Source organism: Pseudoalteromonas sp. APC 3691, assembly GCF_030408135.1.
Classification (GTDB): domain Bacteria; phylum Pseudomonadota; class Gammaproteobacteria; order Enterobacterales; family Alteromonadaceae; genus Pseudoalteromonas.
This window is the reverse complement of record NZ_JASDCB010000027.1, coordinates 1-55,203: the sequence shown is the minus strand read 5'-3', so window position 1 is coordinate 55,203 and position 55,203 is coordinate 1. Positions and strand designations below refer to the sequence as shown.

Genomic DNA, 55,203 nt, shown 5'->3' with positions numbered 1-55,203 from the left:
TGGCTTCCTTCAGACCCCACCGTTGGCCAGTGACGCCCTTGCCATTCAGATTATCTTCCCCTTAGTCAGGGTGATAAGGCATCTTTCAGCCTATCGGGTTTGCCAGCTTCGCTGGGCAAACAAAAAAACGCCACAGTAAGTGGCGTTTTTATATTTAATAATGGTATTACTGACGAACGCCTTCTATTGATAAAATAATATCAACATGAGTAGATGCAGGCCCTAAGTTGTAATCAATACCATAATCTGTAAGTTTAAGGCTGGTTTCGCCTTCAAAACCTACGCGGTATCCACCCCACGGATCTTTACCTTCGCCCACTTTATCTATTTCAAAGGTAATAGTTTTAGTTACGCCATGCAGCGTAAATTCGCCGGTTACGTCGGCCTCTTCACCATTTTCATCAAATTTAATGCTGGTGCTTTTAAATGTCGCTTTTGGGTATTTATCCACATTTAAAAAATCTTTACCGTGTAAGTGCTTATCGCGCTCTGCATGGTTAGAATCAAGGCTTGTGGTGTCAATATTTACCATAATTTTTGATGCATCAGGGTTTTTAGCATCATAACTAAATGTGCCGTCAAAAGTATTAAAACGACCATATAACCAGCTGTAACCTAAGTGTTTAATTTTAAAGTTAACAGATGCGTGCCCGCCTTTTGTATCAATTACATAATCAGCTGCATTAGCGGCTGTTGCCGATAACATCATTGCAGCCGAAACGGCTGTGCTTACTAATAATTTTTTCATTTTAATCATCCTTTAATGGTTTGATCATTCTGATTAAGGTTTTATCTTTATCGATAAAGTGATGTTTTAACGCCCCTAGTGCATGCAATACTGCAAACCCTATTAATGTGCACGCGCCGTAATAATGTACTTTTCCTGCAATATCGGCTTGGTCATCAAAAGCAAAATCAAGCGCTGATACGTTAAATAAGGTAAACACTTCTATTGGACGTCCGTCTGCGGTTGATATTAAATACCCAGCAACAACAATAACGGCCAAAATAATATACATAACAATATGCGCGGTGTGTGCTAATTGGTTCATACCTTTACTTTCACCTAAGGGTTTAGGTTGTGTAGATAAAGCACGCCATAAAATTCTAAATAAAAATACGGCCACAAGCGTAATACCAATGCTTTTATGTAAATCGAGCGAGCCTTTATACCAGCTATCGTAATAAGTAAGCTCAACCATATATAAACCTAAACCAAACAGGCCAAAAATAGTCAACGCCATGAGCCAATGTAAAATAATGGCGACAAGTCCGTAAGATGAAGGTGTATTTTTAAACATGTGTAACGTCCTATAATGCTATGACGTTACAATATAGTGCATAGCCGTAAATGAAAATAACATTTACAAACACTTTACGTGCGTATAAGCACAGAACTTTGATAATTAAAGTCAGTTTTAGAAGTTGAGGATTAAACAGATAAGTTTATAGGGTGGATTGCTCGCTCAAGCTGACATAAATTAAGCTCTCTGGGCTTACTTGCAAACAAGTAACAAGTCCTTCTTTAATGAGCTCAAGCATGGCTATAAAACTAACCACCACACCACTACGCCCTTCATCAGGCGTAAAAAGCGCATTAAAAACCACTGCTGAATTTGCTTTCGATAGCTGTTGTAATATTTGGCTCATTCTCTCTCGGGTTGAGAGTACTTCGGCAGTAATTTGATGATGTTCAAACGTTTTTGCTCGCGCCATAACATCACTCAACGCCAGCATTAAGTCTTTAAGTTCAATATCAGGGAGGTTTTGACTTGTGTCTTCATTTATTGGCATAGCGGCATGCGCTATAAAAATATCACGCCCAACACGGGGGATATCATCGAGGTTTTCGGCGGCTTTTTTAAATAACTCATATTCTTGCAGGCGTTTAATAAGCTCAGCGCGAGGATCTTCTTCCTCTTCAAGCTCTTCGTGAACAGGGAGTAATAAACGCGACTTAATTTGTGCAAGTAACGCAGCCATTACTAAATATTCGCCGGCAAGTTCGAGTTGAAACTCGGTCATCATTTCAACGTAACTTACATACTGCTCTGTAATACTAAAAATAGAAAGATCGAGCACATCAAGCTTATGCTTTTTAATTAAATAAAGCAGTAAATCGAGAGGGCCTTCAAAGGTTTCTAATATTATTTCGAGCGCATCGGGCGGAATATATAAGTCTTCTGGTTTATCTACAACCGCTTTACCATGCAAAAAAGCCAGTGGCAACTTTTGCTGCACTGGCTTTTCATTACTTTTTGTATCAGCAGTACTTTCGCTCACTTGTTATTACTCAAATGGGCTTGTATCACCACAGCCAACACGTAGTATTTTAACTTCATCTTCTGACAAATCGATTACCGTGGTTGCTTGCTCGGCTAAGTGGCCACCGTGAATAATTAAATCGACGTGTTTATCTAATCGCTCTAATATTTCATCAGGATCTGATTCTGTAAACTGCTGACCTGGTAAAATTAAAGAACACGACATTAACGGCTCACCAAGTTCGGCAAGTAACGCACAGGCTATTGGGTGCTCAATTACACGCATGCCAATGGTTTTTTTCTTGTCGTTTAATAAACGTTTAGGGACTTCTTTTGTGCCTTTAAAAATAAAGGTATAAGGCCCTGGCGTATTATTTTTAATGAGTCTAAATAGCTGGTTATCTACGCGTGCATAAGTAGATAACTCCGATAAATCACGACAAACTAGCGTAAAATTATCGTTTTTTTCAATACCACGAATACGCTCTATGCGCTCTTTGGCTTGCTTATTACCAATGTTACAACCGATGGCGTAGCCCGAATCTGTTGGGTAAACAACAACCCCGCCTTGTTTAATAATATCAACGGCTTGACTAATTAGTCTCGGTTGCGGGTTATCAGGATGAATATGAAATAATTGACTCATGTTAATGCCCCTTCTTCTCCTTCCCAAGCTTGCCAAACACCTTGGCAATCTTTTGGTAGGTATAAATTTTTGCCAAGCTCTAAATAGCTTGTCGGAAAATGAAAATCAGACCCTTGCGAGCAAAGTAGTTCGTACTCACGGCTGAGTTCACCTAAAAATTGACGTTCGCTTGGCGCCTGTTGAGGTTGTGCAACTTCCATTGCGTCCCCTCCTACACTTTTAAATTCTACTAATAATTTGCGTAGCCACTTGTTTGACATTTGATAGCTACTTGGATGCGCTAGTACAGCAACACCACCAGCGGCATGTATGGCCTCAATAGCGGTTTGCATGGTGCACCAGCAACTTGGTACGTAGCCTGTTTTGCCACGCCCTAAGTACTTTTTAAAAACACCCGGGAAATTTTTAGCAATACCGCGCTCAATAAGGGCGCGTGCAAAATGTGCACGCGTTATTTGCGCGTCTTTTGCCAGCTCTTTAGCTTGCTCGTAAATGCCATCAAAGCCATTTTTTGTAAGGCGAACACCAATCTCTAGTGCACGCTCTTCTCGCTTTTGCTGCTGAGCTGATAATAAAGAGGTAAGGTCAATATTATTAATATCAATATTTAAACCTACAATATGAATTTCGAAGCTTTCCCATTTAGTAGACACTTCGGTACCCGTTATTAATGAAAGCGGTAAGTTTTCGGTTTTAATAAATTGCTGCGCAGGCTTAATAGCCGCCACAGTGTCATGATCGGTAATAGCAAACACATCAATATTTTTATCAACAGCGCGATGCAATAATTCTTCAACCGTTAAACGCCCGTCTGAATGTGTGGTATGGCTATGTAAATCGTATTTTATCAAAAGAAAACTGCTTAAAATTAAGGGTTACTGGTGTTTATGTAAGTATAACAACTTTTTTGACTAAATTGTTTTAAATAAACACTTGACACAAAAGCATAAGATACGTTTTACTGTAGCCACTTTCAGACACATTAGAATTAACAATAATGATCAATTCAAACTTAAACACTATTTGGTGGTGGCACTCGTAATTGTCGGGTGATGAATTGTCGTGTCTAGCAAAAATTCAAAACCCGCAACTATGCGGGTTTTTTTATAACTAAATTTTACGAAACGTTTTATATTATAAATATTTAATAAATATTGAGGCAGAAAAACATGAATAACGGTCTTACTCTTACACATCGTTGGTGGTGGCGCTTGATATAGCGGGACGGTAATGATCTGTTTGTAATTTAGATATCGTTATTCAAGCCCCGCATTGCACAGCATTGCGGGGTTTAATTTTTTGAGGGAATGAGGTTTGATTTTTAGTCATATAACTACCACACCAGGCGAAGTAACAAGCATTACGCAAGTACGCGACTATATTAGTAGTCCTCTTGCATTATACGCGGCACTTGATAAGCCTAACTCACTACTGCTTGAATCGGCTGAGATTGATTCTAAAGACAGTGTAAAAAGTTTAATTTTAGTCGACTGTGCATTGCGCATTGTATGCCAAGGTAAAGCAGTCACTATTACTACTCAATCTAATAATGGGCAACAGCTACTTAGCTACTTGCAGGCAAATGTTAAAAGCTGTGATGCCACTTTAGACGGCGCAACACTTACCCTGTGTTATTTAGACACTAGCTTCGATACTGACGAAGCGAGTAAACTAATTGCAGATAACGCATTTAGCGCTCTGAGAACTTGTATTAACAGTATTAAAAGCACAACTAACAATCCATTTTCGTTATTTTTAGGCGGTGTATTTGCCTACGATATGGTAGCAAACTTTGAGCAGTTAAGTGATGTACCTGATGGCGAAAACACCTGCCCAGATTACGTATTTTATTTAGCCGAAACCTTAGTTGTTATTGATCATCAAAAACAAACAACCGAACTCATTGGTAATGTATTTAACGGCCCAGACGTACACGCTAACTGCTTTGAAGTAGGTAAAGAGCTAGAGCGCTTAAATACGCTGTGCGATAACGCTTCAGAATTTAGTGCGGATATGCAAAGTGGACAATGTGAGGTAAGCGTTGATATAGACGATGACACATACTGCGAGCAAGTAATTAAGCTTAAAAAGAATATTGTAGACGGTGATATTTTTCAGGTAGTGCCATCGCGTACATTTTCACTACCTTGTCCTGATCCTCTGCACGCTTATAGCCAGCTTAAAAAGCAAAACCCAAGTCCGTATATGTTTTATATGCGCGATGAAGACTTTGCTTTATTTGGCGCATCGCCTGAATCAGCACTTAAATACACAGTGCAATCTCAGCAAGTTGAAGTATACCCAATTGCTGGCACTCGCCCACGTGGCAAATTTGCTAATGGGCAAATAAACCCAGACCTAGACAGCCGCATTGAACTTGAACTTAGAAACGATCAAAAAGAGCGCGCCGAGCATTTAATGCTTGTCGATTTAGCCCGTAACGACGTAGCACGTATTAGTGTTGCAGGTACTCGTTTTGCCAAAGAGCTATTAAAAGTAGACCGTTATTCACAGGTAATGCATTTAGTATCACGCGTTGTTGGCACACTAAAACCCGAGCTTGATGCACTGCATGCTTACCAAGCTTGTATGAACATGGGCACGCTTGTTGGTGCACCAAAGGTTCGTGCTGCTGAGCTTGTTCGTCAAACTGAAGGTAAGCGCCGTGGCAGCTATGGTGGCGCAGTAGGTTACTTAACCGGTGATGGCGCAATGGATAGCTGTATTGTTATTCGCTCAGCTTTTGTTAAAAATAACAAAGCGTATGTGCAAGCAGGTGCCGGTGTGGTGTTTGACTCAGATCCTATTTCAGAAGCAAACGAAACTCGCGCTAAAGCACAAGCGGTTATCACCGCCATAAAATCTACGTATAAGGCGGTATAAAATGAGTAAAGCGAATCCTATTAAAATCTATTTTTTAGATAACGTTGACTCATTTACATATAACCTTGTTGATGAGCTTACGATGCTTGGCTGCGAACTGGTTGTTTACAGAAACAACATTAGCGCTGAGGTTATCTTTAACAAAATGCGCCAAGAGCAAGGCCAAGTACTATTAGTACTTTCGCCGGGTCCTGGAACACCAAGCGATGCAGGCTGTTTAATGGAGCTTATTGAGCTCTCTAAAGGTCACTTCCCAATGCTAGGCATTTGTTTAGGCCAACAAGCATTAACACAAAGTTACGGTGGAGTAATCGGTCATGCTGGTGAAACCGTACATGGTAAGTCTTCAATTATTAATTTAGGCGAGCATCCTGTATTTGATGGTATGGGCAATACAATGCCTGTAGCACGTTACCATTCATTAATGGCAACAAAGGTGCCTGATAATATTGAGGTTATTGCCCAGTACGAAGATATCCCTATGGCTATTTATCATCATGGTGACAACGCATTGGGTTACCAGTTTCATCCAGAATCAATACTAACGCCAAACGGCGCAATGCTACTCCAGCAAAGTGTCGCTTACTTAACACGCGCTAAATAAAAGAGGACATTATGAGTACACAACCAGAACAACCCATAAATGTTCAACACGCGATTGAGCAACTAATTACTGGGCAATCATTAAGCTACGCAGACGCCAAAGCGCTTTTTGATGAAATAATGCAAGGTAATATGAGTGAAATTGAACTAACCGCCCTACTTATAAGCCTTAAAATTAAAGGCGAAGTAAGCGACGAGATTGCAGGCGCTGCAGCTTCAATGCGCGAAAACGCCGTTGCTTTTATTACCAGCAGTACGCAACTTGCCGATAGCTGTGGCACTGGTGGCGATGGTTCAAACACAATTAATATAAGTACAACGGCTGCAATTGTTGCCGCTGCTGCCGGTATTAACATGGTAAAACATGGTAATCGCAGTGTATCGAGTAATTCAGGCTCAGCCGATTTACTCAAAGCCCTGGGCATTAATATAGATATGAGCCCAGAGCAAGCAGCAAAATGTCTTGAGCAAACCAATTTTACCTTTTTGTTTGCACCGCACTATCACAGTGGCGTACGTCATGCGATGGGCGTACGAACATCGCTTAAAACACGCACTATTTTTAATATTTTAGGTCCGCTTGCTAACCCTGCAGCACCTGAAGTGCAATTGTTAGGTGTGTATAACGAAGCGTTGTGTATGCCAATGGCACAAACACTTAAAACCCTTGGCACAAAGCGCGCTATGATTGTTCACGGCTCGGGCACTGACGAAATAGCCCTACACGGCCCAACAACGGTAGTTGAGCTAAATAATGGCGAGATTACGCAGTACACACTAAACCCAAGCGACTTCGACCTTGCAAACTATTCACTTGAACAACTCGCTGGTGAAGGCCCACAATACAACGCAAATGCTAGCCTCGCCATCTTGCAAGGCAAAGGCACAGATGCACATAATGCTGCTATTGTGGTTAACGTAGCTGCCCTTCTATACCTAACAGGTAAAGCAGAAACGTTAAAAGAAGGGGCAAAACAAGTACAAACATTATTAAGTTCAGGGCAAGCCATGAACACACTAAGTGCAATTATTGAGGTAAGTAATGGCTAATGTATTAGACAAAATTGTTGCTGATAAAAAATTAGAACTAATTGAGCGTAAAGCCGCACGCCCGCTTAAAAGCTTTAAACAGCATGCAGTGCCTACAAGCCGTGATTTTTACAAAGCACTCGCAGCACCTGGCACACAGTTTATTTTAGAATGTAAAAAAGCATCTCCTTCAAAAGGCTTAATTAGAGAGCCATTTGATTTAACCGAAATCACCTCGGTTTATAAAAAATACGCTACCTGTATGAGTGTGTTAACTGATGCTAAATATTTTCAAGGCAGTTTTGACTACCTCGAATTTGTGCGCAGCCAAGTAGAACAACCGCTTATCTGTAAAGACTTTTTTATAGATGAGTATCAAGTGTACATGGCACGTATTTATGGCGGTGACGCTATATTATTAATGCTTTCAGTACTAGATGACGAAAGCTATAAAGCTCTGCATGCCGTTGCCGATTCACTTAATATGTCGGTATTAACCGAAGTAAGTAATGAAGAAGAAGTACACCGCGCACTTGCACTTGATGCACAAATTATTGGTATTAATAACCGCGACTTACGCGATTTAAGCACCAATTTAGCCACTACCGAAAAACTACGAAAGCTTATTCCGGCTGATAAAGTGGTTATTTCGGAGTCGGGGATTTACACCCATCAAGACGTAAAACGTTTAGCTCCTCTATGCGATGGCTTTTTAATTGGCAGCTCACTTATGAGTGAGCGTGATTTAGAGCAAGCATGCCGCCGTGTTATTTTAGGTGACAATAAAGTATGTGGTTTAACACGTACTAAAGATGCACAAGCTGCGTATCAAAACGGTGCTATTTACGGCGGTTTGATTTTTCATCCTAAATCGCCACGCTATGTCGATTTAGATTGTGCAATAGAGCTTAGTAAAAGTGCACCACTTAATTTTGTTGGTGTGTTTGTCGATGCTCCAATTGAGCAAGTTACTCAATACGCAAGTGTGCTAAAATTGGCGGCAGTTCAATTACATGGTCAAGAAAGTGACGATTACATTGCTGACTTGCGTACACAGTTACCAACTAATTGCGAAATTTGGAAAGCCCAAGCAATAAAAGATGCATTGCCAACGCCTGTAAATGGGGTTGATCGACACCTTTACGATACACACAGCGACACTCAAGCTGGCGGTACTGGTAAAGCATTTGATTGGTCGGTGCTTAGCGGCGCAACCACACCATTTATGCTAGCTGGTGGCTTAAATCCAGATAATATTAAAGATGCGCTTTTTAAAGGTGCCCTAGGCCTTGATTTAAACTCAGGCGTTGAAGAATCTGCGGGTAAAAAGTGCCCTAACAAATTACATAATGCTTTTACAAGCATCAGAAATTATTGAGGTTAAAATGCAAAATCCAGCTTATTTTGGCGAGTTTGGCGGTATGTTTGTACCTGAGTTACTTGTCCCTGCACTTAAGCAGTTAGAAAACGAATTTAACAAAGCACAAAAAGATCCTGAGTTTCAGGCAGAGCTAAGTAAATTATTAAACGAGTATGCGGGTCGTCCTACCCCACTTACTTTAACGCGCAATTTAGTTAAAAACCCAAAAGTAAAACTGTACCTAAAGCGTGAAGACTTACTACACGGCGGCGCACATAAAACGAACCAAGTACTTGGTCAGGCGTTACTTACTAAGCGTATGGGTAAAAAACAAGTCATTGCTGAAACAGGTGCCGGTCAACACGGCGTTGCAACCGCGCTTGCATGTGCACTACTGGGTTTAAAATGTCGTATTTATATGGGAGCAAAAGACGTTGAGCGTCAGCAACCTAACGTATTTAGAATGAAGTTAATGGGCGCAGAGGTTATTCCGGTAACAGCGGGTTCTGGCACATTAAAAGATGCAGTAAATGAAGCGCTGCGTGACTGGTCAGCAAACTACCAAGACGCACATTACCTGCTAGGTACAGCTGCGGGTCCTCACCCATTCCCAACAATTGTTCGCGAGTATCAAAAAATTATTGGTGAAGAAGCAAAACAACAAGTACTTAAAGCAGAAGGTCGTTTACCTGACGCTGTTATTGCCTGTGTTGGTGGTGGTTCAAACGCGATTGGTATGTTTACCGACTTTATTGACGAGCCAGGCGTTAAATTAATTGGTGTTGAGCCTGCTGGTAAAGGTCTTGATACAAATGAGCACGGTGCAACAATTTGTAAAGGCACAAAAGGCATATTACACGGTACTTATACGTACATTATGCAAAATGATGATGGCCAAATTGAAGAGTCTTACTCTGTATCAGCGGGTCTTGATTACCCAGCTGTTGGTCCTCAGCATGCATTTTTACACGAAACTGGTCGCGCTCAATACGTGGGTATTACCGATACAGAAGCGCTTGATGCGTTTCAATCACTTGCTAAAAATGAAGGTATTATTCCGGCACTTGAATCAAGCCATGCGCTAGCTTATGCGCTTAAGTACGCAGAGGAACTAACCGAGGAGAGTGTTATAGTGATTAATTTAAGTGGTCGTGGCGATAAAGATTTAGCACACGTTCACAATGTACTAACTGAAAGAGGTCAGCTATGAGCCGAGTAAAAACGGATCGTTACGGCAAAATGTTTGCAGCGCTTAACGAGCAAAAACAAGGTGCGTTTGTACCATTTGTAACGATTGGCGACCCAGGTAAAGAGCAAAGTATTGCGATTATTAAAAGTCTAATTGACGGCGGCGCTGATGCGCTTGAGCTTGGTATTCCGTTTTCTGACCCAATTGCAGATGGTCCAGTAATTCAAAAAGCTAATATTCGCGCCCTCGATGTTCACATTAACACACAAGATTGCTTTGATATTATTAAAGAAATACGTGAGTATAACGCCGATATTCCAATTGGCTTATTATTGTATTCAAACCTTGTGTTTAAACGTGGTATTGAAGCATTTTATAAAGATGCAAAAGCAGTAGGCGTAGACTCAATTTTAGTGGCTGATGTGCCTTTACATGAATCTAAAATGTTTAGAAAGTCAGCAATGGATAACGGTGTAGACCCAATTTTTATTGCAACACCAAATGCAGATGACGACACACTTCGCCAGTGTGCCTCTTACGGTCGTGGTTATACGTATTTACTATCGCGCGCAGGTGTTACCGGTACCGATACTAAAGCACAAATGCCTGCTGGTAATATTGTTACTAAATTAAAAGAATACCATGCAGCCCCTGCTCTTTTAGGGTTTGGTATTTCAACGCCAGATGATGTAAAAGCGGCTCTTAATGCAGGAGCAGCCGGTGCTATTTCAGGTTCTGCCGTGGTTAAAATTATTGAAGCTAACCTTAATGATTTACCTGTAATGACCGCGCATCTAAAAGCTTTTGTAGCCGATATGAAAGCAGCTGCATCGCTATAATCTAACTAGGGCGTGTTTTATACGCATTAAAAAAAAGGGCATTTAAAATGCCCTTTTTTGTTTTTTAAAATCAAACGCTGTATCAATAACCAAACGTTTTAAAAAAGAAAATTAGTGAGCTTGGTGTTTACCCTCTAAAATCTCTTCAATAAATTTAGCATTAAATGCTTCTAAATCAGCTGGGCTTCGGCTCGTTACTAAGCCTTTATCTACACATACTTCTTGGTCAACCCAATTGGCACCTGCATTAATTAAATCGCTTTTAATACTTGGAAAAGAGGTAATGGTACGGTCACGCAGTTTATTAATTTCAGCTAACAACCACGGAGCATGGCAAATTGCTGCAACGGGTTTATTTTTTTCTGCGCCAAAAAAGCCATCAATAAAGGCTTTAGCATCTTTATCTTGGCGTAAACTGTCTGGGTTAAATAAACCACCAGGTAGCATAAGCGCGTCGTAATCAGCGGGGTCTGCGTTTGTGACTAGTTTATCTACTGTCACTTTATCGCCCCACTTGTCTTCATCCCAGCCCGTAATTTGGCCTTCTTTAATTGATACTATTTCGATGTTTGCACCGGCATCAAGTAATGCGCTGCGTGGAGATAAAAGCTCACTTTGCTCAAACCCATCAGTGGCTAAAATTGCAATTTTTTTGCCTTGTAAACGCGTGCTTGTTTGTAATGTACTCATTGAGATCTCCTTATTTGATACCAACCTGCATAAATATTTGAGCAATTTAACGTCGTTCAATAGACCCCATATATCAGCAGACTGGTATTGTTTAAAAATATGTTCGAAACACACAGTTAAACAGCATAATGCATGCCGATAACAAGTAATTGAAAATAAAGGATTTAATGTAAGTGGGATTTATAATGCCATGTAAATCATTTAGAGATTATGAATAATCTACATAGGTGCGAATTTATTTCCAGCTCATATAATTTAAAGCCACCAAACGCGAGGTATAAAACCTCACCTACAACATATACCCGTAGGTGCGAATTTACTTCGCGCTCATGTAACTTATCTATCAATACGGGGTTTAAAACCTTAAATAAATTTAAAGCAGATCTTTTAACGCCTTAGCCGGTTTAAAAACCGCTTTATTAGCGCCTTCTATTTCAATTGCTGCGCCTGTTTGCGGGTTACGCCCAGCGCGCGCTGGGTAATAACTTAGTGCAAACGTACCAAAGCCATTAATTTGAACCTGATCGCCCTCAGAAAGCGATTTAGTAATTACTTTTTGCAAGCTTGAAAGCGCCGCTTGAGAATCTTTTTTTGTTAATTCACTTTTGTGTGCAATGGCAGCAACGAGTTCTGCTTTATTCATTTTAGGCTCCTAAATACACGCCAAATCAGTGTTGGTTAAGCGTGGGAATATGATGATATAAAAAATACCAAACCAAATTGGCAATAAAGCCACGCAGGCTAAGGGTTACAGGGCAACAAGTCAACCTTGTAGTTGCTAAGCTTTATGTGGTAAAAAGCCTTTGACTCTTTTTTGTATAATTTAGGTAGTATATGCACGCATTAATTGAATACATTCCACTCATACTGTTTTTTGCAGTTTTCAAGCTAGTCGATATTTACTGGGCTACCGGTTTATTAATGGCCACTACGCTCATTCAAGTTGCTTATAGCTACTTTAAACATGGAACTGTGCCAACTCGTCAGTGGATATTTTTTGGCATTGCTGCTGTGTTTGGTACGTTAACGCTGGTACTTCATGATGAGCAATACATAAAATGGAAAGCAACACTCATATACGCAGGTTTAAGCTTAACGTTACTTGTTAGCCGTTATGTACTTAAGAAAAATCTCGTTAAAAAAGCGCTTAGCTCAATCCTCGAAAATGCTAATGATACAAAGCAAGCTATTGTTGTTCCAGAGCCGTTATGGGATAAGCTTAATTTAATGTGGGTTGTAATTACTGCTGGCATCGCAGCACTAAACATTTATATTGCATATAATTTTTCGCTCGACTTTTGGGTTAACTTTAAAGTGTTTGGTTTAATGGGTATTACCTTTGTGAGTATTTTTGCCACTATTATTGCCTTGTACAAATACCTCCCTAGTGAAGAAGAACCAGCAAAGTAAGCCCCTCGTCATAAAAATGTCGTCTTAGCTTGATAGCTTATTAAAAAAACAAGTTGAGACGACCTTGAACGCCAATCAATATCGCTGGTTTGAATTTACCCTCATTTTTGTGTTACTACCCTTGTTGGGTTTTGTATTACGCGAGTATTTAGCTAACTGGCTTATTCCTGCGCTTATTATTTTAATGAGCGTGTGTTGTATGTTGCTACTGGGCGATCCGCATTTTAAACGTTTTAGGCTTACAAGCCTTGGGCAATTTTCTGCTGTTAAAAAACGTGTGTTTAGCTTCTTTTTTTTAGGTGCACTGTTCTCAGGTATGTTTTACGGGATTATTCATCAGGGAAACTGGTTTACCCTTCCCCGCAACTCGTTTAATGATTGGCTTTTACTGTTGCTACTCTACCCAATACTGTCGGTTATTCCTCAAGAGTTAATATTCAGAACGTATTTTTTTCATCGTTATAAACGCATCATGCCCAAAAAAGCAGTGCGTATTGTAGTTAGTGCGAGTGTATTTGCGTTGGCGCATATTGTGTATGCAAATTGGATTGCAGTAGCCTTAGCATTTTTAGGTGGCTTACTGTTTGCTTATACCTATGCACAAAGCCGCTCAACCGTCGTGTGTGTTATTGAGCATAGTTTATGGGGGATATGGATGTTCACACTCGGGATTGGCAGCTACCTAGATTCAGGCACTATGAGTTAGTGCTGTTTTGTTATTAATTATGACAATAAAGAAAGCACAAAGCGCATAAGTATTTTGATGCTGTAAATTAATCACAATACTTATGCGATGGCTGTACGATAGTTATTAATGAGGAACTACTGAGGGACTCTTACAACCCCTTCCATTAATACCCGTGCACTTCGGCTCATACTCGCTTTGGTAACTAGCCAGTTGCCAGCATTATTTTTAGCCTCAGCACCTACTTTTAGCGTGCCCGACGGATGACCAAAGTTAACTTCACTCAATGCGCCGCCACCAGCGGCTATATTTACGAGTGTGCCTTCAATTGCTGCAGCAGTGCCAATAGCAACAGCAGCTGTGCCCATCATGGCATGGTGCAGTTTACCCATCGACATAGCGCGTACTAACAAGTTGATATTTGCAGCTTCAATAATTTTACCGCTAGATGCTTTGTAATCTAAAGGTGATGCAACAAACGCAACTTTAGGCGTATGTTGGCGAGCTTGCGCTTCACTAATGTTAGTGATTAAACCCATTTTAACAGCGCCATAAGCACGAATGGTTTCAAGCTTTTCAAGCGCTGCAACATCGTTATTTATATCGTCTTGCAGCTCTGTGCCGGTATAACCAATATCAGTGGCGTTAATAAATACAGTAGGAATACCTGCGTTTATCATTGTTGCTTTTAAAGTACCAACACCCGGTACTTTTAAGTCATCAACTACGTTACCGGTTGGAAATAACGCGCCATCGCCATCAGCGGGGTCTATAAATTCAAGTTTTACTTCAGCTGCTGCAAATGTAACGCCATCGAGCTCAAAGTCGCCGGTTTCTTGTACTTCGCCATTTGTCATGGGGACATGCACTAATATGCTTTTTTTAATATTAGCCTGCCACACACGCACGATAGCAACACCGTTATCGGGTACTCTGCTTTTATCGACCAAACCATTACTAATAGCAAAAGCACCCACTGCTGACGTTAAGTTGCCACAGTTACCGCTCCAATCCACAAACGGTTTATCTATCGCCACTTGACCAAACAAGTAATCCACATCGTGATCAGTTTGCTCACTTTTACTTAGGATTACAGTTTTACTAGTACTTGATGTAGCGCCGCCCATGCCATCCGTTTGCTTAGCATACGGATCAGGGCTGCCAATAACACGCAGTAATAAATTATCCCGCGCCTCGCCTGCTACTTGAGCAGGCTTTGGCAAGTCAGTTAAATTAAAAAACACACCTTTACTGGTGCCGCCACGCATATAGGTTGCAGGCACTTTAATTTGCGGTTTAAACATAATATTTGCCCTTATGCAAATTGCGTTGCTTCTAAAAAGTCTTGAGCAAAGCGTTGTAACACGCCACCAGCCGCGTAAATAGAAAGCTCTTCTTGGGTATCGATACGGCACTTCATAGGCACAGTGAGTACTTCACCGTCTTTACGGGTAATACTTAAATTAACGGTGGCACCTGGTTTTAAATCGCCCGTTACATCGTACGCTTCACTGCCATCCAGCTTGAGCGTTTTACGCGTTGTGCCCGCTTTAAACTCAAGCGGTAAAACACCCATACCAATTAAGTTAGTACGATGAATACGCTCAAAACCTTCAGCTGCTATTACTTCAACGCCTGCAAGTCTTACGCCTTTTGCAGCCCAATCGCGCGACGAACCTTGCCCGTAATCGGCACCGGCTACGATAATAAGTGGTTGCTTACGCTCCATGTAAGTTTCGATTGCTTCCCACATACGTGTATTAGTGCCTTGTGGCTCTAATCGTGCGTACGAACCTTGCTTAACTTCGCCGTTTTCGTCAAGTACCATTTCGTTTAGCAGCTTTGGATTGGCAAAGGTTGCACGCTGCGCTGTTAAATGATCGCCTCGATGCGTTGCGTACGAGTTGTAATCTTCTTCTGGCACATTCATTTTGGTCAGGTATTCGCCAGCAGCACTACTTGCCATAATTGCGTTTGATGGCGATAAATGATCGGTTGTAATGTTATCACCAAGTACTGCAAGCGCACGCATACCGGTCATTGTGCGCTCACCCGCAAGTGCACCTTCCCAATAAGGCGGGCGACGAATGTACGTACTTTCTGGGCGCCAGTCGTAAAGTGGATCGTTATCTTCACCGTAATCTACGGTTAAATTAAACATCGGCTCGTATACTTTTCTAAATTGCTCTGGCTTAACACTTTGCTTAATTACTGCATCAATCTCTTCATCTGATGGCCATAAATCTTTAAGCGTAATATCGTTGCCTTGTTGATCTTGCCCTAGTATCCCTTTTTCAATATCAAAGCGAATAGTACCTGCAATAGCGTACGCAACAACTAAAGGAGGTGACGCTAAAAATGCTTGCTTAGCGTAAGGATGAATGCGCCCATCAAAGTTACGATTGCCCGAAAGTACGGCGGTAGTGTATAAATCGCGATCGATTACTTCTTTTTGAATCACAGGGTCAAGCGCACCGCTCATGCCGTTACAAGTTGTACACGCAAAACCAACAATGCCAAAGCCCAGTTGCTCGAGCTCTGTTAGTAGGTTTGCATCTTCAAGGTATGATTGCACTGCTTTTGAGCCCGGTGCTAATGAGGTTTTAACCCAAGGTTTACGCATTAAACCCTTAGCATTTGCGTTACGGGCAAGCAGTGCAGCGGCAATTACATTACGTGGGTTACTGGTATTAGTACAGCTAGTAATAGCAGCAATAATACATGCGCCGTCTGGCATTAAGCCTTCTTCATTTTCAACAACGCCCGAAATACCCTCTTTAGCTAAATCGCTTGTCGACACACGGCGGTGCGGATTAGATGGACCGGCAATATTACGCCCTACGCTTGATAAATCAAACTTAAGTACACGCTCATATTTTGCGGTTTTTAAGCTATCGCTCCAAAGGCCTGCTGTTTTAGCGTAGTTTTCTACAAGGGCAATTTGTTCTTCTTCGCGACCTGTTAAACGCAAGTAATCTATGGTTTTATCATCAATATAAAACATGGCTGCGGTTGCGCCAAATTCAGGCGTCATGTTCGAAATGGTTGCTCTGTCGCCAAGAGTAAGCGCGTCGGCACCTTCACCGTAAAACTCTAAATAAGTAGAAACAACACGTTGCCCGCGCAAAAATTCAGTAATAGCTAGCACAATATCGGTTGCGGTAATACCCGGTTGGCGTTTGCCTGTAAGCTCAACACCTACAATATCGGGTAAGCGAATATAAGAAGCACGGCCAAGCATTACGCTTTCAGCTTCAAGCCCGCCTACGCCCACAGCAATAACGCCCAGCGCATCAACATGTGGCGTGTGGCTGTCGGTACCTACAAGTGTATCGGGGAATGCAATGCCATCTCGGTTTTGAATAACCGGCGACATTTTTTCAAGATTAATTTGATGCATAATGCCGTTACCCGGTGGAATAACGTCTATATTTTTAAACGCAGTTTTAGTCCAGTTGATAAAGTGAAAACGGTCATCATTTCGTCTGTCTTCAATCGCGCGGTTTTTTTCAAATGCGTCAGGATCAAAACCGGCATGCTCTACCGCTAGTGAATGGTCAACTATTAACTGTGTGGGTACCACAGGATTCACTTTTGCCGGGTCGCCGCCTTTTGCTGCAATTGCATCACGAAGCCCTGCCAAATCTACAAGCGCTGTTTGCCCTAAAATATCGTGGCACACCACGCGCGCCGGATACCACGGAAAATCCAAGTCTTGCTTTCGCTCAATTAGCTGATTAAGTGCATCGGTTAACATGGCAGGGTCGCATCGGCGTACTAAGTTTTCGGCAAATACACGTGATGAATAAGGTAGTGTTGCGTATGCACCTGGCTTAATTGCATCTACGGCTTCTTGCGTATCGTAGTAGTCGACATTTGAGCCCGGTAAAGGTTTACGGTATTGGGTATTATTAATTATGGTCATAATAAATTCGCTAATTGGTGACGGGGTTATCAAGAAAGCCTTATCTTTTTAGTATTTTTATATAAAGCTGAAAAAGGTGGCTATATAGCTCACCTTTATTTACTTACCAACTCTCATATGTGAGGTCATATTTAATCCGTTAAATTGCTCAAACACACTTAAGAGTTGATAACCTATTATCTTGATTCGATTGGTGTGTAACTGCGTGCATCAGGCCCTGTGTAATCGGCACTTGGGCGGATAATACGGTTGTTAGCGCGTTGCTCTTTTACATGTGCAGTCCAACCAGTAACGCGGCTCATTACAAATATTGGCGTAAATAACTTAGTGGGAATATCCATAAAGTGATAAGCAGATGCATGGAAAAAATCGGCGTTACAAAACAGTTTTTTCTCTCGCCACATAATCTCTTCACAACGAACTGACACAGGGTAAAGCACTGTATCGCCTACTTCATCAGCTAGTTTTTCAGACCATTTTTTAATAATTACATTACGTGGATCAGATTCGCGATAAATAGCATGACCAAAGCCCATTATTTTGTCTTTACGTTCAAGCATGCCCATTACTTCTTGCTCAGCATGCTCCGCACTTGTAAAACCTTGAATCATATCCATAGCCGCTTCGTTGGCGCCGCCATGTAATGGCCCACGTAACGTACCAATCGCACCTGTTACACAAGAGTGAATATCAGAAAGCGTTGATGCACACACTCGTCCCGTAAAGGTAGATGCGTTAAACTCGTGCTCTGCGTATAAAATTAGTGAAACGTTCATCACTTGTGCAAATAACTCGCTTGGTGCTTTGTCGTGTAACAGCGTTAAAAAATGCGCGCCAACAGAGTCGTCATCTGTTTGTGTTTCAATGCGTACGCCGTCGTGTGTAAAGCGGTACCAGTAACAAATAATACTTGGGAACACAGCAACCATACGGTCGATTGCATCATTGGCTTCGCTAAAATCATTTTCCATTTCAAGGTTACCCAACATTGAGCAGCCCGTGCGCATTACATCCATTGGATGCGCGTCTTTAGGAATATTTTCAAGCACGGTTTTAAGTGCATCCGGTAAGCTGCGTAAACTTTTAAGTTTAGCTTTATATTCTGCCAATTCGCTTGTGGTTGGTAATTCACCGCGTGAAAGTAAAAAAGACACTTCTTCAAACTGTGCTTTTTCGGCAAGTTCGCTAATATCGTAACCACAATACGTTAAACCAGAACCGCTTTGTCCAACAGTACACAATGCTGTTTGACCAGCCACTTGTCCGCGTAAACCCGCGCCGCCTAATGCTTTATCTACCATGATCTTCTCCTATCTTAAATTTGTGTGTGATTGTATTATTTGTCAGATTTTGATGAAAAAAGGGTGTCGAGTGTGTTTTCGTACGTGTGGTAATCTAAAAAGTCGTAGAGCTCAGAACGCGTTTGCATATTTTCAATTTGGCTTTGTTGCGAGCCTTCATTCAAAATTGCTGAATACACGTTAAGTGCCGCTTTGTTCATAGCTCTAAATGCACTTAATGGGTAAAGCACCATTTCAACACCTACGTCATTTAGCTGCTCTTTTGTGTAAATAGGTGTTTGGCCAAACTCAGTAATGTTTGCCAAAATTGGAACGTTAATCGCTTTTGCAAATGCTTGGTAATCGGCAAGGTCGTGCACGGCTTCTGCAAAAATAGCGTCAGCACCGGCTTCAACACAGGCAGCTGCACGGTCAATAGCAGCATTTAAACCTTCTTTTTGAAATGCATCGGTACGCGCCATAATATAAAAATCGCTATCGGTTTTTGCATCAACCGCCGCTTTAATGCGGTCAACCATTTCACCTTGGCTTACAATTTCTTTATTAGGACGATGGCCACAGCGCTTTTGCGCTACTTGGTCTTCTATATGAAAACCAGCTGCACCCGCTTTAGTCATTTCTTTTACTGTGCGTGCAATGTTAAACGCGCCGCCCCAACCGGTATCGGCATCCACAAGTAGTGGTAAATCGCTAGCACCCGTAATACGACGAATATCTTCAAGCACGTTATCAAGGCTTGTCATACCCAAATCAGGCATACCAAACGAGGCATTTGCCACACCAGCACCTGAGAGATAAATAGCTTGGTGGCCCATTTTTTCTGCCATCATCGCTGTGTAGGCGTTAATAGTACCTACCACTTGTAACGGGCGGTTATTGGCAATAGCGTGTTTAAACTTTAATCCTGCTGACATTACTTTCTCCTCACTTTGAACGGTTGCTACGTGGAGTAACTTATAGTTTTAATCTGTAATTATGACTGTTTGACTGCTTTTGCTAGCTTTTAGCTTTTAGCTTTTAACTGTTTATGCTTTCTGCTTAGCTAATAAATCAAATTTGGTTTGAATATTTGCTTGCGATGCACTGATGTGGCGCTTCATAAGCATTTCGGCCAGTTCACCGTCGTGGTTTTCAATGGCGTTAATAATAGCTAAATGCTCATCAAACGCTTTTGATACACGCGGCCCCACCATGCCCATTTGTACACGGTACATGCGTATTAATTGATAAAGCTCATTACACAGTAAATGAATTAAATGCGCGTTTTTACTGCCTTGAATAATACGATAATGAAAATCTAAATCGCCGGCTTCTTGATAATAAGACTCGCCCTCTTTAACACGTTGTGTTTGTAGGTGCTGATTAAGTAATTGCTTTAAGCCTTTTACTTCCTCGGGCTCCATATTGTCGGCAGCAAGCCTACATGCCAAACCTTCAAGTGAGCTGCGAACTTGATAAACTTCAATCAAGCGTTCAGCGGTAAGGGCAACTACTCGGCAACCTACGTTCGCTTTACGCTCAACAAGGTAGCAACTTTCTAGGCGATTTAACGCCTCTCTAAGCGTTGCACGGCTTACACCATAACGTTTGGCAAGCTCAGGCTCTGATATTTTACTGCCTTGAACTATGCTGCCCTCAACAATCTCACGGCGCATATCTACAAATACTTGATCTGATGCGGTAGTTATAGGCGCTTCGTTTAAAAATGTGTGTGTCATAAGTTATTTTTTAGATTGTCGACAATTAATGTGGTTACTATGGCCTTATTAAAAAATCATGTCAACCCTTAAACCTATCAAAATGGCTAAAAAACACGCTCATTGTCGACACTATTAACCTAAAGTCGCATAAAAATGGTTTTAAAATAGACTAAAACAGTGAAGTGTCGACAGCGTAATAAATCAGATGTTACGCTTTTTAGCGCTGAAAACACCTCGCATAAATGCTATTATCGCGCTTTATTTTTATAGTATGAGCTAACGCGTGAACGCCAACACTTTTATTCCTGAGCACTTTATTGATGACGTAAAAACCTATTTACCAGCGCATCTAAACTTAGATGACTTTTTAAATGCGTGTCGCAGGCCACTCAGAAAATCTATCCGCGTTAATACATTAAAAATTACCATTGAAGAATTTGTAGAACGTGCAACTAAAAAAAATTGGCTACTAACCCCAATCCCATGGTGCAGTGAAGGCTTTTGGTTAGAGCGCCCAAGCGATGAAGAGCAAAACCTAGCCCTTGGTAATACCGACTTACATCTAAGCGGGGCTATGTACGTACAAGAAGCAAGTTCAATGCTGCCGCCTATCGCCTTAAAGCAAAATATTAAACTCGCAGACTCTCAAAATAACACCGTGCTTGATATGGCATCTGCGCCAGGTTCTAAAACATCGCAACTTGCTGCACTTATGAATAACCAAGGTGTATTAGTTGCTAACGAGCTTTCGTCTTCACGTTTAAAAGTACTTAGCGCCACGCTTAAACGCATGGGTGTTGGTAACTGTGCGCTCTCTCACTTTGATGGCGTTATATTTGGCAACTATATGTTTGAATGCTTTGATAGCATATTACTAGACGCGCCCTGTTCTGGCGAAGGCACAGTACGTAAAGACGCCGACGCTCTTAAAAATTGGTCAATAGAATCAAACATACAAATTGCTCAAGTACAAAAAGACTTAATTAAAAGCGCATTTTACGCATTAAAGCCAGGTGGCACGTTAGTGTATTCAACCTGCACACTTACCCCGCTCGAAAACCAACAAGTATGCGATTATTTACTCAGTGAGTTTGGTGACTACATAGCACCGCAATCCCTAAATGACTTATTTGAAGGTGCAAATAAAGCCACCACAAGCGAAGGCTATTTACATGTATGGCCGCAAACATTCGATAGCGAAGGCTTTTTTATTGCTAAATTTAAAAAGCACGCTAGTTGCGATAACCCAAATCAAACTGTTAAAAAAGGCGCATTCCCGTTTAACGAGTTTGATAAAAAGCAAAGTACCGCATTTATGCAATCGCTTAAGAAACACTTTGGGATAACTACCTTGCCAGGCAATTTAATGCAACGCGACAAAGAGCTGTGGTTATTTCCTGAAGGGTTTGAAGCCGTACAAAACAAAATTAAATATGCACGTTTAGGTATTCAAATTGGCATTATTCATAAAAACGGCGTGAGGCTAACGCACGAGTTTGCAACCGTATTTGGTAACGAGTGCAAAACGAATATTTACGCGTTAAATAACGATCAAGCAAATGATTATTTCCAAGGTAAAGATATACGCTTAAGTGAAGTAACCCAAACAATCGGTGAAGTGGTATTAACATTGTGTGGTTGTCCTATTGGGCTCGGAAAATGGCAAAAAAATAAGATTAAAAATTCTCTACCACGTGATTTAGTACAAAATACGCAGTTAATAAGTTGGGGTTAAACTAAAGTATAGAATATGCATAATTAATCTAATCCTTTATTGCCAAATGTAACTAAGTGGCAAAATTAGTTATGCTTTTTTAGGTGGTTTTACTACACTTTTAAATACTTTCTTCTTCTCCCTAAAGAACCAAGAAAGTGTTTTAGTTAACGCTAGACTCAATTTAGAGTCACTTTTTAGCCCAAAGATTTTTATAAGTTTTTGGGCATTTTTATTTACAGCCTCTTTTATAATAAACAATACGACTTCTTACTTTCTCAAACGCTTTACCAAGCGTGCAAATTTACGGTTAACTCGTAGATGAGCGACTTACTGTTCTTCTAAATCAAACTCAGTTAAATGACCATCACCATGTATAAGTTGATAGCGGGCTAAATTTCCTTGCTCTAGTGTTATTAAACTAATAGCTGAGTCACTTACTAAGTATTTTTGCCCTTCACCTATGGTTTGGTGCTTATCTACTTCCATATGCCAGCGTTTGGTAAAAAAGTTTAAGGGGCTTTTTGGGCCGTATAAAATTGAGTCGAGCTTATCGAGTATGTTTATTAATTTACGCGGGAACTCGTTTTTAATACCGCTGGCGGTAAGTTGCCAAATTCGATTGGGATGATCGCCAAAACGCTTTTGTACCGAAAAACAAAATGAGTAATGTACGTCTCCCGATAAAATAAGCGTTTCGTTTGGGGTGTCGGTGCGTCTAAAAGTATCGAGTAGCTTTTTGGCTGAGCCTTCGTGCGCCATCCAGTTTTCAACGTCAACCATGAGCGGTTGCCCACAAATATTAAACATAGCTTGAATGGCTTCTATTGATTTAACACCAAATACGGGGGCTGGCGATACAATAATAACCTGATCGTGGCTTAATAGGCTTTCTTCAAGCTCTGTTAAACGCTCCCAATCAAGTAGACCTGAAGGTTCGTTAAAGTTTTGCTCATTTCGCCAACGATGCGTACGTGTATCTAGCACCACTACTTTTGGGGTTGTAGTTAACTCATAATGCCAAAAACTAAAATCGTTTAGTGGTTTATCAAATGCTTTAAACTGCCATAAATTATTAGCAGTACGGCTTTGCTTAAAAGGTGTTAGTAACTCGCCTGTTTTATTTAGTGCATCGTTCCCCATTCCTTGAAAAAGCCAATAACTAATTAAGCCGTTATTGATGATCCGTTTACTACTTGGGTTTTCATTTATAGCTTGCTCCCACCCAGCGGTGAGGTTCCAGTCATCAGTTACATCGTGATCGTCAAACATCATAAATGTCGATACATTGGCAAACAATCGCTCTACTTCACTTAAGCCTTTTGCATACTCAATCAGTGCTGTTTTTTCAGCGTCAAAAATAGTTTTGTTTTGCTTGTTTTGACCTGAATATGTTGTGTTTTGTATATCAACGCATTGCCAAGCAGCAGCACTAAAATTCAATAAATACAGTGCTATATATTCTTCAAAATGGATAAGGTGATTGTAGGCTTTTACGCTTGAAAAATGAGGTTCGTCTTTTTTTAGCCAGTAACCAACACCTAACTTTGAGCGTTTCTGCCAAGGCGTTTTTGGTAATAACAAATGGCGATTATAAAGTTGCTCATTTATATCGCCCGGTAGCTCAATGGCAAGTGGTTGCTCTTTATAGATACCTAACGCTTTAATTAACTGATGAATAGCTAATAACATGGGCCCTGCTACGTCATCGGCATAAACCTGGTCACCGCTCAGTAATAGCAACTGTGCGCCTTGATTATTATTACCGCGCTGAGTATTTTGCCAGTGGCTTGCAGACACTAAGCTGTCTTTTGCTGGATGATGTGCATTACGGCACGAGCCATGCAAAATATCACTCAGTTTATTGGGAATTACAAATGCAGGCGCTGTTTGATTGCTATAGCACCACGGCGATAAATCGACTGCTATATCATCAATTACAAGCTCATAGCTTAATAAGCTATCGACAGGGAGTTTGTTATTTATTGGCTTTATAATGACGAAATGCAGGTATAAATGCTCCCCTAAAGAAACAGTGTGTTGATCGCTATAACACTCAACATTTAATAAGTTTATTTGGCAGTTTGCAGGCCTGGAGGTAGCAAACTGAATGCAGACTCCAGTTTGCTCTGCACGGCGCACCATTGGCCCCATTAGTAAAATAGGAAGGTTTGCCGTGTGAGTAATCATGTATTTAGCCTTTAGCTGCTAATTTAAATAAAGAATAAAAGTTCTCGGTAGTCGCTTTAGCAAGTTCATTAAAGCTAATGCCTTTAAGTTCGCTAATGTAATAAGCAACATCTTCTACGTACGCTGGCTGATTTGTTTGCCCACGATGCGGTACCGGCGCTAAATAAGGCGAGTCGGTTTCTATTAATAATCTATCTAGCGGTATTTGTTTTACTACTTCTTTTAATTCAATAGCATTTTTAAAGGTAACAATACCCGATATAGAAATATAAAAGCCCATGTCTATGGCTTTTTTTGCCATATCCCAGTCTTCAGTAAAGCAATGTAGTACACCACCGCAGTTTTCGGCTTTGTGCTCACGCATTAAGTTAATCGTGTCGGCGCGGGCATCACGAGTATGAATAATTAACGGCTTTTGTAATTCGTTAGCCACTTCAATATGCCCAACAAAGCTTGCTTGCTGCACTGCATGAGTATCTTTTGAATAGTAGTAATCAAGACCCGTTTCGCCAATGGCAACAACTTTTTCGTGTGAGGCTAAGTCGGTTAGTTGCTGTTTATTAAGGGCGTCTTTTTGATCAAGTGGATGTACACCGCATGAGGCTGATACATCGTCGTAATGCTTAATTTTATCAAGCATGCTTGGAAACTGATCAAGCGTTACACTTACACATAAAAAATGCTCTATTTGCTTTGCACGCGCTTTATCAAGAACTTGGTCAAGGTTTAAGTCTAATTTATCAAAATCAAGACGGTCTAAATGGCAATGAGAATCTACAATCACTATGAGGCCTGTATTATGTTCAGGGTTTAAATTTGTCCTTTTAATTTATTATGTTAGCAATTAAAAGAACCCAATATAGGGCGCGTTAATCTCAATGAAAAACCGACCCTATAACTACATGGTATATGTTTGATCGCCTGAGTTTAACATAGTCCCAAGGAGCTTTTCGATTTTAGCGTTTAGGTTTGTTTTATCGTCTAAAAAGCTAATACCAATACCTGGAGGGTTAGAGCTTTGTGCTCCTTGTGGCGTGATCCACGACACTTTACCTGTTACTACATCATCTTCTAAGGCATCGGGCAAGGTAACTCTAAGCGCTAATGAATGCCCTGCTTCGTAACGCATATTAGTACGTACAAATAAGCCACCTTTTTTTAAGTAAGGCATATAGCAACGGTATAACTCGTCTAAATCGTCTATGTCTACTAGTAATTCTTGCATGATTAATCCTTTTAAGAATTTCGCAATGTGTTTGCTAATCGTGATACAGCAAGCGGTAAATTAAGGCCAAGTACTTGTGTGTTATTTTGTAAAAACTCGCCTAATGCATTTTGCGCACTTTGATAAGCGTCAAAACTCATACCTTGCAGTAATTGCTGCTTTAGTTGCACGCTTAAAAACAAAGTAAATATACGAACAAGCTCAGGCTGTTTATTTATTATATCGACTAACGCTTTGAAATTATGGCTTTGTTTAAACTCAGTTGCAAACTTATAAAGTGTATCAATATTTTTTAGTTGGTCTTGCTGTTGCCAATGCTTTACTTGCAGCGGTTGGTTATAAAAAAGTGCTAACCAACTAAAGTTAGGAATATCTAATGTTTCTAACCATTGCTGGGCAAGTGCTGTATTTGTTATTTTTACGTCACTTTTAGCACATCGACTTAAAATAGTTGCAGGGAGCTGTTCTGGTTGGCTTGTAGTTAATATTAAAAAGCGGCTATTAGTTGGCTCTTCAAGTGTTTTTAATAATGCGTTAGCTGCTGCTGTGGTCATTTTTTCGCAATTTTCGATTATTGCTACTTTATTGCCATTTTGCGCTGCAGAGTGATTCATAAAATCACTAATGCCACGTATATCGTCTACACCAATACTTTGCCCATCAACTTGCGTTAAGCGCTTGTCGGGATGAGTACCAGCAAGAGTAAGTAAGCAGCTTTTACATTGTCCGCAAGGTGTTAGCATACTGTTTTGCGCAGCTACCTGCTTAGCTATATTTTGGCATAACAAAGCATTGCCAAGCTCATCACTTAACTCAAATTTACCTACGCCAACAAGCCCACAAAATAATTGCGCATGATGAAAACGCTCTGCACGATAACTTTGCGCTAAACGTGCTTGAGTATCATGTAGCCACGGCAATGGCATATTATTTTAGGCCTTCAAAAAATGAATGCAGTACATTGGTTATATCGCGATGTACTTTATCAATACTTTGGTTTGCATCAACCGTTTTAATGGTGTTGTCGTCGTTAGCAAGTTCAACATAACGCATACGTGTACGCTGAAAAAACTCAATGGCTTCTTGTTCAATTCGGTCTAGCTCGCCACGTCCTTTTGCACGTTCAAGGCCTATCACTGGGTCAATATCAAGGTAAATAGTTAAATCTGGCTTTAAGCCTTTTAACACCATTGACGAAAGTGAAGCTAATGTATTTGAGCTAATACCACGCCCACCACCTTGATACGCCTGAGACGATAAATCATGACGATCGGCAAGTACCCATTGGCCTTTATCAAGCGCAGGGGTAATAACATTGTGCATTAGCTGCGAGCGAGCTGCGTACATAATAAGCAACTCAGTTTCAAAGGCAATCTCTTCTGCGTGCTCTGCTTTTACAAGCGTACGAAGCGATTCAGCCAGTGGCGTGCCGCCAGGTTCGCGTACGTTAATGAAGTCTATTTTTTGTTTGTTTAAAAAGTCTTGGCATAACGAAATAGCGGTTGATTTACCTGCGCCTTCTAGCCCTTCTATTACTATAAATTTTGGTTTCATAAACTATTAATTCTTTTTATTTAATATATACGTTTTAACTGCTGCGTTATGCTGTTTTAACGTGGTTGAAAATTGGTGGCTACCATCGCCTTTTGATACAAAGTAAACATATTCACTTTGCGGCGGATTAACTGCAGCTAAAATAGCGGCTTTTGATGGCATTGCAATCGGTGTTGGCGGTAAACCATTAATACGATACGTATTGTAGGGCGTATAATCGCGCAAATCTTTACGTTTAATATCACCATCAAAGTCAGCGCCTAGCCCGTATATTACGGTTGGATCGGTTTGCAGGCGCATATTGGTGTTTAATCGATTAACAAACGCTGATGCAATTAACGGACGCTCGCTGGCAAGGCCTGTTTCTTTTTCAATAATTGAAGCCATTATTAGTGCTTCGTATGCTGTTTTATAGGGTAGATTAGCGGCGCGCTGCTGCCAAGCATCATCTAACGTTTGCTGCATTTTTTGTGCTGCACGTTTTAATACACTGCTTGCAGTATCGTTATTATGATAATGGTAAGTGTCGGGGAATAACCAGCCCTCTAAGTGCTTATTATTACCCAGTATTTGTGTACTTAGTTCGTCAGTTTTTAAATCGTTTTGTAAATTATCAGCTTTTTTAATAGCACTTAGTACTTCACGTAAGTTTTGCCCTTCAATTATGGTAAAACTAAAACTAATTTGCTGACCTTGGTTAATTTTTTTTACGTTATTAATAACGCTATCGGCTGTTAGCTCGTAAAGCCCCGCTTTTAAGTCGGTAAGAGTGGGATCTAACTTGGCAATTACCTGATAACGCCAACAACTTTCTACCCAGTTATTAGCTTGCCACTGCTGACATAACTTATTAAAGCCAGTGCCATGCTTAACTTCAAATTGTGTGCTTTGTGCTACCTTTAACGGGCTATTTATTGTTGCTTGTAATTGCTGGTAACCAACAGCAGTGGTTATAACAGCTAAAAAAAGTACCGATAAAATAACTTTTAACACTCAGCCTCCTTGGCTAATAATTTAGTTAGTAATGCGTGGCTTTCGTCTGTATTAAATACCTGTTGCTCAATACGTTTTACAGGTACTGCTCCCATTAAGCTATTACACACAAATACGGCGTCTGCTTGGGTTAAGTCTTCTACTTTCACGCGTTTAAATTCAACAGGCAATTTATCACATAACGATTGCAGATAAACGCCCTTTATTCCGCACTCATCAAGCAATGGCGTAAACACACGCTTATTTTTAATCGCAAAAATATTAGCTGCAGAAGCTTCAATTACATTGTTATTGTAATCAAGCACTAATACATCATCGCAGTTTTGCGTTTGCATTGCTTTTTTAACTAGTACTTGCTCTAGCCGATTTAGTGTTTTAAGACCCGCTAAATAAGGCTGTGCTGCTAATTTAATTGGGCTTATTTCGAGATTTACACCCTTTTTAACAAGCGCTTCGTAATTACTAGGGTAATCTAATATGCTCAATAAAATAGTAATATTACACTCACTTGGCAGCCCATAACCACGTCCGCCTTCGCCTCGCGTTACAAGTATTTTAAGCACGTTGAGTGGTGCTGCTTTTATATGCAAAGCAATTTGATTTTCAAGGCTATTAAAATCTAACTCAGGAAAACCCAAGCGCTGTGCGCATTCAATCAAACGCGCTTTATGATGAGCCCAATACTGTACTTGCCCATCAACAACTTTAGCCGTTGTAAAAAAGCCGTCACCGTAATTTAAGCCTCTGTCACGCGTGCTTAAAGTGCTGTTTTGATCTACTGCTATTATTGTTTGCATTTTATTTGGCATATAAAAAAAGCCCAGTTAAACAACTGAGCTCTTATAATTTGATTCGTTGTTAAAAAAGATTATACCTTTTTAAATAGCAACGAGCCATTAGTACCACCAAAACCGAACGAGTTACACAGTGCAAAGTCTAACTTTGCATCACGTGCAGTGTGAGCAATATAATCTAAGTCACACCCTTCGTCTGGGTTATCAAGGTTGATAGTTGGCGACACTTTTTGATCTGTCAGTGATAAAATCGAAATAATCGATTCAACCGAGCCTGCAGCACCTAACAAGTGACCCATCATCGATTTAGACGAGCCTACCATTACATCTTTAGCTGCGTTACCAAAAATAGACTTAACAGCGGCAGTTTCTGCTTTATCGCCTGCATTTGTAGATGTACCGTGTGCGTTAATGTAACCAATTTGCTCAACGTTTACTTGCGCATCATTTAGTGCGTTTTGCATTGCAAGGGCAGCACCCGCTCCATCTTCTGGTGGTGATGTCATGTGGTACGCATCGCCGCTCATACCAAAGCCTACAAGCTCAGCATAAATTTTAGCGCCACGTGCTTTAGCATGTTCGTACTCTTCAACTACAACAACACCTGCACCGTCAGAAAGCACAAAGCCATCGCGGTCTTTATCCCAAGGGCGAGAAGCCGCTTGTGGATCGTCATTGCGGGTTGAAAGTGCACGTGCAGCATTAAAGCCACCCATACCAATAGGCGTACAGGCTTTTTCTGCACCGCCAGCAACCATGGCATCTGCATCACCGTAGGCAATCATGCGCGCGGCATGGCCAATATTATGCAAACCAGTAGTACAGGCAGTTACAATTGAAATATTTGGACCACGAAGTCCATGCATCATTGATAAGTGACCTGAGATCATATTAATAATAGTAGACGGCACATAAAATGGCGATAACTTGCGCGGACCACTATTTAATAACTTAATGTGGTTTTCTTCGATAAGCGTTAAGCCACCAATACCAGAGCCCACAGCAACACCTATACGTGTTGCGTTTTGCTCAGTAATTTCAAGGCCTGAATCTTTAAAGGCTTGAACACCCGCTGCTATGCCGTACTGAATAAACAAGTCCATTTTTTTAGTATCTTTCGCTGACATATATGCTGTTGCATCAAAGTCATTTATTAAGCCAGCGAATTTAGTACCAAATTTTGATGTATCAAAGTGGGTTATTGTTTGAATGCCACTTTTGCCATCTAATAAGCCTTGCCAGGTTGATTGAACATCATTACCTAGCGGCGTCAACATTCCTAAGCCAGTTACGACGACTCGACGTTTAGCCACGGTTTGCCTCCAATAAGGGATATTTACAAGGGGATGACATACCCAAGCTACCTCAAAGTGCTAGTCCCAAAATAGATTAAAAACGCATAACACAATCAAAATTAATTTTTAGCTAAAATTGAGCATTGAGGCTTAAGTTTTGAATCACGAACTTTGAGGTGGTTTGGATATAAAAAATTAAAGGCAGCGGATGCTGCCTTTAACGTGCGATTAATTACTCAGCGTGTGCTGTTACGTAATCGATAGCAGTTTGTACTGTAGTGATCTTCTCAGCTTCTTCATCTGGGATCTCAGTATCAAACTCTTCTTCAAGAGCCATTACTAGTTCAACAGTATCAAGAGAATCTGCACCTAGGTCATCTACGAAAGAAGATTCATTTTTAACTTCTTCTTCTTTAACACCTAGTTGTTCAATGATAATTTTCTTTACGCGTTCTTGGATATCGCTCATTCTTCTTTCCTTTATTAAAAACGCCGATGCGTTATTTTCAGATTGCCGCGTAGTTTACGCGGCATAATTCTCTGATTCAATGATTTGACCATAAATAATTGTCTGGTCAAACCTCTGAGTGTGTATTTTGTCTTTTATCGCTTATTTTCGCAGCGATTTCAAGTATGTTTAAAGCAAGTTCACAAATAATTCAATGTTTTTGAGGTAACTTACTTAACTTTATTAGGTAATAATGTGGGTACAATGGTTATTAAACCATGTACATCGCGCCATTTACATGCAAAGTTTCACCTGATACGTACGCAGCAGCGTCAGATGCTAAATAACATACCGCAGCTGCAATTTCGTCTGGTTGACCTAAACGCCCTGCTGGAACATTTGCAAGTGTTGCTGCTTTTTGCTCTTCAGTTAAATCATCAGTCATATCAGTTTGAATAAAACCAGGTGCCACTACGTTTACTGTAATACCACGTGATGCCACTTCGCGTGCAAGTGACTTAGAAAAACCAATGACGCCTGCTTTAGCCGCTGCATAATTAGCTTGCCCTGCATTACCCATAGTGCCCACTACTGAGCCAATATTGATAATACGGCCTTTCTTTTTCTTCATCATTGGACGAAGTACCGCTTTAGATAAACGGAAAATCGAGCTTAAGTTAGTGTCGATTATATCGTCCCACTCAGCCTCTTTCATACGCATTAATAGGTTGTCACGTGTGATACCTGCGTTATTAACAAGTACGTCAATATCGCCAAAATCAGCTTTTATTGCGGCAAGTGTCGCTTCAATAGATGCAGGATCCGTTACGTTTAATGCATAACCTTTACCATTGTCACCTAGGTACTCGCTGATTTTAGCAGCGCCTGACTCGGTTGTTGCAGTGCCTGCTACTTTTGCACCTTGCGCAACTAATGTTGTTGCAATTGCTTTACCAATACCACGGCTAGCGCCAGTAATTAGGACAATTTTGCCCTCTAAAGAAAATAAATTAGACATTTTATATACTCTTATTTAGCTGCAGAGATTGAAGCGGCATCGTTTACTGAGCCACAAACCATTGCTTTATCAATTCGTTTAGCAAGTCCTGTTAATACTTTACCAGGACCAAATTCGTAGCTTTGCGTTACATCTTGTGCAACCAAGGCTTGTACTGTTTCTGTCCAGCGAACTGGGCTGTATAGTTGACGTACTAGTGCATCTTTAATTGCATCAGCGGTCGATTCAGCTTTTACATCAACATTATTAATTACATCACACTTAGGTGTATTAAATGTTAAAGCGGCCAAGTCTACCGCTAGCTTATCAGCAGCTGGCTTCATTAGTTCACAATGTGAAGGTACGCTAACCGAAAGTGGTAATGCGCGTTTAGCACCAGCATCTTTACATGCTTGTGATGCTCTATCTACTGCCGCTTTATGCCCTGCGATAACAACTTGACCAGGAGAATTGTAGTTAACAGGAGATACAACCTCACCTTGCGCTGAGGCAGCACATGCCGCTTTTATTTCTTCATCGCCTAAGCCAATAATCGCAGCCATTGAACCTACGCCTGCAGGTACAGCTTCTTGCATGTATAAACCACGGTTTTCAACAAGCTTAACAGCTTCGCTCAAGCTTAGTACGTCGCTACATACTAGTGCTGAATATTCACCTAAGCTGTGACCGGCCATAACAACGTCTGCATCTGGGTTTGCTGCAAGCCAATCACGGTAAATAGCAACACTTGCAGTTAATAATGCAGGTTGTGTACGATGAGTTTGATTTAATTTTTCTTCTGGGCCGTTAAGAACTAGCTCTGCTAAGTCGTAACCCAGTGCATCTGATGCTTCTGCAAATGTTGCTTTAACAATGTCAGAACTCTCTAGTAGCTCTTGTAACATACCAACGCTTTGCGAGCCTTGACCTGGGAATAGAAGTGCAATTTTTTGTGCCATACTTTGCTCTTTTTAATTAAACAAATAAATAATGAAATACACGGCACATCAATTATTGATTAACCGCCGTGTCTTTAGAATGTGTTTTTTCGAAAATAGCGGCTATTTTATCAGGAAGTTGACGTTCAACCTCTTTTACCGCTTCATCAATTGCTGCTTGAAATGCTTTAGCTGACGCATTTCCATGACTTTTAACGACAATACCGCGCAATCCTACCAGAGAAGCACCGTTATACTGGTCGGGGTTCACCCTTTTATAGAGTTTTTTTATTATTGGACGCAATATAAACGCCATACATTTATACAAAAGGTGCTTTTCGAGCGCAGCTGTAAACTTATTCATAATCAGCTTGGCAATGCCTTCGCATGTTTTAAGCGCCACGTTACCTACAAACCCTTCGCATACAATAACATCAGCCTTACCAGAAAAAATATCACTTCCTTCGCTATAACCAATGTAATTAATATGTGGGCTTTGCTGCATTAATTGTGCAGCCTGTTTAATATCATCGTGGCCTTTAATGTCCTCAGCGCCAATATTTAATAAGCTAACGCGAGGGTTATCGCAGCCAAGTGCTTGGCCAGCAACTACAGAGCCCATAATCCCAAACTGATACAGCATTTGCGCATCACAATGCACATTAGCACCTAAGTCGAGTAAATATACTGGGTTTTGGCTTTCTGTAGGAACAGATGAAATGAGTGCGGCACGTTTAACACCTGGCAGCATTTTTAATACGTAGTGAGCCATAAAAAATAAAGCGCCGGTATTACCTGAGCTAACACACGCTTGAGCTTCGCCCGACTTAACTAAATCAAGGGCAACACGCATAGATGAATCTTTTTTTGAACGTACAGCAATTGCGGGTTCGCAGGCGTTAGTGACTATTTCACTACAATGACGAATTATGAGTCTTGGATGAGATAAAGAATCGAGGGATTCGAGTTCTTTAGATATAACGTCTTTATTGCCACATAAAATGAGACTTAAATTGGCATGAGCGTTTACCGCATGAACGGCAGCAGGAATAGATGAACGGGGGCCGTAATCGCCCCCCATCATATCTAACGCTATGGTTAGATCTTTCAGCATATAAGTAATCTCTTATTTAGAAATTACTTGAACGCCTTTGTAGTAACCATCTGCAGTCACATGGTGGCGACGATGAGTCTCACCAGATGTTTGATCTACAGTTAAAGTTGGACCACTGATCGCATCGTGTGAACGGCGCATGCCGCGTCTTGCACGAGACTTTTTGCTTTTTTGTACAGCCATAGTCTTCTCCTAAGAATCTTTCTTAAGTTGTTTCAAAATATCAAATGGATTAGGTTTATCATCTTCCGCCTTTAATACACCAAAGCTGGCAGGCTTTGCTGAATAACTGCATGAAGCTTCGTTGTGGGTAGCCACTAATGGAATTGCTAAAATTAGTTCGTCTTCAATTAAATCAAAAACGTTAACTTCACCATTTTCATCAAGTGCTACTTCGTCGTAGTCTTCAGGAAAAATATCTAACTCTGTATCTTCACCTACTGGTGAATATGCAAAGTCTTGAACCAAATCCAACCCTAAATCACCATTACAACGTTGACAAATGACAGTAACATGTGTGGACAAATTGCCTCTAATCACAGCGAAACCTTGATCATCGTTTTTGCAATGTATTTTTACCGCTATTTCACCTACTTCTTCCTGCACAACTTTCTCTAAACGAGTAAGTTTTTCAAGCGGTACAATTCCGTCATACTTTAAACGGTGCTGCGCTGCTTTGCCTGGATGAAGAGTGATGGGAATTTTCACCTTTTGCATAGGGGCTGCATCATATAGATAGTTAGTTTGTTAGTCAAAGTAAAAAACCATTTTTACTTGGTTTTTAACGTGTTTTACTCTCGGATCTGATTTATCCTAACTCAATCTGAATTATCGTAGGAAAACAGTCCATGAAGCTTCCACTCATTTTAGCGTCAAGCTCGCCTTTTAGGCAGTCTTTATTACAAAAATTTAATTTACCCTTTGATACGTTTTCACCCGACGTTGACGAATCAGCACTTGAATGCGAAACACCTACTGAACTGGTTAAGCGTTTAAGTGAGTTAAAAGCCTCAGCAGCTAATAAACACTTTAAAAAAGGGTTAGCAATTGGATCAGACCAAGTCGCTGTGTTTAACAATCAAATTTTAGGTAAACCGCACAATAAACAAAATGCTCTAAAACAACTAAATTTATTTAGCGGTAATACTGTAACATTTTTAACTGGGCTTTGTGTTTACGATATTGTAACTGGAACAAAAAAAACCTGCGTAGAACCTTTTAATGTGACATTTAAAACACTCAGTGATGCACAAATTAGTGCTTATTGCGATGCTGAGCAGCCTTATAACTGTGCTGGCAGCTTTAAAAGTGAAGGGTTAGGCATCTGTTTATTTGAAAAACTAAGCGGAGACGACCCTAATAGCTTAATTGGATTACCATTAATTAAACTCAGCCAGCTACTGACTGAGTTTGGTATTGATATACTTACTGCTCAAAACAAGTTTTAGTTAAATAAATTAGCCAAGCAAAACCTGTTGCAGCTGCAGATAGTTATCTACTGTTGCAACAGGGCTAAGCTTATTTAGCTGCTGTGCGTTATGTACACCCATTGTTACGCCGATTCTATCCATGCCAGCAGCTTTTGCCATGGTCATGTCTATTTGAGTGTCGCCAATCATTACAGCGTCTTGAGCGCTTATGCCAAGTTCTTCAAGCAATTGATACAGCATATTTGGAGAGGGCTTAGACAGTGCGTCGTCGCTTGTACGTGTTGCACTAAAGAAATGTCTAAGTTGGCTTTGATCAAGCAAACGCTCTAACCCACCTCTACCTTTACCTGTTGCAACCGCTAAAACAATGCCCTGCTCTTTTAATGCATTTAAAACGCCGACAACATCAGCAAATACAGGAGTTGGCGTGGTATCAACACTATATTGGTGTTTATATCCTTTAATTAGCGCTTGATGCTGCACTACATTATCAGGAAATAAAACGTCAATTGCTTTTTCAAGCGACATACCAATAATATTTTTAATTGCTAAATTACTTGGCGACACTAAATTAAGTGACTCGGCGCTACTACGAATACAGTTAACTATTTTAGTTACTGAATCCATAACAGTGCCGTCCCAATCAAAAATGACGAGCTTATATTTTTTTATTGGGGCTACTTTTATCACAGTTTCGCATCTCGTAGTTTTAGTAGTGTATTTTTAAGCGTTTTATCTAGCGGTGCTTCTACTCGCATCGTTGTTTCGTTTTTAGGATGATAAAAAGTTAAATCGTGTGCGTGTAAAAATAATCGGTTTAACCCAACTTTACGCATAGATTCATCAAAACCCTGATCGCCGTATTTATCATCGCATGCTATTGGGTGACCTTTACATTGCGTATGTACACGAATTTGGTGCGTGCGCCCTGTAACAGGCGATGCTTGTACAAGTGAGCAATCGTTAAAACGTTCAAGTACTTTAAAACGAGTATGTGAAGGTTTTCCCTCAGTGTTATCTACACGTACTACACGCTCGCCCGACTTAAGTGTATTTTTACGTAGCCCTTCGGTTACGTTTTTAGTTTTAGAGTCCCACTGCCCTTCTACAAGTGCCCAGTAATTTTTTTCCATTGTTTTTTCACGAAGTTGTTCATGCAATGCCGTTAACACCGAACGGCGCTTCGCTATAAGTAAACAACCCGATGTATCACGGTCAAGCCTATGAACTAGCTCAAGGCTGCGCTCTTCTGGGCGAAGTGCGCGTAGTGCTTCAATTAAACCATAACTTAAACCACTGCCACCATGAACAGCCATACCTGAAGGTTTATTTATGACGATAAGGTATTTATCTTCAAATAAAATATCGTCTTCTAGGCGAGTTACTTTGTCTAACTTTGATGGTACAAACTCTTCACGCTCAGCAACTCTGATAGGTGCAATACGCAGTACATCGTCAAGCTGTAGTTTATATACAGGCTTAATACGCTTTTTATTAACGCGTACCTCACCTTTGCGCAAAAGTTTATAAATAGCGCTTTTAGGCACCCCTTTTAAATGGGTAATAAGAAAGTTATCAATACGCTGACCTAAATGGTCTTCGTTGATCGTGACATAAGTTACTTGTAAGTCGTTTTTTTCTGACATTGCCTAATCACTAATTTAAGTAAAATAATTTAGTTGCTAACACTGTAATAATAGTGGGATAATCAGCAGCGCAAATATTTAGTATTTGCAAATAACAACGGTGCTTTTTAACACATTAAAACATTCGTGATGCACATTCTGGGTAGCCGATCATACAGATCCGAGTTAAGTTTTCCAAAGCTTTTATGCCTCCTCAGTTAACACGTGCGATCAATTAACGGCAATGCGCGTAATATATTGCTGGTTAAGTTTGAACATGAAGCGATTTTTAACGTGCTAGAAAAAGCAATGAACAGATAATTTGTCTGATAGTGACGACGTAAAAAACGTCGTTCAGCACTAGCTCAATTATTGTAGTACCGTATAGCAGCTTATTTAGAACTAAAAAAATCTAATAAATAAGCGTTCATTAACATCGGCAGCGATTTTTGCTCTTAAAACGGATATTAGCGATACATCAGTATGTATTGCTCACCAACTTAATGAGCCCTACGCGCCTAATATGAATGATATTTAGTAAGATTAATATGACAGGCCGACTTCTGGGTAAAACTTGTAAACGTAGCTGAAAAGCCGACAGTTTTAGCACCATTAAGAATTTAATAGCGATAATAATCGCTATTGTTTGCCAGCATTTAAAATACTGCATACGGGAAACAGAGCCGTTCCGTTAAAGACCCAGTCGTGAGGCTGCACATTCTAAAAATAGGGACAACTGAACAGGCGAGAAAAACATCGTCATGTCAGCGACATAAATAAGTAGAGTAACAATATGAAACGTATGCTAATCAATGCAACGCAGCAAGAAGAAATGCGCGTAGCACTGGTTGATGGCCAGCGCCTTTATGATTTAGATATCGAAAGCCCAGGTCACGAACAGAAAAAAGCCAATATTTATAAAGGCAAAATCACTCGCATTGAACCATCTCTTGAAGCAGCATTTGTTGATTACGGTGCTGACCGTCATGGTTTCCTTCCTTTAAAAGAAATTGCACGTACTTACTTCCCTGCAGGTTACACTTTTCATGGTCGCCCAAACATCCGCGACGTAATAAAAGAAGGTCAAGAAGTAATAGTACAAGTTGATAAAGAAGAACGCGGCCAAAAAGGCGCAGCGTTAACTACTTTTATCAGTGTTGCTGGTAGCTATTTAGTTCTTATGCCTAACAATCCTCGTGCTGGCGGTATTTCTCGTCGTATTGAAGGTGATGAGCGTACTGAACTTAAAGAAGCATTAGGTCGTTTAGAACTTCCTAAAGGTATGGGCTTAATTGTTCGTACAGCGGGTGTTGGTAAGTCATTTGAAGAACTTAACTACGATTTAAAAGCATTATTAGTACATTGGGATGCAATTAAACAAGCAGCTGACAGTGCTAAAGCACCGTTTTTAATTCACCAAGAAAGCAACGTGATTTTCCGTGCAATACGCGATTATTTACGTCGTGATATTGGCGAAATTTTAATTGATAAACCACGTGTTTTTGAAGAAGCTAAAGCGCACATTGAGCGTTTTCGTCCTGACTTTATGAGCCGTGTTAAGCTTTATCAAGGCGACACTCCTTTATTCACGCATTACCAAATTGAAAGCCAAATTGAGTCTGCGTTCCAGCGTGAAGTACGTCTTCCTTCTGGTGGTTCAATTGTAATTGACCCAACTGAAGCACTTACATCTATCGATATCAACTCGTCTAAAGCAACTAAAGGCGGCGATATTGAAGAGACTGCACTTAATACTAACTTAGAAGCGGCCGATGAGATTGCACGTCAATTACGTCTGCGTGACTTAGGCGGTTTAATTGTAATCGACTTTATCGATATGACGCCTCCACGCCATCAGCGTGAAGTAGAAAATCGTTTAAAAGATGCTGCTCGCCCAGATCGTGCTCGTGTTCAAATTGGTAAAATTTCACGCTTTGGTTTACTTGAAATGTCGCGTCAGCGTTTGCGTCCTTCATTAGGTGAAGCAAGCCAAGGTCCATGTCCACGTTGTAGTGGCCAAGGTACTATTCGTTCAAACGAATCAATTGCGCTTTCTATTCTTCGTTTAATTGAAGAAGAAGCAATTAAAGACAACACAGCACAAGTAAATGCACAAGTGCCTGTTGCCGTTGCCGCTTATTTGTTAAATGAGCAACGTCGTAGTGTTCACCGCATTGAAAAGCATCACAAATGTGACGTAGTGATTATTCCAAATCAACATATGGAAACACCACATTACGAAGTTATGCGTTTACGTAAAGACGAAACACTTGAAACAGTAAGCTACGGACAAGTTGTTGCACCAGAGCCTGAAGTATTTGAGATGTCAAAATCACCAAGTACTCCAGTACGTGAAGAGCCAATGTTAAAAGGCGTGGTAATGCCTTCTACTCCAGCTCCACAATCAGCTCCAGCTAAAGCAGTAGCACCAGCGGCTGTTGTACAAACTAAAACTGAAGGTGGCTTACTAGCTGCTATTGGTAATTGGTTTAAGTCGTTATTTGCAAGTGAATCTGAAGAAGAGAGAAAAGAAGCTGTAGAAAAAGAGCAGCAAGAAACGCGCAATAATGCGCGTCGTGGTAACGATAACCGTCGTCGTAATAACAATCAACGTCGTCGTAATAATAACCCACGCACTAACAAGCCGCGCAATGAGCGTCCAGCCGCTGAAGAGGAAGCTAAAACTGACTCAGCAGCAAGCACCGAGACTCAAGAGAGAAGCGAGAACCGCAACAAGCGCCGTCGTAATCCTAACTCTCGTAAGCGCCCAGAGCATAAAAACCAAGAAAAAGATCAAGTTAAAACTGAAACCCCTGCAAAGGTGGAAGTAGAAACTGATTCTAAGCCAGCACAAGCTACAGAGCCTAAAGAGCAGAAGCCTAAAGTTCGCCGTCAACGTCGTAACATACGTAAAAAAGTACGTCTGCAAGATGAAAAAGCTGAGCAAGCTAACTCAACAGAGCAAGTACCTGAGCAAACGGCTGTAACTGAAACTCCACAAGTTCAAGAGCAAGCTCCTGCTGTAGAAAAGCAAAAGCAAACTCCGGCAGAAAAAACAGCTCACATTAAAGAAGAGAAAGTTGATGTTGTTGATTCTAACGATGAAACAGCAACTACTGAAGACGAACAAGAGCAAACACGTACACGTTCACGTCGTTCTCCTCGTCATCTTCGTGCATCTGGCCAACGTCGTCGTCGCCCTGAAGGTGAAGCAGAAGTTAAATCTGATGAAGCCCCTGCATTTATTCCAGTTGCTGATCAAGCTGCTGCAGAATACGAAGCAGAACTTAAAGCGAAATCAGAAGAAACACCGGTAGATGCGTCGCAACAAGTTGAACAAGCCGTTGCGGTTGAAGACTTAGCAAAAGTTGAAGCTGTAGAAGAGCCAGTAAAAGCTAAAGAACCGGCTAAAGCTGAAACGCCAGTAGCCACTGAAGAGCCAGTTAAAGTTGAAACACCAGTAGCAACTGAAGAGCCTGCTAAAGTTGAAACACCAGTAGCAACTGAAGAGCCAGCTAAAGCTGAAACACCAGTAGCCACTGAAGAGCCAGCTAAAGTTGAAACACCAGCAGCAACTGAAGAGCCTGCTAAAGTTGAAACGCCAGTAGCAACTGAAGAGCCAGCTAAAGTTGAAACGCCAGTAGCAACTGAAGAGCCAGCTAAAGTTGAAACGCCAGTAGCAACTGAAGAGCCAGCTAAAGTTGAAACGCCAGTAGCAACTGAAAAGTCTGCTAAAGCTGAAACATCAGTAGTAACTAAAGAGCCTGCTAAAGTTGAAGCAAAAGTGAAAACTGAAAAATCAGCACCGCATGTTAAAACAGCGGTTACTCAAGGGTCAGCAAGTGCGCCAATGGCACAACCTACTCCTGTAGCTGATAGCGAAGTGAAACATACGTCTGTAGCAATGGCTCACGATAAACGTGAACTAGTTCCAGACAGTGGTTTACGTGCAGGTTCAATCAAACCTGCTGGTCGTGCAAGTTCTGCAATGACTAAAACAATGAGTGTTGATCAATAACTAACATTCATTTAAAAGCCCCGCTATTTAATAAATAGCGGGGCTTTTTTGTTTATATGATTTGAATAATTATTAAAGTTTCTTCACGTCCACAATAAGCGATTTATTCACAAAGAGGTAAAGAGACGCTGCGCTTTTAGAGGTAGTAAAAAGGCTAAGTCTTGTTAATAAAGCACGACTTGTGTTTTCTCATTTACTTCTCTTTCACTTCTCTTTGTGAAATAGATCTTTTAGTGGTTTTTAAATAAACAGAAGCGGTGCTTCTCGTGTAAGCAAGCTTCACGACTTCAGCCGAAATTTAACACCGTGAATAAGATTAGCTTGTGTTTCTTATTTACTCCTCTTTCACTTCTCTATGTGAAATAAACCTTTAAGGTTTTTTTTCCGATGCAACGAATTTATATACCGATACAAAAAAGCGCGATATAAATACCGCGCTCTTAAATCAGCTTTTTACTTGTGAAATTTACTCGCTTTCACTTTCCATAAAACGTTGTAACTGATCTTTTAAGTTTGGTGGAATACCTTTAATTACAAGCGTGTCCGTTGCCTCGTTGTAAGTTACGCGCTCACCTAAGTGTTTACGTTCAAAGCTTACACTCACACCACCACCAAGACCTGAGAACTTAACCATGCTGGTTACGGTTTTCTTATCAACAGGGAAAGTTTCTTCTAAGTCATAGCTTTGTTCTTTACAAAAACTATCAAACGGGCTGTCATCGCCTTTTGTAAGCGTTGCAGATAGCTCGCTTACGCTTGCATCTTCACCAGTTGTCACACAGTCATTACAGTAGTCAAAGACTTGTTTACGTAAATCGTCTTTTTCTGATTTATCAAATTGTTGCTCAGATAAATAATCCTCTACTGCGCTAAGCATTACTTGGCTTTGCTGTTTTGAATCAATACCCTCTTCACAACCTAAAAAGTCTAAGAAAAAGTCAGCAACTTTACGTCCAGCTCGCCCTTTGATAAATGAAATATAACGGTTGTCGTCAGCTTGTGTATCCCACGCTGTTAAATCGATACGAGCAGCAAGTTGCATGCGTGATATGTCTAAATGACGAGAAGCGGCTAAATCAAGCTCTGAGGTCATAGAATAATGCTCTTTGATGTTAATCATCGCAATTAGCATGTAATCAGTTGCAACGTACTGGTAATGACAAAATACTAAATAGCCTGTTTCACTAAATGCATACTTATCAAGCTCTTCTTTTAAAACCGTTGAGGCTTGCTCGGTCATATGCCAAAAGCCTAACTCATCGTTACGGTAACTTTGCATTGCAGATGCTACAACACTGTTTTTGTCACCACTGAAAGCACAATAACCTTTACCAGGTTTACCATTGTATGCATGATGTAATTGTTCGATAAAAACGGCTACTTTATCGTTAATTACCATCTCATCATTTCGAAGGTGAATTTGCGTATCGTCGTCTTTTTTGTCTACATAGTGAACGACTAATTTTTTAACGTCTGTTGTCATCTTTGTTTTTCACGCCTCTAGTGTTAAAATACGAGAATATAACTATTTTATTGAACCAACTAATGCCAATCTTATCAAAATACTCTAATGAAGAAGTAGAACAAATCGTCGATCAGCTTATTGATGTGCTAACTAAACACAATGCGCCGGTTGATTTAAGTCTTATGTGTTTAGGAAATTCTATCACGCATATCTTAAAAGAGCATGTACCAACAGGGAAAAGACAAGCTGTAACCGAGAACTTTGCAAAAGCGCTCGCGCAGTCGGTTAAATAAAATTTATGAATTTATCGCAGCACAATCAATTTTCATCAAAAGCAAGTCAGCTGCTAAGTTGGGGGCATTGGTTTACCTTTGCCAATATCGGCTTAGCCCTACTTATTAGCTTAAGCTATTTATTTGCAGACTCGCCACCTACAAGCTTTTTAGGCATTACTTATATGCTAGTTACTTGGCTAAGCCACACTAGTTTTATAGCCTTTTTAGCGTTTGTGCTGACGGTATTTCCGCTTAGTTTAATATTCCCATACCCACGACACATTCGTGGCATGGCCGCTGTTATAGCCACTGTAGGCGCATCATTGCTTACTCTTGATGCTTATGTGTATGTTAATTTAGGTTATCACCTAAGTATATCTGCCTTACCTGAAATAATTTCATTGTTGTGGCATCGTTTAACAAGCTCTCCTGCTTTAACAACCATTTTAGCCAGTGGTATTGTTGTTGTTATTTTAGGCTTTCAGCTACTTGTTAGTAATTACACATGGCACCACCTTGAGCGTTTAAAGCAATATAAATTTGCACGTTACGCAATTTCTTTCTTAATCGTGTGTTTTTCGCTTAGCCACAGTATTCATATTTGGGCTGACGCCAATTTAAACTTTGACGTAACAAAACAAGATAATGTTTTGCCACTTTCATACCCTACTACTGCTAAAAGCTTGTTAGCTAAAAATGATCTGCTAGATATAGAAAGCTACGAGCAAGCACACAACGTAAAAATTAATAACCAAAATATTAGTTATCAAATGCCAAGCCCGCTTGAAAAATGCGAGGACTACACACAAGCCAATGTAGATATATTTGTATTTGAAACTCAACAACAACTTGAAAAGTTTGTTGCCGAGAATAAAAACTTGCACAAAACAGAGCAGTTTTTACAGCCAACAAATCATGACGATACGCTATTTAGCTTAGTGTATGGTTTACCCGCTTTTTATAAAGCAGAAATTTTAACCGAGCAGACACTCCCCGTTTGGCAAAGTCAGCGCCGTAGCATTGAAGTAACTGGCATTGAAGAACTAAGCTTTATTAATGATCAAGCACATAGCTCTAGTGCTATTCGAGTAATTAAAGCGAGTGATACCCCTACTATTCGAGATGATGAAACACAAGTTTTTGCTTTTAGTCTTGCCAATAACAAGCAAGAAGTAGTAGCAACCTCAACGTTATACAGCTCTGACAAACGTATTTCTAAAGTAGATGGGCTAATTCAACCTAGCGACTTAATTGCAACAAGCGTTGGGCAATATTTAAATTGCAAAGCTATTGCCAAACAAACAATGCTAGGCGTTAATCTATACAAGAAAAAAGACGATATGGGCGTGAACTACTCTCAGGGTGTTGTTATAGCCTATAAAAAAGATAGGATTACCTTAATAGATTCAGATGGTAACTTTAAAAACATTTCCGCCGCTGAAGGTTTTTCTATTGAACAAGGTTTAGATATACCATTTTTAGTACAGAGTATTAAAAAGCTCAAAACCTTTACCCAATAACAGTTATCCTAACCTAGCTTGATATACCACCAAGCTAGGTTATAGTTTTATATTGTTGTTAGATATAAAAACCAAGGATGACATGTATGTTTAAAACTTCTCGTTATATTCTCCATTCTAGCTTTTTACTTATCAGTTTTTTTAGCTTTAGCGATACCACTTACTACAAATGTGTAACAGAAAAAGGCACTGTCTTTTCTCAACTGCCTTGTGACGACGAAGCAACGACTTATAAAGTTAACACAACGGGTAATCAGTATTCTGGTCCTAAGGTTGACTATACTAAACAATTAAACGAACTTGAGCGTGAAAGGCTTCTATCTGGCTTACAGGCAGAGCTTCGCAGTAATAACCATAAACTAACAATACTTGATCGTAATAAAGAGCGTGCTGAATACAAACAACAAGAGCGATTAAATCATATCTTAGCCATTGATGATAAAAAGCGTATTACTAAAGACATTACTAAAAAACTAAAAATAATTAATAAAACATATAAGAAAAACGTATCGGCTGTGACTAAACAAATTAAAATTCTCGAAAAAAAGATAGCTCAATTCCAATAAGTTACTCTTAGTTAGTAAGTAACATTTATCTTGGTTTTAAACTTAAAATAACATACCCTTAACACAATAGAGTATAAACTCTAGGGACTTTTAAGGAGTGCAAATGCAACCTCGCCATATTGCTGAATTAATTTTAACGGGTTTTAAAAGGCACTATCAGTTATTTCAAAAAACAACAGCCAAAGCCCCTCTTGCCTTTGCAAAAAAAGATTGGCAAGCAATTAATGATATCAGCCGTTTGCGTATCAGCTATTATGATGATCGTGTTAACGAAACTACGCAAGCGCTAAAAAAAGAAACCCCAACCGAACAACTCGATGAAAGCCTATGGCTTGAAGTTAAAAAGATATATCAGCATTTTTTATGTTTTCATCCCCAAGCAGAGCTCGCAGAAACTTTTTATAACTCTGTATTTTGCCGGCAGTACCATAGGCGCTATTTTCATAATGACTTTATATTTGTAGAGGCAACCTTAAAAGATGCTCCTTCAGTACCTGTTGAGGCCGAATATAGAACCTACTTTCCTGTAGTTGATGGCCTAAAACCAACAATAAAACGCATTATTAGTCATTTTGATTTTAAAGCCCCATTTGTAAATTTAGAGCGTGATATTCGCCTCCTTGTTAAAGCTTTTTATAAACAAGCCCCCGATACACATCATCAACCTTGGCAAATGCGCTTTGATATTTTACACACGCCTTTTTATCGTAATAAAGCAGCCTATATTGTTGGTCGTGTTGTTTCAAAAAGTGGGGTTCAGCCCTTTATAATCGCTGTATTACACGATGAAGATAACGGATTATATTTAGATGCACTTTTAACTAAGTCATCTCAAATGCGTGTTATTTTTGGCTTTGCCCGCGCTTATTTTATGGTAGAGACTCACGCACCTTCAGCACTTGTTCGGTTTTTAAATCAACTTATGCCAAACAAAACACTTGCTGAGCTCTATAATGCAGTGGGTTTTCATAAACAGGGGAAAACTGAGTTTTACCGAGAGTTTTTAAATCATTTATCTCACTCTAGTGATAAGTTTACAATTGCACCGGGGACTCCCGGTATGGTGATGATGGTATTTACCCTCCCCTCATTTGGCTATGTTTTTAAAGTAATAAAAGACAAATTTGGTGAGAGTAAACCATTTGGCCGTGATACCGTATTAAAGCGTTATCAACTGGTAAAAAACCATGATCGCGTTGGCAGAATGGCCGATACCATAGAGTATTCTAACGTCGTATTTCCTTTAGCGCGTTTTGATAGTAATTTACTTGCGCAATTACATAAAACAATTGGCTCATCAATGATAATTGAGGGCGATTGGTTGATCATCAAGCATTTGTATATTGAACGGCGCATGACACCTCTTAACTTGTTTTTAGAAAATGCTGATGAAGAAAGTGTCGCCGACGCGATTGAAGAATATGGGCAAGCCCTAAAAGAAATGATTGCTGTTAATATATTCCCTGGTGATATGCTCTTAAAAAACTTTGGTGTAAGTAAGCACAAACGTATTATTTTTTACGATTACGATGAAGTTCAATATCTAACCGATATGAACTTTAGAGCATTACCAAAAGCAAAGAGCTATGACGACTATCTAATGGATGAACAAAGTTACTCTGTTGCACCACAGGACGTATTTCCTGAGCAACTTTGTACATTTGTAATGCCAAACCCTATGTATAAAAAGTTTTTACTCAGCACTCATCCTGAGCTTATAGATGTTAGCTTTTGGAAGCAGGCACAACAAAATATAAAAAATGGTCAGGTAAGTCATATTTACCCATACCCGACAGCACAGCGCTTTATTCACCACTGGTAAGCGCTAAAGGACACACACAATGAATATAAGTAAAATAGATTTAAATTTACTCGTTTACCTCGATACATTGCTTCGAGAATGCAACGTAACACGCGCTGCTAATCAATTGAGTATAACGCAACCTGCAATGAGTAATGGCCTTAAACGTCTTCGTAACTTATTTAACGACCCTATTTTAGTTCGTACCAGCGATGGTATGGTGCCTACCGAGCGTGCTTTGGAGTTACAACCCGTTATTCGTGGCATATTAATGACCCTTGAAGAAACTCTAGCTCCTAATCGAGAATTTGAGGCAAGCCAAAGTAAGCGTGTGTTTAGAATAATGGCCAGTGATTACGCTGCAAGTACATTAGCACCAAAGCTTTTAAGTAAATTGCACGAAGAAGCCCCCGATACTACTTTAGATATACTCACACCAAGTGATGTCACCTTTCATGATGTAGAAAACGGTAAAGTAGATATGGCAATCAACCGTTTTGAAAACTTACCACAGTCTTTTCATCATAAACGTATTTGGAAAGATAGTTTTTGCTGCTTAGTAAAAGCCGATAACCCTATAATTGAAAACTTTAGCCTCGACAGCTATTTAAAAGCACGCCATATATGGGTGAGTAAAACAGGTTTTGGTGTAGGTGTGGGCATGGACCCTAAAGATGTGCAAAAACTTGGCTGGGTTGACGAAGCACTTGCTCACTTTGGTAAGCATCGTAATATTGCCACTTTTACGCGTAACTACCATGTAGCAATTCATTTAGCTAAAGAGAAAAATTTAATTGCGACCCTTCCTTCAAAAGCCGCAAATATATATTTAGATGATCCGGGGCTTAAAATTTTAGAGCCACCATTTCCAATTCCTCCTTTTGAGCTTGATATGATTTGGAGCCCACTGTTACATCGCGATGCGAGTCACATTTGGTTACGTCAAAAAGTAGCTGAAGTAGCTGAAGAGCTAAAATAACTTTATTACACAATATAATGTAAAAATTGCTAGGTTAATTTTTTGCCTGTTAACTTAGCACCCTACTGAGATGAAATTAAACCAATAAAATCAAATAACTACATAACCATTGAAACGTGGAACATACATTGCTTTTATTAAATTGAACTATACATTCATTTAATTAAAGAGGTCATTATGAACACCCATCAAGGATCAGAAGTAAATCATATTACTGACATCATTCAAGTTATGAACAGCGGCATCGATTTTTATCAAAAAGCACAGGAAAAAGTTGAAGACCCTGCTATTGGTGCACTTTTTCAGCGTATGATAGATGCCCGAAAAGTGAGTGTTGAGCGCTTGCAGCCATATGCAATTAATGAAAAAGGCGAACGCGAAGATGGCTCATCTTTCGCAGTTGAAGCACGACGTGCGTACACAGCCCTATTGACTACTTTCACCTCACACAACGACAGCACGTATGTAAAAGAGCTTGAAGAAGTAGAAGATAAAACCCTTGAAGAAATTAAAGCAGCAATGAATAAACCGCAACCAGCTGACTGCGAAGCTGCACTGGCTAAAACATTATTAACAATGCAAAGCTGCCATGCAGAAATGAGCCGTATGCAAAAGCATTAAGCTTACATAGCTCACAACTAGAACCCAGCCTCGAGCTGGGTTTTTTATTGCCTCTAATACAACGCCTCGCTTCACATCGTATTTAAAGTATATTGTTTAAGAAATTCATTTTGAATGGGCTTGATGATCATCAATAAAATCAGCCCAAGCTAATACCAATCTGCTTATATATGGGGTCTATTTAACGTTAAGAAAATTACGCTAGAACTAGGCAAAAGTTTTTATATCTAGTTGTTCTAAATAAAAAACTTTTAACGACGTTATAGTGCAATTTAATTCGTTAAATTGATCAAAGATTTATGCAGGTTGGTATAAAACCAAAAAAAGGGCCTTACGGCCCTTTGAGTTAAATAACGAAAGGGAGGTTATTAATTAAAAACGGTATTCTGCACCTACGTAGTAGTAAGCACCGTTAAATCCAAATGGAGCCGAGCGACGTGAGTAGTCAAACACACCTGAGCTACTTATTACTGTGTTGCCACTAGCATCCACAATAGTACCTGAGCGAGAGTTACCTATTTCGTTTTTATCTGGGTAAACGTCAAACAAGTTATTTGCACCAATGTTTACCGACAAATCTTCAGTAACGAAGTAGTTAACTTTAACGTCAGTTAAAATTTCTGCGCCATACGTTTGACGTCCGCCATCTTCTACTGTGTACTCACCAAAGCGATTAAGTGACAGGTTAACTGTCCAATCATCACGTTGATAAAGTGCACTTAAGTTAATGCGATCCTCAGGTTGCCACTCTTCTATAATAGAGATATCTTCCGCTGAAAATATATCGTCTACACTTACTGTCTCAAGGCTTGAGCCAGCAGGAGAAAATAACGATACAACATCTGTTTTAGTGAAGTTAGCTGCAAGTGTAAAATCAAGCGTACCGCCTAAACCTTCAGTGTTCCACGTTGCTACAAAATCAACACCACGAGTTTCAGTATCAGCACCATTTAAGAAAAACTGCCCTACGCCAGCCCCCGCACTATTTAATGCAGCATCAAGGCTTGTAGATAAACCTTTACCTAAGCGGTCACTAATTACAATACGGTCGTCAATATCAATTGAATAGTAATCAACGGTTACATTAATATTATCTGTAACGTTATACACAATACCTAAACTACGGTTTTGTGATTTTTCTTCTTTAAGCTTTGGAATACCTAAGCTTTGCGCAAGTGTTGAATCATTTCTAAATGTACCAACCTCTTCTGCAACTAGGTTACCATTAGTATCAACAACAAATTGCGTACTTACATTATTAAAGTAAAGCTGTTGCATTGAAGGTGCTCTAAAACCTGAGCTTAATGCACCACGTAGTGAAATATCGTCGGTTACAGACCAGTTACCAGCAAGCTTAAAGTTTACTGTATCACCAAAGCCTTTGTAGTTATCGTAGCGAAGTGCACCCGATAAAATTACATCTTCAATCACATAAGCTTCTGCATCTACATAAAATGAGATTACATCACGCGATTCATCAACTGATGACGCAGGAGACGAACCACCAAAACCTTGTGAACCACCTGATGCATCTTCAGAGCCAACACCACCACTTAAGCCGTTATAAATACTTACACCGTTGGTCGTATCGTAATCGCGGTATGCATATTCACTACCTTCTAAGATACGGTATTCGTCAGTACGAATTTCAGCACCCATCGCTAACGAATAATCATCAAAGTTTTGCGTAAAATCAATATTGATTGTTTGCAGTGATAATTCCATGCCGTAAGCGTACGCTTCACGTGGGATAGTTGTACGAATATCAGCAGCACTTAAACCTTGGTCATAACGTAAAAAGTTAGCGTATGAGGCATTGATAGTGTCACTTGTCGTGTAATCAATGCTGTTTTCACCGTAGGTGTAAGACAAATCAAGACTTGCATCGTTATCAAACTCAGTTTTATAACCAAAGTTGTATGAGATATCGTCGATAGTTGTATTAATTTTTGGTAAGAAACCTAGCGGAATTGTCGCATCGTTATCTTGCAGTACTGGGTTACCACCTGCATTTGCATTATGACGGAAAAATGCAGCCGACTCGTTTTCACGTGTTGAGTAAGTAATAAAGCCGTAAAGCTCGCCATCACCTAACTCGTAACCGGTATTAATTGTTAAACCAAACTGCTGAGAATCAGCATCACCGATTCTAAAAGTATCACGATCGGCTGTCAGTTCACGCGGGTCGCCAGCAAGTAAAGTGCCGTCACTTAGTTCTGTACAACCATAAAACTGACAAGAGCCATGTAAACCGGCACGGTTAGTCGGTGCACGGTCACGGTAATTGATAGTTGTATTTAAATAACCGTCATCACCTAGCGCAAAGCCTTTATTAAAATCAAGGTTAATGGTTTCGCCATCGCCTTCAGAATATTGACCGTAGTTAATAGCCGCTTTGCCACCTTCGCTACCATCTTTAAGTACAATATTAATAACACCAGCAATTGCATCAGAACCATACTGAGCAGCAGCGCCATCACGTAATACTTCAATGCGTTTAATTGCAGAAGCTGGAATTGCATTCATGTCAGTACCTGCGGTACCACGCCCAACAGAGCCATTAATATGAATGATACTTGCTTGGTGACGACGTTTGCCGTTAATTAACACCAATGTTTGATCGGGGCCCAAACCGCGAAGTGTCGCAGGTCTTAAAGCATCAGTACCATCACTAATTGCAGAGCTTGAAAAGTTAAATGAAGGGGCGATAGACTGTAGCATACGACCAACTTCTGTTTGGCCCGTATTTTCAAGCGCTTCTGCACTTAGGATATCTACTGGAACGGGTAAATCTTCAACTGAACGTCCTGCTACACGGCTACCGACAATAGCGATTTTTTCAATTTTTTCTTGAGCGACTTCTTCTGCTGCGTTTACACCTTGCGAATTTACTGCAAGTAAAGCTGGTAATACTGCTGCACTGACCGCTGAAAGCTTCATCATGTTGTTATCATTCCTGTTGATTTGTTTGAGTTTTATACTCAGTAAACCATTTTGATCAACAACCGCATCGAGCTCAGTCCCACCTAATAATGCCTCTAGAGCATCTAGCTGAGTGTAAAATCCATAAACTGAATTTGCGTCATACTGCTTTGCCAACTCATAAGAAAACACCACGGTTTGCTCTGTTTGTCTAGCATATTCAATTAAGGCTTTGTCTGCTCGCTGCGCTTTTATATCAAATTGCACCATTTGCCCAGTGGTTTGAGTTGCTGCTTGTACACTTAAACTAAAAATAGCCGGTGCAAGCACACTAAATCCACTCAATAAATGCGTTTGGTTACTGCGCAACTTATATAAACAGCTGACAAACAAAAATCCTCTATGGTTTTGTTTCTTTTTTTTAATGTTTTTTTTACGTTCAATCTCTATTGATGCAACTTTACCTAACATTAGTTTGATTTGCATAACGTCTACTTATGATTCTGTATGGTGTTTTAGCGTTACTACATGCTCACCTAAACGCTCATGATCAATCGAAAAGTTAGTTTGTAAACTTTCTAGTAAACCTTCAACGTCACCGGCTTTGAATACTCCAGCCACTTTAATACTGGCAAGCTCAGCTGATGAAAGCTCAAAACGTGTGGCTGTATAGCGGCTTACTTCATTTAAAGCATCGCTTAGCTCTTCTCCATTAAAAATAAGCATCCCGTTTTGCCATGCCAAATCGCGTTGTACGTCGTTCATTGAAAGCTGCGTAATTGGCTTTGTAACACTTTGCTCAATAACTGCTTTTTCGCCTGAGGTAACAATATTGGCATTAATTTGACGAATTTTTTTCGTGCTATTATCTGCAAGTTGATAATCTTTAAAGTCATTTGCATCAACCGCTACACTTGGATCGGTGATCATCACTTTGCCTTCAGTAACCACCAGTTCTAAATCTGATGATGTATTGCGTTGTACATTAAATACCGTGCCTAACGCGGTAAAACTTTTATCACCAGCCATAACACTAAACGGACGCGTGGCATCTTTTGCTACATTAAAGCGCCCTTCCCCACGACTAAGTAATAACTGTCTGCGACCTTTGCTATAAGCAACTTCTAGTAAGCTATTAGTATTAAGCTGCATTATGGTGCCGTCTGGCAGCACATACGTTGCTTGCTCGCCTACTTTTGTTTTGTAAATTTTAGTGTAATTAACTTTTGCAAGCTCTTGGTTGTAGCTATTTTCTAAGTTAATTAATAAGTAGCTGCATACCATTAACGCTGCAAACAAACTCGCTGCAATTGAGTAAGAAAACATCCACTTGTTTTTTGATGTTTTAGTATTGTTGCGCTGAGGAAATAAATGACTTAATTCGTTTAATACTGAAAGCTCATCCCAAAGCTGAGCAAGCTCGTATATAGAGTCTTGATGTGCAGTGCTTTGCATCATCCATAATTTAAATTGCTCTTTTTCATCATCAGTTAAACCACGATCAATCGCGCTTATCCAATCACATGACTTTTCTAAGATTAAATCTTTTGAATTAAATTGATGAACATTACTCATTCTGCGACCCTCTTAACTGATATAGGATGTGCCTGAGCTTTAGGGTTCGTTTGAGGGCTTTGCTCATGTTCACGCATGTATAACATGGTTTGTAACAATCCTTTGGCAATGTGTTTTTCAACAGTGCTTTGGCTTAACTGCATTTGGTCTGCTATCTCTTTTTGGCTCATACCGTAAACTTTTTTTAATATAAAGCATTTACGAATCGATGAGCTTAGTTGCTCAGTAGCTCTACAAAAGAGTAAAAAACGCTCTTTAGATGTGTATTCGTCTTCGAGCTTCATTGATTTGAGTAATACGGGCAATTCGTTATCGTTTTCTAACGAATCATTAAATTTATTGTCCCACTTAGCTATATGGTTGAGTGCTAGATGTTTTGCTGTTTTTAGCATATAACTGCGGGTAAACTGGATGTCTTGTTTTAAATCAGCTTCATAGCTTTTTACAAAAGTTTCTTGCACAATATCTTCTACATCGTCGGGTTGAACAATGCGCGATACAAAACGTTTGAGCTGTTTAGAAATATCAACAAATGTTGACGTGAACTTTACTTTTTTCGTCATCCTTAACATCCACCTGTTGTTATTTTTATTATTAGGGCGTGTTGGCCTTTCGTGGTTGAATTTGCAGCATAAATGCCAAACATGCGCTGCCCTTTGGGTTCAATCCACAAAGGTTAACACGCCCCAATAGATTACGAGTTTTTGACATAAAAACAAGCTCAAATGTTAATTCTGGGTTATTTAAATGCATAGGAAGATAAATGAGTAAACTTTTAGATTATATACGACTTAGTTTCTTTGCATTCGGTTTACTACTTGGAGTGCAAATTCCTGCATTTGTAAGTGATTTTGGCCAAGCACTATCAGCCCAATTAATTGAAGCTAATAATGCCGTTGCGCCTTTTAAAAGCGATGCAGCTAAGTATTTCAATAATGATTTAAATAAGCTAATAAAACACTATCAAAATATTGGTGATGAAATTGTGAACAAAGGGGCAAGTAATATCAGTACTCTTTACGAGCGACAGCAAGATTTACAGATAGCCGTAAATAGGTTTGAGAAATCTCCGTATATATTTACTATGATCAGTGGCATGAGCGATATAAAGCAACAAGTATGGCAACGCTTTGAAGGTCAAATCATTTTGAAAAAAGACTCTATTATAGCCGCCATTGTTGCAGCCATAATTGTTGCCTTGCTTGCAGAGCTTACTGGTTATTTGTTTTTAACTGGAGTAAAACGCTCATTTAAACGCTTATTCGCAGCTCAAAAATAATGATTTCATAAAATCATAAAATACATCGGTTTTGCGGGTTGTTAAACTATTTTGCGGACGTAAAAACCAAACCGGTGCATCATCTTGTGCCATTACCCCTGGCATAACTTCAACCAAAATACCGTTTTTAAGATCTTCATTAATCGCTATTTTTGACTTAATAGCGATACCATGACCTGCAATAGCAGCTTGTGTCATATTATCGGAGTTTGAAATAGTAAAACGAGTTTTAGCATTAAAGGTATGTATTTTTTTGTGTTCGTCAAAAAGCTTTAACTGGCGTTGCCACGGCAGGCAAACCCAATAATGCTCACTCAATTGCGTTAAATTTTCAGGCATGCCGTACTTTTCTATGTAGCTAGGGGCTGCACACAGTATGCGACTATTGTTTACGATTTTACGAGAAAGTAATCCTGAGTCATTTAATTTTCCCACCCTAATTGCAACATCTTGGGCGTCATCAACCACATTTACAAAATGATCCGTTATTAAAAAATCAAGCTTTAGTTCAGGGTAAGCTTGCTCAAACTCATTGAGTTTAGGCATTACGTATTTTGAAAAAACCCAAGGCGGCATGGTCACGCGTAGTAAACCACTCACCGATGAGCTACGCGCGCCAATACTATGTTCAGCATCGTGTAGAGCTTCTATTATAGCCCCCACACGCGTATAAAATATTTCACCTGCGGGAGATAAGCGTACTCGCCTGCTATCTCTAAAAACAAGTACTGTAGCAAGCTCACGCTCTAGTTTACTTAAGCGATGGCTCACCGTTGCAGGCGATAAACGCTGCTCGCGGGCAGCAGCAAGCACGCCCTTATTTTCAACTACAGCTATAAATGTTTCTAGGTCGCTTAAATTATACATAAAGATGCCATTGTGCACTTTTCAATGTTTAATATTTTCGAATGAAGCTTTCAGTATTGCAATGTTTATTTAAATATCTAAAACACTATAATTGCAAATAGTCTAATTATTGAGGTTCAATCATGAGTTTAAAAGCGCAAATAGATGCCTATAACGTACAAAAAGATGCCAAATTACCGGCTGACGTTTTGGCACTAATGAACACTACAAGTGAAGAGCTAATTGCACAGCATATTAGAGACAATGCATTGCAAATTGGTCAAAAAGTAGAAAGCTTTAGCTTAGCCAACCATAACGGCGAAAACATTGAGCTTGCAGATTTATTAAAAAAAGGCCCGGTAATCATTTAATGCCGTTCACTTAAGGTGAACGGCTTTTTTATTTCTAGCGTACCGCTGCGGTCTTGGCTTGACTGAGCGAGGAAAACTTCGCTCCCTTCGAGGTTCTAGAATGAGGCTTTCTGCCATCGTATAA

At 40.0% G+C, this 55,203-nt stretch carries 51 protein-coding genes and 1 pseudogene; 19 read left to right on the top strand and 33 right to left on the bottom strand.

The features are described from left to right. Positions 1–166: 166 nt before the first annotated feature. From QL998_RS10610 to QL998_RS10590, 5 genes are all read right to left on the bottom strand, one after another. Entirely contained in the window at positions 167–748 is a 582-nt protein-coding gene (locus QL998_RS10610) for a YceI family protein (RefSeq protein ID WP_165742914.1), read from the bottom strand. A gap of 1 nt (position 749) precedes the next feature. After that, positions 750–1,301 (bottom strand): cytochrome b, encoded by a 552-nt coding sequence (locus tag QL998_RS10605; protein ID WP_024594560.1) that lies wholly within the window; start codon positions 1,299–1,301, stop codon positions 750–752. A gap of 145 nt (positions 1,302–1,446) precedes the next feature. Beyond that, on the bottom strand, positions 1,447–2,283 hold the full coding sequence (locus QL998_RS10600) for a ScpA family protein (RefSeq protein WP_024594559.1): 837 nt from the start codon (positions 2,281–2,283) through the stop codon (positions 1,447–1,449). Positions 2,284–2,289: 6 nt separating this feature from the next. Further along, the gene (locus QL998_RS10595; RefSeq protein ID WP_002961576.1) at positions 2,290–2,910 is read right to left on the bottom strand and encodes an L-threonylcarbamoyladenylate synthase; all 621 of its coding nucleotides are present in this window, start codon (positions 2,908–2,910) and stop codon (positions 2,290–2,292) included. Next, positions 2,907–3,761, bottom strand: a complete 855-nt coding sequence (locus QL998_RS10590; RefSeq protein WP_290192652.1) for a PHP domain-containing protein — start codon at positions 3,759–3,761, stop codon at positions 2,907–2,909. Before QL998_RS10590 ends, QL998_RS10595 begins: the two co-directional genes overlap by 4 nt. A gap of 463 nt (positions 3,762–4,224) precedes the next feature. Here QL998_RS10590 and QL998_RS10585 point away from each other — a divergent pair, with 463 nt between their 5' ends. The 6 genes from QL998_RS10585 to trpA are packed head-to-tail and all read left to right on the top strand — an operon-like array spanning position 4,225 to position 10,813. After that, a complete protein-coding gene (locus QL998_RS10585; protein ID WP_290192651.1) occupies positions 4,225–5,793 on the top strand; it encodes an anthranilate synthase component 1 in 1,569 nt (522 codons plus the stop codon). 1 nt (position 5,794) lies between these two features. Beyond that, a complete protein-coding gene (locus QL998_RS10580; RefSeq protein WP_290192650.1) occupies positions 5,795–6,397 on the top strand; it encodes an aminodeoxychorismate/anthranilate synthase component II in 603 nt (200 codons plus the stop codon). Positions 6,398–6,408: 11 nt separating this feature from the next. Continuing rightward, a complete protein-coding gene (gene trpD / locus QL998_RS10575) occupies positions 6,409–7,446 on the top strand; it encodes an anthranilate phosphoribosyltransferase (protein WP_290192649.1) in 1,038 nt (345 codons plus the stop codon). Continuing rightward, complete coding sequence (gene trpCF / locus QL998_RS10570; RefSeq protein ID WP_290192648.1) at positions 7,439–8,803, top strand: bifunctional indole-3-glycerol-phosphate synthase TrpC/phosphoribosylanthranilate isomerase TrpF; 1,365 nt, start codon at positions 7,439–7,441, stop codon at positions 8,801–8,803. The genes trpD and trpCF overlap by 8 nt, the downstream gene beginning before the upstream one ends. A gap of 7 nt (positions 8,804–8,810) precedes the next feature. Beyond that, complete coding sequence (gene trpB, locus QL998_RS10565; protein ID WP_010554212.1) at positions 8,811–9,995, top strand: tryptophan synthase subunit beta; 1,185 nt, start codon at positions 8,811–8,813, stop codon at positions 9,993–9,995. After that, positions 9,992–10,813, top strand: coding sequence for a tryptophan synthase subunit alpha (gene trpA / locus QL998_RS10560; RefSeq protein WP_290192647.1), 822 nt, complete (start codon positions 9,992–9,994; stop codon positions 10,811–10,813). The genes trpB and trpA overlap by 4 nt, the downstream gene beginning before the upstream one ends. Positions 10,814–10,924: 111 nt before the next feature. On the opposite strand, the gene QL998_RS10555 is transcribed toward trpA, so the two are convergent. Both QL998_RS10555 and QL998_RS10550 read right to left on the bottom strand, forming a co-directional pair. Continuing rightward, positions 10,925–11,503 carry a type 1 glutamine amidotransferase domain-containing protein gene (locus tag QL998_RS10555; RefSeq protein ID WP_007582489.1) on the bottom strand — a complete coding sequence of 193 codons (579 nt, stop codon included), beginning with the start codon at positions 11,501–11,503 and terminating at the stop codon, positions 10,925–10,927. 373 nt (positions 11,504–11,876) lie between these two features. Next, complete coding sequence (locus QL998_RS10550; RefSeq protein ID WP_007582488.1) at positions 11,877–12,146, bottom strand: HU family DNA-binding protein; 270 nt, start codon at positions 12,144–12,146, stop codon at positions 11,877–11,879. A gap of 191 nt (positions 12,147–12,337) precedes the next feature. Here QL998_RS10550 and QL998_RS10545 point away from each other — a divergent pair, with 191 nt between their 5' ends. Together QL998_RS10545 and QL998_RS10540 are read left to right on the top strand one after the other, a co-directional pair. Beyond that, positions 12,338–12,913 (top strand): inner membrane-spanning protein YciB, encoded by a 576-nt coding sequence (locus QL998_RS10545; protein WP_165742907.1) that lies wholly within the window; start codon positions 12,338–12,340, stop codon positions 12,911–12,913. A gap of 64 nt (positions 12,914–12,977) precedes the next feature. After that, positions 12,978–13,619, top strand: coding sequence for a CPBP family intramembrane glutamic endopeptidase (locus QL998_RS10540; protein WP_197151285.1), 642 nt, complete (start codon positions 12,978–12,980; stop codon positions 13,617–13,619). A 116-nt stretch (positions 13,620–13,735) separates the two neighbouring features. Here the strand turns inward: QL998_RS10540 and prpF are convergent, their stop codons facing one another. The 5 genes from prpF to QL998_RS10515 all read right to left on the bottom strand — a co-directional run bounded on the left by prpF (position 13,736) and on the right by QL998_RS10515 (position 20,542). Next, complete coding sequence (gene prpF / locus QL998_RS10535; protein ID WP_290192646.1) at positions 13,736–14,902, bottom strand: 2-methylaconitate cis-trans isomerase PrpF; 1,167 nt, start codon at positions 14,900–14,902, stop codon at positions 13,736–13,738. A gap of 11 nt (positions 14,903–14,913) precedes the next feature. After that, positions 14,914–17,523 carry a Fe/S-dependent 2-methylisocitrate dehydratase AcnD gene (acnD, locus tag QL998_RS10530; protein ID WP_290192645.1) on the bottom strand — a complete coding sequence of 870 codons (2,610 nt, stop codon included), beginning with the start codon at positions 17,521–17,523 and terminating at the stop codon, positions 14,914–14,916. A gap of 176 nt (positions 17,524–17,699) precedes the next feature. Next, positions 17,700–18,824 (bottom strand): 2-methylcitrate synthase, encoded by a 1,125-nt coding sequence (gene prpC / locus QL998_RS10525; protein ID WP_290192644.1) that lies wholly within the window; start codon positions 18,822–18,824, stop codon positions 17,700–17,702. Positions 18,825–18,859: 35 nt separating this feature from the next. Further along, positions 18,860–19,738 (bottom strand): methylisocitrate lyase, encoded by an 879-nt coding sequence (prpB, locus tag QL998_RS10520; RefSeq protein WP_076923873.1) that lies wholly within the window; start codon positions 19,736–19,738, stop codon positions 18,860–18,862. Between the two features lie 111 nt (positions 19,739–19,849). Continuing rightward, positions 19,850–20,542, bottom strand: coding sequence for a GntR family transcriptional regulator (locus QL998_RS10515; protein WP_002962362.1), 693 nt, complete (start codon positions 20,540–20,542; stop codon positions 19,850–19,852). A 265-nt stretch (positions 20,543–20,807) separates the two neighbouring features. Here QL998_RS10515 and rsmF point away from each other — a divergent pair, with 265 nt between their 5' ends. Beyond that, positions 20,808–22,259 (top strand): 16S rRNA (cytosine(1407)-C(5))-methyltransferase RsmF, encoded by a 1,452-nt coding sequence (gene rsmF / locus QL998_RS10510; protein WP_290192643.1) that lies wholly within the window; start codon positions 20,808–20,810, stop codon positions 22,257–22,259. A 309-nt stretch (positions 22,260–22,568) separates the two neighbouring features. Here the strand turns inward: rsmF and QL998_RS10505 are convergent, their stop codons facing one another. The 14 genes from QL998_RS10505 to yceD all read right to left on the bottom strand — a co-directional run bounded on the left by QL998_RS10505 (position 22,569) and on the right by yceD (position 34,503). Further along, a complete protein-coding gene (locus tag QL998_RS10505) occupies positions 22,569–24,428 on the bottom strand; it encodes an alkaline phosphatase D family protein (protein ID WP_290192642.1) in 1,860 nt (619 codons plus the stop codon). 4 nt (positions 24,429–24,432) lie between these two features. After that, positions 24,433–25,212 (bottom strand): YchF/TatD family DNA exonuclease, encoded by a 780-nt coding sequence (locus QL998_RS10500; RefSeq protein ID WP_024604137.1) that lies wholly within the window; start codon positions 25,210–25,212, stop codon positions 24,433–24,435. Between the two features lie 114 nt (positions 25,213–25,326). Beyond that, complete coding sequence (locus QL998_RS10495) at positions 25,327–25,653, bottom strand: PilZ domain-containing protein (protein ID WP_002962367.1); 327 nt, start codon at positions 25,651–25,653, stop codon at positions 25,327–25,329. A gap of 11 nt (positions 25,654–25,664) precedes the next feature. After that, a complete protein-coding gene (locus QL998_RS10490; RefSeq protein WP_024604136.1) occupies positions 25,665–26,579 on the bottom strand; it encodes a DNA polymerase III subunit delta' in 915 nt (304 codons plus the stop codon). A gap of 1 nt (position 26,580) precedes the next feature. Next, a complete protein-coding gene (gene tmk, locus QL998_RS10485; RefSeq protein WP_138488903.1) occupies positions 26,581–27,207 on the bottom strand; it encodes a dTMP kinase in 627 nt (208 codons plus the stop codon). Positions 27,208–27,213: 6 nt separating this feature from the next. Then, positions 27,214–28,200 carry an endolytic transglycosylase MltG gene (gene mltG, locus QL998_RS10480; RefSeq protein WP_290192641.1) on the bottom strand — a complete coding sequence of 329 codons (987 nt, stop codon included), beginning with the start codon at positions 28,198–28,200 and terminating at the stop codon, positions 27,214–27,216. Continuing rightward, complete coding sequence (pabC, locus tag QL998_RS10475; RefSeq protein WP_290192640.1) at positions 28,194–29,009, bottom strand: aminodeoxychorismate lyase; 816 nt, start codon at positions 29,007–29,009, stop codon at positions 28,194–28,196. The genes mltG and pabC overlap by 7 nt, the downstream gene beginning before the upstream one ends. Before the next feature lie 59 nt (positions 29,010–29,068). Beyond that, the gene (gene fabF / locus QL998_RS10470) at positions 29,069–30,307 is read right to left on the bottom strand and encodes a beta-ketoacyl-ACP synthase II (protein ID WP_290192639.1); all 1,239 of its coding nucleotides are present in this window, start codon (positions 30,305–30,307) and stop codon (positions 29,069–29,071) included. A 214-nt stretch (positions 30,308–30,521) separates the two neighbouring features. After that, positions 30,522–30,758, bottom strand: a complete 237-nt coding sequence (gene acpP, locus QL998_RS10465) for an acyl carrier protein (protein WP_002962377.1) — start codon at positions 30,756–30,758, stop codon at positions 30,522–30,524. Between the two features lie 250 nt (positions 30,759–31,008). Continuing rightward, a complete protein-coding gene (gene fabG, locus QL998_RS10460) occupies positions 31,009–31,755 on the bottom strand; it encodes a 3-oxoacyl-ACP reductase FabG (RefSeq protein ID WP_290192638.1) in 747 nt (248 codons plus the stop codon). Positions 31,756–31,766: 11 nt separating this feature from the next. After that, on the bottom strand, positions 31,767–32,693 hold the full coding sequence (gene fabD / locus QL998_RS10455; protein ID WP_290192637.1) for an ACP S-malonyltransferase: 927 nt from the start codon (positions 32,691–32,693) through the stop codon (positions 31,767–31,769). A gap of 52 nt (positions 32,694–32,745) precedes the next feature. After that, entirely contained in the window at positions 32,746–33,786 is a 1,041-nt protein-coding gene (gene plsX, locus QL998_RS10450) for a phosphate acyltransferase PlsX (protein WP_290192636.1), read from the bottom strand. A 12-nt stretch (positions 33,787–33,798) separates the two neighbouring features. Further along, positions 33,799–33,969: a 50S ribosomal protein L32 gene (gene rpmF / locus QL998_RS10445; protein WP_002962381.1), complete on the bottom strand. Its 171-nt coding sequence runs from the start codon at positions 33,967–33,969 to the stop codon at positions 33,799–33,801. Positions 33,970–33,978: 9 nt separating this feature from the next. Beyond that, on the bottom strand, positions 33,979–34,503 hold the full coding sequence (gene yceD, locus QL998_RS10440; RefSeq protein ID WP_007375269.1) for a 23S rRNA accumulation protein YceD: 525 nt from the start codon (positions 34,501–34,503) through the stop codon (positions 33,979–33,981). Between the two features lie 131 nt (positions 34,504–34,634). On the opposite strand from yceD, the gene QL998_RS10435 reads away from it, so the two are divergent. After that, positions 34,635–35,234 (top strand): Maf family protein, encoded by a 600-nt coding sequence (locus QL998_RS10435; protein ID WP_290192635.1) that lies wholly within the window; start codon positions 34,635–34,637, stop codon positions 35,232–35,234. 9 nt (positions 35,235–35,243) lie between these two features. On the opposite strand, the gene QL998_RS10430 is transcribed toward QL998_RS10435, so the two are convergent. Together QL998_RS10430 and rluC are read right to left on the bottom strand one after the other, a co-directional pair. Continuing rightward, on the bottom strand, positions 35,244–35,906 hold the full coding sequence (locus QL998_RS10430; protein WP_290192634.1) for an HAD-IA family hydrolase: 663 nt from the start codon (positions 35,904–35,906) through the stop codon (positions 35,244–35,246). Beyond that, a complete protein-coding gene (rluC, locus tag QL998_RS10425) occupies positions 35,903–36,862 on the bottom strand; it encodes a 23S rRNA pseudouridine(955/2504/2580) synthase RluC (RefSeq protein WP_290192633.1) in 960 nt (319 codons plus the stop codon). Before rluC ends, QL998_RS10430 begins: the two co-directional genes overlap by 4 nt. A 772-nt stretch (positions 36,863–37,634) precedes the next feature. Here rluC and rne point away from each other — a divergent pair. Further along, positions 37,635–40,859: a ribonuclease E gene (gene rne / locus QL998_RS10420; protein ID WP_290192632.1), complete on the top strand. Its 3,225-nt coding sequence runs from the start codon at positions 37,635–37,637 to the stop codon at positions 40,857–40,859. 466 nt (positions 40,860–41,325) lie between these two features. On the opposite strand, the gene yejK is transcribed toward rne, so the two are convergent. Beyond that, positions 41,326–42,342 (bottom strand): nucleoid-associated protein YejK, encoded by a 1,017-nt coding sequence (gene yejK, locus QL998_RS10415; RefSeq protein WP_002961473.1) that lies wholly within the window; start codon positions 42,340–42,342, stop codon positions 41,326–41,328. A gap of 62 nt (positions 42,343–42,404) precedes the next feature. Between yejK and QL998_RS10410 the strand changes: the two genes are divergently transcribed. From QL998_RS10410 to QL998_RS10385, 6 genes are all read left to right on the top strand, one after another. Then, positions 42,405–42,617 carry a DUF1414 domain-containing protein gene (locus QL998_RS10410; protein ID WP_002961475.1) on the top strand — a complete coding sequence of 71 codons (213 nt, stop codon included), beginning with the start codon at positions 42,405–42,407 and terminating at the stop codon, positions 42,615–42,617. Positions 42,618–42,622: 5 nt separating this feature from the next. Beyond that, positions 42,623–44,119 carry a DUF3413 domain-containing protein gene (locus tag QL998_RS10405; protein ID WP_290192631.1) on the top strand — a complete coding sequence of 499 codons (1,497 nt, stop codon included), beginning with the start codon at positions 42,623–42,625 and terminating at the stop codon, positions 44,117–44,119. Between the two features lie 86 nt (positions 44,120–44,205). Continuing rightward, positions 44,206–44,685, top strand: coding sequence for a DUF4124 domain-containing protein (locus QL998_RS10400; protein WP_024596961.1), 480 nt, complete (start codon positions 44,206–44,208; stop codon positions 44,683–44,685). A gap of 103 nt (positions 44,686–44,788) precedes the next feature. After that, positions 44,789–46,507 (top strand): bifunctional isocitrate dehydrogenase kinase/phosphatase, encoded by a 1,719-nt coding sequence (gene aceK, locus QL998_RS10395; RefSeq protein ID WP_290192630.1) that lies wholly within the window; start codon positions 44,789–44,791, stop codon positions 46,505–46,507. Positions 46,508–46,526: 19 nt separating this feature from the next. Beyond that, on the top strand, positions 46,527–47,465 hold the full coding sequence (locus QL998_RS10390) for a LysR family transcriptional regulator (protein WP_002961484.1): 939 nt from the start codon (positions 46,527–46,529) through the stop codon (positions 47,463–47,465). A gap of 177 nt (positions 47,466–47,642) precedes the next feature. After that, positions 47,643–48,086: a PA2169 family four-helix-bundle protein gene (locus tag QL998_RS10385; RefSeq protein WP_182194347.1), complete on the top strand. Its 444-nt coding sequence runs from the start codon at positions 47,643–47,645 to the stop codon at positions 48,084–48,086. Between the two features lie 372 nt (positions 48,087–48,458). Here the strand turns inward: QL998_RS10385 and QL998_RS10380 are convergent, their stop codons facing one another. From QL998_RS10380 to QL998_RS10370, 3 genes are read right to left on the bottom strand one after another with little or no spacing between them, the layout of a single operon-like run. After that, entirely contained in the window at positions 48,459–51,494 is a 3,036-nt protein-coding gene (locus tag QL998_RS10380; RefSeq protein WP_290192629.1) for a TonB-dependent receptor, read from the bottom strand. Positions 51,495–51,503: 9 nt separating this feature from the next. Further along, entirely contained in the window at positions 51,504–52,583 is a 1,080-nt protein-coding gene (locus QL998_RS10375; protein ID WP_290192628.1) for a FecR domain-containing protein, read from the bottom strand. Further along, the gene (locus tag QL998_RS10370; RefSeq protein ID WP_002961494.1) at positions 52,580–53,146 is read right to left on the bottom strand and encodes an RNA polymerase sigma factor; all 567 of its coding nucleotides are present in this window, start codon (positions 53,144–53,146) and stop codon (positions 52,580–52,582) included. Before QL998_RS10370 ends, QL998_RS10375 begins: the two co-directional genes overlap by 4 nt. Before the next feature lie 200 nt (positions 53,147–53,346). On the opposite strand from QL998_RS10370, the gene QL998_RS10365 reads away from it, so the two are divergent. Further along, positions 53,347–53,862 (top strand): DUF2937 family protein, encoded by a 516-nt coding sequence (locus QL998_RS10365; protein ID WP_197098348.1) that lies wholly within the window; start codon positions 53,347–53,349, stop codon positions 53,860–53,862. Here the strand turns inward: QL998_RS10365 and QL998_RS10360 are convergent. Further along, positions 53,842–54,729, bottom strand: a complete 888-nt coding sequence (locus QL998_RS10360) for a LysR family transcriptional regulator (protein WP_002961497.1) — start codon at positions 54,727–54,729, stop codon at positions 53,842–53,844. The genes QL998_RS10365 and QL998_RS10360 overlap by 21 nt on opposite strands. A gap of 122 nt (positions 54,730–54,851) precedes the next feature. On the opposite strand from QL998_RS10360, the pseudogene QL998_RS10355 reads away from it, so the two are divergent. Further along, positions 54,852–55,076 (top strand): annotated as a pseudogene (locus QL998_RS10355) (AhpC/TSA family protein); the annotation flags it as partial. Between the last annotated feature and the right edge of the window lie 127 nt (positions 55,077–55,203).

Coding starts and splice junctions, on each gene's coding strand:
- QL998_RS10610 (WP_165742914.1), bottom strand. CDS start 748: ATGAAAAAATTATTAGTAAGCACAGCCGTTTCGGCTGCAATGATGTTA.
- QL998_RS10605 (WP_024594560.1), bottom strand. CDS start 1,301: ATGTTTAAAAATACACCTTCATCTTACGGACTTGTCGCCATTATTTTA.
- QL998_RS10595 (WP_002961576.1), bottom strand. CDS start 2,910: ATGAGTCAATTATTTCATATTCATCCTGATAACCCGCAACCGAGACTA.
- QL998_RS10580 (WP_290192650.1), top strand. CDS start 5,795: ATGAGTAAAGCGAATCCTATTAAAATCTATTTTTTAGATAACGTTGAC.
- trpD (WP_290192649.1), top strand. CDS start 6,409: ATGAGTACACAACCAGAACAACCCATAAATGTTCAACACGCGATTGAG.
- trpCF (WP_290192648.1), top strand. CDS start 7,439: ATGGCTAATGTATTAGACAAAATTGTTGCTGATAAAAAATTAGAACTA.
- trpB (WP_010554212.1), top strand. CDS start 8,811: ATGCAAAATCCAGCTTATTTTGGCGAGTTTGGCGGTATGTTTGTACCT.
- trpA (WP_290192647.1), top strand. CDS start 9,992: ATGAGCCGAGTAAAAACGGATCGTTACGGCAAAATGTTTGCAGCGCTT.
- QL998_RS10555 (WP_007582489.1), bottom strand. CDS start 11,503: ATGAGTACATTACAAACAAGCACGCGTTTACAAGGCAAAAAAATTGCA.
- QL998_RS10550 (WP_007582488.1), bottom strand. CDS start 12,146: ATGAATAAAGCAGAACTCGTTGCTGCCATTGCACACAAAAGTGAATTA.
- QL998_RS10545 (WP_165742907.1), top strand. CDS start 12,338: ATGCACGCATTAATTGAATACATTCCACTCATACTGTTTTTTGCAGTT.
- prpF (WP_290192646.1), bottom strand. CDS start 14,902: ATGTTTAAACCGCAAATTAAAGTGCCTGCAACCTATATGCGTGGCGGC.
- acnD (WP_290192645.1), bottom strand. CDS start 17,523: ATGACCATAATTAATAATACCCAATACCGTAAACCTTTACCGGGCTCA.
- prpC (WP_290192644.1), bottom strand. CDS start 18,824: ATGGTAGATAAAGCATTAGGCGGCGCGGGTTTACGCGGACAAGTGGCT.
- prpB (WP_076923873.1), bottom strand. CDS start 19,738: ATGTCAGCAGGATTAAAGTTTAAACACGCTATTGCCAATAACCGCCCG.
- QL998_RS10515 (WP_002962362.1), bottom strand. CDS start 20,542: ATGACACACACATTTTTAAACGAAGCGCCTATAACTACCGCATCAGAT.
- QL998_RS10505 (WP_290192642.1), bottom strand. CDS start 24,428: ATGATTACTCACACGGCAAACCTTCCTATTTTACTAATGGGGCCAATG.
- QL998_RS10495 (WP_002962367.1), bottom strand. CDS start 25,653: ATGCAAGAATTACTAGTAGACATAGACGATTTAGACGAGTTATACCGT.
- QL998_RS10490 (WP_024604136.1), bottom strand. CDS start 26,579: ATGCCATTGCCGTGGCTACATGATACTCAAGCACGTTTAGCGCAAAGT.
- tmk (WP_138488903.1), bottom strand. CDS start 27,207: ATGAAACCAAAATTTATAGTAATAGAAGGGCTAGAAGGCGCAGGTAAA.
- pabC (WP_290192640.1), bottom strand. CDS start 29,009: ATGCCAAATAAAATGCAAACAATAATAGCAGTAGATCAAAACAGCACT.
- acpP (WP_002962377.1), bottom strand. CDS start 30,758: ATGAGCGATATCCAAGAACGCGTAAAGAAAATTATCATTGAACAACTA.
- fabG (WP_290192638.1), bottom strand. CDS start 31,755: ATGTCTAATTTATTTTCTTTAGAGGGCAAAATTGTCCTAATTACTGGC.
- fabD (WP_290192637.1), bottom strand. CDS start 32,693: ATGGCACAAAAAATTGCACTTCTATTCCCAGGTCAAGGCTCGCAAAGC.
- plsX (WP_290192636.1), bottom strand. CDS start 33,786: ATGCTGAAAGATCTAACCATAGCGTTAGATATGATGGGGGGCGATTAC.
- rpmF (WP_002962381.1), bottom strand. CDS start 33,969: ATGGCTGTACAAAAAAGCAAAAAGTCTCGTGCAAGACGCGGCATGCGC.
- yceD (WP_007375269.1), bottom strand. CDS start 34,503: ATGCAAAAGGTGAAAATTCCCATCACTCTTCATCCAGGCAAAGCAGCG.
- QL998_RS10435 (WP_290192635.1), top strand. CDS start 34,635: ATGAAGCTTCCACTCATTTTAGCGTCAAGCTCGCCTTTTAGGCAGTCT.
- rluC (WP_290192633.1), bottom strand. CDS start 36,862: ATGTCAGAAAAAAACGACTTACAAGTAACTTATGTCACGATCAACGAA.
- rne (WP_290192632.1), top strand. CDS start 37,635: ATGAAACGTATGCTAATCAATGCAACGCAGCAAGAAGAAATGCGCGTA.
- yejK (WP_002961473.1), bottom strand. CDS start 42,342: ATGACAACAGACGTTAAAAAATTAGTCGTTCACTATGTAGACAAAAAA.
- QL998_RS10410 (WP_002961475.1), top strand. CDS start 42,405: ATGCCAATCTTATCAAAATACTCTAATGAAGAAGTAGAACAAATCGTC.
- QL998_RS10405 (WP_290192631.1), top strand. CDS start 42,623: ATGAATTTATCGCAGCACAATCAATTTTCATCAAAAGCAAGTCAGCTG.
- QL998_RS10400 (WP_024596961.1), top strand. CDS start 44,206: ATGTTTAAAACTTCTCGTTATATTCTCCATTCTAGCTTTTTACTTATC.
- aceK (WP_290192630.1), top strand. CDS start 44,789: ATGCAACCTCGCCATATTGCTGAATTAATTTTAACGGGTTTTAAAAGG.
- QL998_RS10390 (WP_002961484.1), top strand. CDS start 46,527: ATGAATATAAGTAAAATAGATTTAAATTTACTCGTTTACCTCGATACA.
- QL998_RS10385 (WP_182194347.1), top strand. CDS start 47,643: ATGAACACCCATCAAGGATCAGAAGTAAATCATATTACTGACATCATT.
- QL998_RS10380 (WP_290192629.1), bottom strand. CDS start 51,494: ATGCAAATCAAACTAATGTTAGGTAAAGTTGCATCAATAGAGATTGAA.
- QL998_RS10375 (WP_290192628.1), bottom strand. CDS start 52,583: ATGAGTAATGTTCATCAATTTAATTCAAAAGATTTAATCTTAGAAAAG.
- QL998_RS10370 (WP_002961494.1), bottom strand. CDS start 53,146: ATGACGAAAAAAGTAAAGTTCACGTCAACATTTGTTGATATTTCTAAA.
- QL998_RS10365 (WP_197098348.1), top strand. CDS start 53,347: ATGAGTAAACTTTTAGATTATATACGACTTAGTTTCTTTGCATTCGGT.
- QL998_RS10360 (WP_002961497.1), bottom strand. CDS start 54,729: ATGTATAATTTAAGCGACCTAGAAACATTTATAGCTGTAGTTGAAAAT.